Raw genomic sequence first — 55854 nt, 5'->3', positions numbered from 1 at the left:
CGCGGCAACCACGTTGAGCGACGCCGGATTCGAGACCGTCATGGTCAACTGCAACCCGGAGACCGTCTCGACAGACTACGACACCGCTGACCGGCTGTACTTCGAGCCGCTCACCTTCGAGGACGTGCTCGAGGTCTACCACGCCGAGCAGGCCTCGGGGGCCGGCGGCCCGGGCGTGGTCGGCGTGATCGTCCAGCTCGGTGGCCAGACGCCGCTTGGCCTGGCCGACCGGCTGGAGAAGGCCGGCGTGCCGATCGTCGGTACCAGCCCCAAGGCCATCGACCTGGCCGAGGATCGCGGCGAGTTCGGTGAGGTGCTGCGCTTGGCCGGGTTGCCCGCCCCGCGCTTCGGCACCGCAACGAGTTTCGAGCAGGCCCGCCGCATCGCCGCCGACATCGGTTACCCGGTCCTGGTGCGTCCGTCGTACGTGCTGGGCGGCCGCGGCATGGAGATCGTCTACGACGAGCAGACCCTGCAGGGCTACATCGAGCGCGCCACCGAGCTCTCACCCGAGCACCCGGTGCTGGTCGACCGGTTCCTCGAAGACGCCATCGAGATCGACGTCGACGCCCTGTGCGACGGCACCGAGGTGTACATCGGCGGCGTGATGGAGCACATCGAGGAGGCCGGTATCCACTCCGGCGACTCGGCCTGTGCGCTGCCGCCGGTCACGTTGGGCCGCACCGACATCGCCGCCGTGCGGAAGGCCACCGAAGCCATCGCCCACGGCATCGGCGTGGTCGGGCTGCTCAACGTGCAGTACGCGCTCAAGGACGACGTGCTCTACGTGCTGGAGGCCAACCCGCGTGCCAGCCGGACCGTGCCCTTCGTCTCGAAGGCCACCGCCGTGCCGCTCGCCAAGGCCTGTGCCCGGATCATGCTGGGCGCTACCATCGCCCAGCTGCGTGCCGAAGGCATCCTGGTCGCCGAGGGCGACGGTGCCACTGTCGCGTCCAACGCGCCGATCGCGGTGAAGGAAGCCGTGCTGCCGTTCCACCGGTTCCGCAAAGCCGATGGCTCGCAGGTCGATTCGCTGCTCGGGCCGGAGATGAAGTCGACGGGCGAGGTCATGGGTATCGACAGCGATTTCGGTACCGCCTTCGCCAAGAGCCAGACTGCGGCCTACGGCTCGCTGCCCTCGGGCGGCACGGTGTTCGTGTCGGTGGCCAACCGCGACAAGCGCTCGCTGGTGTTCCCGGTCAAGCGCCTGGCCGATCTCGGCTTCCGGGTGCTGGCCACCGAGGGCACCGCGGAGATGCTGCGCCGCAACGGCATTCCGTGTGAGGTTGTGCGTAAGAACTTCGAAGAACCCAGCCCGGACCGGCCGGCGATGTCGGCGGTCGACGCCATCAAGGCCGGCGAGGTCGACATGGTGATCAACACGCCGTACGGCAACTCGGGTCCGCGCATCGACGGCTACGAGATTCGGTCGGCCGCCGTGTCGGCCAGCATCCCGTGCGTGACGACGGTGCAGGGCGCCTCGGCCGCGGTGCAGGGCATCGAAGCCGGCATCCGCGGAGACATCGGGGTCCGGTCGCTGCAGGAGCTGCACAGCCAGTTGGGTGCCAAGTGAGCTTCGGCTCAAAACTGCGCGCTGCCATGGCACAGCGGGGTCCGCTGTGCCTTGGCATCGACCCGCACCCGGAGCTGCTGACGGCCTGGGGTCTGCCCGTTTCGGCGGACGGCGTGGCGGCGTTCAGCGACATCTGCGTCGAGGCGTTCGCGGGTTTCGCGATCGTCAAGCCGCAGGTCGCGTTTTTCGAGGCCTACGGTTCGGCCGGCTTTGCCGTCCTGGAGCGGACCATTGCCCGGCTGCAGGAGGCCGGCGTGCTGGTGCTGGCCGATGCCAAGCGCGGCGACATCGGCTCCACCATGGCCGCCTACGCCCAGGCCTGGGCCGGTGATTCGCCGCTGGCCGCCGATGCGGTGACGGCGTCGCCGTACCTCGGCTTCGGCTCGCTGCAGCCATTGCTGGACGTCGCGGCCGCCAATGGCCGTGGGGTGTTCGTGCTGGCTGCCACGTCCAATCCGGAGGGTGCTTCGGTGCAGCGCGCGGTGGCCGGTGACCGGACGGTGGCGCAATCGATCGTTGACTCCGTCGCCGCGGTGAACGCCGCCGCCGATGGTTCGGTGGGCGTCGTGGTCGGCGCGACGCTGGCGGAGGTGCCCGACCTGTCCCAGCTGGGTGGACCGGTGCTGATGCCGGGAGTCGGCGCGCAGGGTGGCCGTCCGGACGCGCTGGCCGGGCTCGGCGGCGCTCAGCCCGGCACGCTGCTGCCGGCGGTGTCGCGTGAGGTGCTCCGGGCCGGACCGGACGTCGCGGCCGTACGGGCCGCGGGGGAGCGGTTGCGCGATGCCGTCGCTTATCTGGCCTGAGGCCTACTCGGCCTGACGCCTGCGGCGCCGGCGAATCCAGAGCACCGCGACCAGCACCCCGCCGCCGAGCGCGGCCGCGATCAGTGCCAGACCCGTGACGCCGCCGCGGTCGCGGGTCCGGTAGATGACCTGCGCGTAGTCGGAATCCGTTGCGGCACGGGTGAATACGTAGTCGCTGTCGATGAGCTGGGGCTGGCCGAGATAGTTGGTCCAGCGGGTCAGGTAGTGGCCCCGGTAGCCGGCCAGGGCCGGTGAGTCCGTCCGGCCGGCGTACTGCAGGGTCGGGGCGTTCCCGGAGACGGGTACCGAGCTCGGATCCATCCGGTGGTCGGCCAGCACATACAGGTCGACACTCTGCGGCCCCGTCGCCGACCGGGACAGCCGCATCGGATAGACGGCGGTGTCGGACGCGAACGACAGCCGCAGCGGTTGCAAGGTTCCCGTCAGCGTGGTGTCACCGGCGTCCGGCGCGAGCTGGATCGCGACGATCTCCCAACGGGCCGCGACGTAGGACGCCAGGTTGGCGTCGAGTCCGTCGGGGTGGGGGAAGCCTTTGGCTGTCAGCCAGCTCGTTAGGGCGGCCGGGTCGTCGGCGGCCAGGCGCGTGACGTCGAACGGCCCGATCCGCCGGCTGGACAGCACGTTGACGCCGCCGGGACGCGCGCCCGCCCCTTCGAGTGCACCCCGCGAACCTCCGGTGAGCCAGTCGAAGGTGGGCCACCAGTTGTCCCGGTATTCGATCCGCGGCGCGGTGATGCGCGCCAGCTCGTCGAACACCGTCGCGTCGCCCAAGGTGACCTGGGCGGCCGACGGGACGGGCATCACCCAGGCGGCCCGATCCGAGGCGCCGCGAATCCCGAACGACATGAGGATGTCCTCGGTGCTGCCGTCCCACGCGATGAGCGCCCGTTCGTCGACGACGGCGGCCCCGGCGCGGTCGGGGATGTAGGCGCCACAGCCGCAGGCCCATGCCGGAGCTGCGATGTTCGCCGTCAGGGAGGCGAACATGAGCAGCGAGACGCACAGCAACCGGTACGCGACAGCCATCGGCATGAACGTACCGGCCGTGCGCCTCAGGTCACAGCGGAATCCAGATGGGGCCGAGCCAGAAGCCCCAGGCGTTGAAGCCCTGGTCGAACACCGGGTTCACCCACTGGCCGTTGTAGCTGAACGGCTGGTGGTCCCAGCGGCCGTCATCGATGCCGCGGCCATGCCAGTCACGGCCACGGTCGTCACGCCAGCCGTCCCGGTCGTTGTGCCAGTCGATGCCGCGCTGCCAGCCGCCACGGTCGCCACCCCAGCCGCCTCGGTCGCCGCCGCGGTCGTCGCGGTGGTCGTCATGCCCCCCGCACGGTGCGCCCGGGGGGCACCAGTCGGCGCTCGCGGTCGCCAGGCCGATGCCGAAGAGTCCGGCGGCGCCGATGCCGGCCGCCAGGGTGGACGCGGTCAATGCCTGTTTGATCTTCATGCAGCTGACGCTATGGCGGCCCGATGGGCGTGCACTTAGCTGAACTTAGGTGTGTGCTGTGTATGCGGTCACGTTGCGGGAACGCCGCGCTGAACGTTTCCTGTCGGTTTCCAGAGAGTCTGGGAAGATGTTGTGCGGGAACCGATTTGGTGCCATGAAATGTTGCCGGCTCGGCGCTGTCGACGGTATGCCGATGGCGCGGACAACATTTGCCTACAGATGCCAGACGGCCCACCACGATGACGTGGCGGGCCGTCTTGCCGCAGGTCCGGTTACCGGGCCTCGATCACAGCGGAATCCAGATCGGGCCGAGCCAGAAGCCCCAGGCGTTGTGCCCGTTGTCCCATACCGGGTTCACCCACTGGCCGTTGTAGTCGAACGGTTGGTGATCGAACCGGGCATCGTCGATGCCGCGGTGCTGCCAGTCGCGGCCCTGGTTGTCGTGCCAGCCGTCGTCACGGCCGACCGGGGCGGCCGGGCCACGGTTGTCGCCCGGGCCCCGGTTATCTCCCGGACCGCGGTTGTCACCCGGGCCGCGGTTGTTGTCGTGCTGGCCGCACGGCGCGTTCGGTGGGCACCCCGGGTCGGCATTGGCGCCGGCCAGGCCGACGCCGAACAATCCGGCGACACCGATACCGGCAGCCAGGGTGGATGCGGTCAACGCTCGCTTGAAGTTCATCGCGGCTCACCTTCCTCTTCCATGTGGTGGGCGGGTTGTCGCCACACTGGAACTCAAGTTAGGACCGCCTAATGTGTGTGCACTTTGGCGTCATTAGGTGTGTGCTGTGCGTGCCGCAACAGTTTGGCCACAAGGCGCTGATCGTTGCCTGTGGGAAGTGCGACCACATGGGAAAACGTTGGGCAGGAAACAGTTTCATCACGACCGTGCCACGGGTCCGGCGCCGAGCCGGCTCGGTTGCCGCGGGAATCATGACGCATCCGAGTTTGCGGAGTTTGCGTGGCAGCGCACATCGGCGCGATGTTGCCCGACTCCCGCGGTGCCGAACCGACCGTCGAACGGGCTGAAATGGGGCTATTTGGGCGGTCCAACCACCCAAATCGCGGCTCTGGGCCACCAGCGCGTCACCGGCGGTGCACCAACCCGATCGCACTCGGCACCGACACGCCCGACACGCCGTGACCTGCGAAAATTTTCCTGAATCGCCCCGGATGACGGCCCGAAAATCGGCCAGACCTGGTCCCGGTCGAGCGGCCGTCGTCCCACTGAGTGCTCAAAACCCTTGATACGCAGGCAGATCTGTGACTGCAGCGCTTGAGCGCAGCCCCTGTCGAGCTTGCACTTCGCAGCCATCTGGAGCCGCCGTTCGCACTACACGCTGGGCTTTTAGCTTCGTTACCCGGGGGGTGGGGTTAGCGCTTGTCGGTAAGCGTGGGTACGGTCGTCGTCGCTGGCTGGTTCATCCCAGCCGTGACAGAAATTATTTGACGGAGATACGGAGGAACCCCGTGGCCCTTCCCCAGTTGACCGACGAACAGCGCGCGGCAGCGTTGGAGAAGGCTGCTGCCGCACGTCGAGCACGTGCCGAGTTGAAAGACCGGCTCAAGCGCGGCGGCACCAACCTCAAGCAGGTCCTGACGGACGCCGAGACCGACGAGGTTCTCGGCAAGATGAAGGTTTCCGCTCTGCTGGAAGCCTTGCCCAAGGTTGGCAAGGTCAAGGCGCAGGAGATCATGACCGAGCTGGAGATCGCTCCGACCCGCCGTCTGCGCGGACTGGGCGACCGTCAGCGCAAGGCCCTGCTGGAAAAGTTCGACTTTTCCTGATCTGACGCAAGACTGACGAGCAGTAGGGGCCGGACGGCGATGAACCGTGTTGTTGTGCTGGCCGGCCCCTCTGCCGTGGGTAAATCCACGGTCGTGCGCTGCCTGCGTGAGCAGGTGCCCGACCTGCATTTCAGTGTCTCCGCCACGACGCGTGCACCGCGTCCGGGCGAGGTCGACGGTGTCGACTACACGTTTGTCTCGGCCGCAGAGTTCCAGCGCCTCATCGATGACGGTGAGCTGCTCGAATGGGCCGAAATTCATGGGGGACTGCAGCGCTCCGGTACCCCCGCCCGGCCGGTCCGGGAAGCCATCGCCGCTGGTCAACCCGTCCTCATCGAGGTCGATCTGGCCGGCGCTCGGGCCGTCAAACAAGCCATGCCGGAGGTGCTGACGGTCTTCCTCGCGCCGCCCAGTTGGGAAGCGCTGGAGAGCCGGCTCATCGGCCGCGGCACCGAGAGTGCCGAGGTGCAGGCCCGTCGCCTGGCTACCGCGCGGGCCGAACTGGCCGCTCAGGACAGTTTCGATGTGACTGTTGTCAACAGTCAGTTGGAATCCGCCTGTGCAGAATTGGTATCCTTGCTGGTGGGCCGCTGAGCAGTCTGCGCAACACCCGCACAGACACGCTGATAGCGACGCCATCTACACGCCGAAACCCGGGAGAACACTTCGTGAGCACCACTGTCGAGAGCATCGACTCCGACGCCGCCATCGCCTACGACACGCCGCTGGGTATCACCAACCCGCCCATCGACGAGCTGCTGGATCGCGTGTCGAGCAAGTACGCGCTGGTGATCTACGCCGCGAAGCGCGCGCGCCAGATCAACGACTACTACAACCAGCTCGGTGACGGCATCCTCGAGTACGTCGGCCCCCTGGTCGAGCCGGGTCTGCAGGAGAAGCCGCTGTCGATCGCCATGCGCGAGATCCACGGCGACCTGCTCGAGCACACCGAGGGCGAGTAAGGCCACCGAGTAGGGCCAGGAGGCGCCGACCATGGCCGACCGCAAGCGCATCGTCGTCGGAGTCGCCGGAGGTATCGCCGCCTACAAGGCGTGCACCCTGGTTCGTCAGCTGAGCGAGGCCGGCCATTCGGTCCGCGTGGTGCCGACCGAGTCGGCGCTGAAGTTCGTCGGCGCCGCCACCTTTGAAGCACTGTCCGGCAATCCCGTGCACACGGGAGTGTTCGAGGACGTCTCGGAGGTACCGCACGTCCGGTTCGGCCAACAGGCCGACCTGGTCGTGGTCGCGCCGGCCACCGCCGACCTGATGGCACGTGCGGTGGCGGGCCGCGGCGATGATCTGCTGACCGCCACCCTGCTCACCGCGCGCTGTCCGGTGCTGTTCGCCCCGGCGATGCACACCGAGATGTGGTTGCACCCCGCCACCGTCGAGAACGTCGCGACATTGCGGCGTCGCGGCGTCGTGGTGCTGGACCCCGCCTCCGGGCGCCTCACCGGCGCCGACAGCGGCCCCGGACGCCTGCCGGAGGCCGAAGAGATCACCACCTTCGCGCAGCTGCTCCTGGAGCGCGGTGACGCGTTGCCCCATGATCTGGCCGGGGTCAAGGTCGTCGTCACCGCGGGTGGCACCCGAGAGGCCATCGACCCGGTCCGGTTCATCGGCAACCGCAGCTCTGGCAAGCAGGGCTACGCCGTGGCTCGCGTCATGGCCCAGCGCGGCGCCGACGTCACGCTGATCGCCGGAAACACCGCAGGCCTGGCCGATCCGGCCGGCGTGGATGTCGTGCACATCAGTTCGGCCGCGCAGCTGCGGGACTCGGTGTTCAAATACGTGCCCGACGCGCAGGTGCTGGTGATGGCCGCCGCCGTCGCCGATTTCCGTCCTACCGAGGTAGCGACCAGCAAGATCAAAAAAAAGCACGGCCCCGGTGAAGCCGAGGCCGCGCCCGTCATCGAACTGACCCGGACCGACGACATCCTCGCCGGCGCGGTGCGGGCCCGCACCGACGGTCAGCTGCCGAACCTGCGCGCCATCGTCGGCTTCGCCGCCGAGACCGGCGACGCGAACGGCGACGTGCTGTTCCACGCCCGGGCCAAGCTGCAGCGCAAGGGCTGTGACCTGCTGGTTGTCAACGCGGTGGGGGACGGCAGGGCCTTCGAGGTCGACGTCAACGACGGTTGGCTGCTGGCGGCGGATGGGACCGAGTCAGCGCTGGAGCACGGGTCCAAGACCTTGATGGGCAGCCGCATCGCCGACGCGATCGCGGCGTTCCTGCGCGGCAACGACGAATGACCATCGCCTGAACCGTGCCGCAGCCGGGTTTGCTGCGCGGGGGTACACGACAGTTGTTAGGCGGGCGCGGATATTATGCGCCGGACTAAAGTTTTGGAAGGGAATTGCGACGTGAGTGAAGGTCGGCTGTTTACCAGCGAGTCAGTGACCGAAGGACATCCGGACAAGATCTGCGACGCCATCAGCGATTCCGTGCTGGACGCGCTGCTCGCGCAGGATCCCAAGTCGCGGGTCGCGGTAGAGACCCTGGTGACCACGGGTCAGGTGCACGTCGTCGGTGAGGTGACCACCAACGCCAAGGAAGCATTTGCCGACATCCCGCTGATCGTCCGTGACCGGATCCGCCAGATCGGCTACGACCACTCCGACAAGGGCTTCGACTACGCCACCTGCGGCGTGAACATCGGCATCGGTGCGCAGTCCCCGGACATCGCCGCGGGCGTCGACACCGCCCACGAGGCGCGCGTCGAGGGCGCCGGTGACCCGTTGGACGCCCAGGGCGCCGGCGACCAGGGCCTGATGTTCGGCTACGCCATCAACGACACCCCCGAGCTGATGCCGCTGCCGATCGCGCTGGCGCACCGGCTGTCGCGGCGCCTGTCCGAGGTCCGCAAGAGCAACACCGTCGACTACCTGCGTCCGGACGGCAAGACCCAGGTCACCATCGAGTACCGCGACAACGTCCCGGTCCGCCTCGACACCGTGGTGCTGTCGACCCAGCACGCCGAGGGCGTCGACCTGGACGGCACCCTGGCCCCGGACATCCGCCGCCACGTCGTCGAGACCGTGCTGGCCGACCTGGCGCACGAGACCATGGACACCTCCGACTTCCGGCTGCTCGTCAACCCGACCGGCAACTTCGTGGTCGGTGGCCCGATGGGTGACGCCGGCCTGACCGGCCGCAAGATCATCGTCGACACCTACGGCGGCTGGGCCCGCCACGGCGGCGGCGCCTTCTCCGGCAAGGACCCGTCAAAGGTGGACCGCAGCGCCGCGTACGCGATGCGCTGGGTGGCCAAGAACGTCGTCGCTGCAGGCCTGGCCGACCGCGTCGAGGTCCAGGTGGCCTACGCCATCGGCAAGGCCGCCCCGGTGGGCCTGTTCGTCGAGACCTTCGGCACCGAGCACTTCGACCCGGCCCGCATCGAGAAGGCCATCACCTCGGTCTTCGACCTGCGTCCCGGCGCCATCATCCGCGACCTGGACCTGCTGCGCCCGATCTACGCGCCGACCGCCGCGTACGGCCACTTCGGCCGTACCGACATCGAACTGCCGTGGGAGCAGCTCGACAAGGTCGACGACCTGAAGGCCTCCGTCTGAGCCTTTCTGCGCGAGCAGACACGAAACCCCCTGAATCGATCGATTCAGGGGGTTTCGTGTCTGCTCAGCTGACGGGCTGAGGCTCCAGCCGGTTCGTCCGGTGCAGCCGGTACAGGGCCAACGCGACCAGCAGGCTGATGGTCGTGAGCGCGACCCAGATGAGTTCGGGTCGGCCGGCATCGCGTGCGGTCTCCATCAGCGCTCCGGTGGCGAGGTTCCCCACCAGGATGCCGATGCCGACGATGGTGTTGTAGAAGCCGTAGTAGGTCGCGACGAGCCGGTCGCCGGCGAGCGAGACCACGGTGTCCATCTCGAACGGGTACACCGCGGCCGATCCGACGGCCAGCAGCGCGGCCGTCGTCAGCAGCGCGGCCACCGCGACCGGTCGGCCCCACCGGTCGTCGGGCACGACGATCAACGGGACGAACGCCGCCGCCAGCACCAGCACCCCGATCGTCAGCGACTGGGCGCGGCCGTACCGCGCGGTGAACCAGGACGTGATGCGGATCTGGCCACCGATGGCGACCAGCCCCGACACCGCGAAAACGGCTGCCACGATGGCTGATTCATGGTGCGGCGCGAGCACCCCGGCGTGCAACGGCAGCGCCAGGTACACCTGGAACGTCACCACATAGGTGCCCACCATCGACGCGGCGAACAACAGGAACGGCCGGTTGGCCAGCACGGTGCGCCAGTCGTGCAGTACCGAGACGCGTTCGGCGACAGCATGATCGGCATGGTCTTTCGGCAGCGCGAACAGCTGCGCGATGGTCAGCACCGCGAACACCACCGCCGCCATGCCCGCGGTGACCCGGAAGTCCAGCGCCATCAGGGCCAGCCCCACCAGCGGGCCGGCCAGGATGCCACCCTGATAGAAGACGTTGAACACCGTGAACGCCGCCACCCGGCGCTCGCCGGAGTCCGCGGCCAGGTAGGCCCGCACCGCGGGGTTGAACAGTGCCCCCGCGAAACCGGTTGCCGCCGAGGCGATGAGCAGCGTCGGCAGGGATTGCGCGACCGCCAGCAGCCCGAAGGCGGCCGTGCGCAACAGGCAGCCCGCCACGATCAGCGGCTTGTAGCCGAGCCGGTCGGCCAGCGTCCCACCGACGATGAACATGCCCTGCTGCGAGAAGTTCCGCACCCCGAGCACCAGCCCGATGGCCCAACCGGCCAAGCCGAGCGGGCCGGCCAGATACCCGGCCAGATACGGCATCAGCATGTAGAAGCCGACGTTGATGCCGAACTGGTTGAGCATCAGCACCCGACTGGGCCAGCCGAAGCTGCGGAACTGGGCGAGGACCTCCATCACCGCACCTCCGTCACAGCGATGCCGCATCGGGCCTGCGCACCGTCGCGCAGCGCGTCCACGAATCCACCACGCGCTCAGCGGGGTCGGTGATCACCGCCGGTTCGGACGGCGGTTCGATCCCCAGCAGGTTGTGCTCACGGCAGTAGTCGTCGTTGTAGACGGTGTCGAAATACCGTTGCGGCCCATCGGGAAAGATCGCGGCGATCGTGGTGTCCGGATCGCGATGCCGGGCCGCCCAGCCGGCGACCAGCGCCACCGCGCCACCGCTCCAGCCGCTGCTGGCGTAGCTGGTCCCGGCCAGCGCGCGGCAGGCCCACACCGCTTCGGCGGGCGCCACCCAGTGCACCTCGGAGAACGCGTCGTAGTCGACGTTGTCCGGGTAGATGCTCGACCCCAGACCGCGCATGAGGCGACTCTGTGCGGGCTGGCCGAAGATCGTCGACCCGATGGTGTCGACGCCGATCAGCTCGAGATCAGGATTGAACTCGCGCAACACTTTTGCCACCCCGGCCGAATGGCCGCCGGTGCCGACCGAGCACACCAGGACGTCGACGGTGCCGAGCTGCGACTGTAGTTCCAGGGCGAGATCGCGGTAGGCGTCGACGTTGTCGGGGTTGTTGTACTGGTCGGGGTACCAGGCGGTGGGATCGCCGGCCAGGATCTGGGCCACCCGGTCGCGGCGGGCCTGCTGCCAACCGCCGGTCGGGTGTGGTTCGGTGACCAGGTCGATGTCGGCGCCATACGCGGCCAGCATCCGCAGCATCATCGGTTCCATGCCCGGATCGGTTACCAGGGTGACCGGGTGTCCGTACACGGTGCCGGCCAGGGCCAGGCCGAGTCCGAGTGTGCCGCTGGTGGATTCGACGATTCGTGCGCCGGGCAGCAGGTCGCCGCGGCCGCGGCCGCGTTCGACCATGTACATGGCGGGCCGGTCCTTCATGCCACCGGGGTTGACGCCTTCGAGCTTGGCCCAGAAGCCCCGGTCGTCGGTGGTGAACGGTGCGGCGATCCGCAGCACCGGGGTGCCGCCGACCATGGTGCCGGGGCGGTCGTAGCGAGCCAGCCGGCACGGCCCGGACGCCGGCCGAGTGGATTTTCTGGGCAGGGTGAGATTGGTCGAATTGTTCATGAGTGCATCACTTTTCGCTTGAGGCCGCGGCGCGGCAGCGGAATCGGGCAGCGAACACCGACCGGACACGAAGCGTGGCCGATCTGCGCTGACCGATCAGCGTCGGGAGATGCAGAGCCGGGTCAGGACCGCCCGGCCGGTGTGAATCTGAAGCGCGCGACGCGGCGGACCCCGGCCGGTCTGGGGCGCCAACGCGCGCCAGCACACCATGAGAACGCCGAGGGTCACCACCAGGCCCAAGGCCAGGAGGTTGGAGGCGGAGCGGGGGAGTCCGGCAGTGGTCACCAGCTCCGGGGCCGACGGGGCCGAGCCGTCCCGCGCGTGTGGGTGCTGCGCGGCCACCGACGGCAGCGTGTGTCCCGGGGCGACGAGCATGGGGGCGGCGTGTTCATGCGGCGTGGCAACAGGCTTGGCGCTCAACTGAATACCGATGCCGAGACCGAGCAGGGTGACGAGCAGCACGGCCGCTGCCCGCCATCGCATCGGCCGGGAAGTCACGTTCGCGACTGTACCGACGTTTCGGCGCCTATAGCCGGGCCGATGCGCTCCGTGCGGCAAAAGTTATCGGGTTCAAAGAACTTTCATATCAGTGCGGGCTTGAACGCTCACGCGCTGAACTCGTAGTCGTCGAGGTCGAACCGGCGGCTGCGGACGTAGGCCTCCACCGTGGTGGCGGGCCGCAGTGGCACGTCGCCGTTCTTGTCGAAGTAGTAGCTGTTGGCCGACTGGCAGCTGTCCTGCCAGAACACCTGCCGGTGGCGTTTGCTCAACATCTCGGCGAAATACCGGTCATTGGCTTCCTGGGATACCTCGACCCGGTGGGCGCCAACCTTCTCGGCCCGTTGCAGGCACCGCACGATGTGGTGGACTTGAGCTTCGATCAGCGCGAAATAGGACGAGCCCACATACCCGTACGGCCCCATGACGGTGAAGAAGTTGGGGAAGCCGGGGATGCTGACGCCCTCGTAGGCCTGCAGCCGCTGCGTCTCCCAGAACTCGCCGAGGGTGTGCCCGCCGGCGCCGGTGACGGGGAACGTCGGCACGCTGTCGACGTCCATCACCTTGAATCCGGTGGCGAGGATCAGGACGTCCACCTCGTGGTCCTGACCGTCGGTGGTGCGCACGCCGCTCGGGGTGATGCGCTCGATGGATTCGGTTATCAGACTGACATTTTCGCGGTTGTAGGTCGCGAGGTAACTGTTGTGGAAGCCCGGCCGTTTGCAGCCCACCGCGTAGCGCGGGGTGAGCTTGTCGCGCACCACGGGGTCATGGACCTCGCGGCGCAGGAACGACCGTCCCATGCGGGCCGCACCGTCGGCCAACGGGAAGACGCTGTAGTACTGCGCCGACAGCGGGAAGGTCAGCTCGACGTACGCCTGGCTGGCCAGGCGCTGCAGCGTCTTGCCGCCCGGGATGCGCATCGCCCACCGGGCCGCGGCCGGCAGCGGTAGGTCCAGCTTGGGGAAGCACCAGATCGGCGTCCGCTGAAACACCGTGAGCTGCTCCACGATCGGCGCGATCTCGGGGATCACCTGGACCGCCGAGGCGCCGGTGCCGATGATCGCGACGCGCTTGCCGCTCAGGTCGATGTGGGAGTCCCAGCGCGCGGTGTGCAGCGTGATACCGGCGAAGTCGGTCACGCCCTCGATGTCCGGCGGCTTGGGCACCGTCAGCACGCCGCTGCCGTTGATCAGGAACCGCGCGGTGAGTGTGCCGCTGCTGGTGTGCACGCGCCAGAGGTCGGTGGCGTCGTCGTACTCGGCACCAGTGACCTCGGTGCCGAAGCGGATCCGGTCCCGCAGCCCGTACTTGTCGACGCAGTGCTCGGCGTACGCCTTGAGCTCATGGCCTTTGGCGTAGGTGCGGGACCAATCCGCGCTCTGCTCGAACGAGAACTGATAGGAGAACGACGGAATGTCCACGGCGACACCGGGGTAGGTGTTCCAGAACCAGGTGCCGCCCGGCCCGGAGCCGGCTTCGAGGATTTGGTAGTCACCGAGCCCGGCCCGGTCCAGCAGGATGCCGGCCCCGATCCCGGAGAAGCCGGCGCCGACGATCACAGTTTGGACATCAGGCGTTGTCATGGCTCCATACTCGCGCGAGCAGACGCAAAACTGTCGCGTTTGTCGCAAAAACGACGGGTTTGCGTCTGCTCGCGAGAGAACAGCTAGGCGTAGAGGGCAGCCTGCAGGGCCGCCAGGCCCCGGTTGGTGGCCTCGGTGGCCACCGGCGAGGCCAGCGCGAGGCTGACGAAGCCGTGCACCATGGTCGGTTCGTTGCTCAACTCGACCGGAACCCCGGCTGCGGCAAGCAGTTTGGCGTACAGGGCGCCGTCGTCGCGCAGCGGGTCGTGCTCGGCGGTGCCGATGTAAGCGGGCGGCAGCCCGGCCAGCGACTCGGCGTTGGCCGGGGCCAGGTCGGTCGGCAGCGTCGAGGCGTCACTGATGTCCATGCCGGGCAGGTACCAGGACAGGAAGGCCGCGGTCACATTGCTGTTGAGCATGGGTGCGTCGGCGTTCTCGGTGAACGACGGCAGCGTGGTGTCACCCGTGGTCGCGGGGTACCAGAGCAGCTGGAACGTCAGGTTCGGGCCGCCGGCGTCGCGCGCCCGCTGCGCCATCACCGCGGAGATGTTGCCGCCCGCGGAGTCACCGGCCACTGCGATGCGCGCCGGGTCGCCGCCCAGTTCGGCGGCATGCGCGGCAACCCACTGCAGCGCGGCCCAGGAATCCTCGATACCGGCCGGGAACGGATGCTCAGGTGCCAGCCGGTACTCGATCGACACCACGATGGCGCGGGCGCCGATGGCGTGGGCCCGGGCCACGTGATCGTGCGAATCCAGGTCGCCGATCGCCCAGCCGCCACCGTGGTAGAAGACCACCACCGGCAGCGGACGCGTCTCACCATCGATGGGCGGCCAGTAGATACGTGCCGGAATCTGGCCTGCGTCACCGCAATCGAGCACGCGGTTCTCGATCCGCAGGTCCGGCAGCATCGCCGCGGGGGGTCGCATCGCTGCGATCTTGGCCCGGGCCACCTCGACGCCGTCGTCGATGGTGAACTCCAGCGGCACGGCGTCCAGGAGAGCTTTGAGGATCGGGTCGATATCAGGGCGAGTGTCCGGCGTCACATCCGAGGTCATGCCTCAGGCTAACGCGGCCCTCAATGCGGCGATTCCGCGGTCGGCCGCCTCGGTCGTCGCCGGCACCACGCCGTGGTAGCCGAGATAGCCGTGCACCACGGTCTCGGCGTTGTGCACCTCGACGGAAACCCCTGCAGCGGTGAGCATCTCGCCGTACCTGATGCCGTCGTCGCGCAGTGGGTCGTATCCGGCGACGGCGATGTACGCCGGTGCCAGCCCGGCCAGTGACTCGGCGCGCGCGGGCACCAGTGCGGCCGGCGGATTCCGCAGGTCGACGCCCGTGGCATACAGCAATGAGAAACCACCGACGGCGTCGCGGCCCAGGACCGGCGCGTCGGCGTTCTCGGTGAACGACGGCAGCGAGGTGTCCCAGGTGGTCGCCGGGTACCACAGCAGCTGGGCTCGCAGCGTGATGCCGGCATCGCGGGCCAGCTGTGCGACCACGGCTGCGAGATTTCCGCCGGCTGAATCACCGGCCACGGCAAGGCGATTCGGGTCACCGCCGATCTCGTCGGCATGGGCGGCCACCCACTGTGTGACGGCCCAGACGTCGTCCACCGCCGCGGGGAACGGGTGCTCGGGGGCCAGCCGGTAATCCACCGACACCACCACGGCGCCGGTCCCGGCGGCATGCAGCCGGGCGGTGCCGTCATAGGTGTCCAGATCGCCGACCACCCAGCCGCCGCCGTGGAAGAACAGCACCACCGGTGCCGACGGTTCGATATTCGGCGGCCAGTAGATCCGGACGGGCGCCTCGCCGATGACGCGGTCCTCGGCGCGGACCTCCGGGAACACCGCCTTGCGCGGCAGCTCACGGAACCGCGCACGAGCGGCTTCGACGCCGCCATCCATGGTCAATTGGAACGGAACCGCTTCCAGTACCTTTTGCAGAATGGGATCGAGTGGGGGACGCACAGTGTCCGACATGAGTTCACCGTACGCACCGCGCTGGCGGCTGTGGGTGGCGGCCGCAGTGGTCGCCGCCGGCTACGGCATCTTCCTCATCGCGACGGCGCTGCGGCTGCCGTCGGGCGCTGACCTGACCGGACAGTTCGCCCTGCAGCCCGAGATCAAGGCGCTGCCCGCACTGCTGCTGGCCGCGGCCGCTGCCGGACACGCCATCGTCCGTGAACGCCGCTGGTTGGTGGCCGCGCTGGTGTTCTCGGCAGGCGGTGACTTCCTGCTGGCCATGCCGTGGTGGCAGCCGGGCGGGGTGCCGTCGTTCGTGTTCGGGCTCGGCTCGTTCCTGATCGCGCACCTGTGTTTCCTGGCAGCGCTGCTGCCGCTGGCCCGGCGTACCCCGGCAGCCACGGCCGGCGCCGCGGTGCTGGTCGTCGTCTGCATCGGGCTGGTCGTCTGGTTCTGGCCCAGCCTGGTCGCGCAAAAGATGACCATCCCCGTCACCATCTACATGGCCGTCCTGGTGGCCATGGTGTGCACGGCGCTGTTCGCCGACCTGCCGACCCGCTGGACCGCACTCGGAGCACTGTGCTTCGCGGTGAGTGACGGCATGATCGGCATCAGCAAGTTCGTCCTCGGTGACGAGACACTGGCGGTCCCGATCTGGTGGGCCTACGCCGCCTCCCTGCTCCTGATCACCGCCGGGTTCTTCGCTGGCCGGACGGTGTCGACGGTGTCGTCCCTGTCTGCTACACCGGCTGCGTGACCGTCACCAGGACGCAGGCCGAACACGAGCCCGTGGCTCGGGTGCTGCCGATGCTGTCGGTGCCGCACCTGGACCGCGAGTTCGACTACCTGGTGCCTGCCGACCTGTCCGACGACGCGCAGCCGGGCGTCCGGGCCAAGGTCCGGTTCAACGGCCGCCTGGTCGACGCATTCATTCTCGAAAGACGTTCGGACACCGACCATTCGGGCAAGCTCGGTTGGCTGGACCGCGTGGTCTCGGCCGAGCGGGTTCTGACCCCGGATGTGCAGCGCCTCGCCGAAGCCGTGGCCGCCCGGTACGCCGGCAGCCGACCCGACGTGCTGCGGCTGGCCATTCCGCCGCGGCACGCCACCGTGGAGAAAGGTCCGCCGCCGGAACTCCCGCCGTTCGCTCCGCAGCACGTCGACCCCGGTGCCTGGCAGCCGTACGCCCGCGGTGAGCAGTTCCTCGAGGCGCTCGCCGAGGGCCGGGCGGCGCGCGCGGTGTGGCAGGCCCTGCCGGGGGAGGACTGGGCCAAGCGGCTGTGTGAGGCGGCGGCCGTCGTCGTCAACGCCGGGCGCGGTGCGCTGCTGATCGTCCCGGACCAGCGCGACGTGGACGCCGTCCACGCCGCGGCCCTGACCTTGGTCGACGACAACCGGGTGGTGGCGCTGTCCGCGGGCCTCGGCCCGTCCCAGCGCTACCGGCGGTGGCTGGCGGTGCTGCGTGGCCAGGCCCGGCTCGTGATCGGCACGCGCAGCGCGGTGTTCGCGCCCGTCGCCGACCTCGGGCTCATCGTCGTGTGGGACGACGGCGACGACTCGCTCTCCGAGCCCCGGGCGCCGTATCCGCACGCCCGCGAGGTCGCGATGTTGCGTGCACACCAATTGCGTTGTGGCGCAATCATCGGTGGCTTCTCGCGCACTGCCGAGGCGCAGGCGCTGGTGCGCAGCAATTGGGCGCACGATCTGGTCGCCGGGCGCAGTGTGGTGCGGGCCCGGGCTCCGCGGGTCGTCGCGCTCGACGACGACGCACATACCCACGAACGCGACGCCGCCGCCCGCACCGCGCGGTTGCCGTCGATGGCGCTGGGCGCCGCGCGCGCCGCGTTGAGCGCCGGGCGGCCGGTGCTGGTGCAGGTGCCGCGCCGCGGTTACGTCCCGGCGCTGGCCTGCGGCAAATGCCGGACCATCGCCCGATGCCGGCACTGCACGGGCCCGCTATCGCTGCTCGACCGGGACACCGTCGGCGCGGTGTGCCGCTGGTGCGGCCGTCAGGACAGCGCGCTGCGCTGTGGCCGGTGCGGCTCCGATGCGGTACGTGCCGTGGTGGTCGGGGCCCGGCGCACCGCCGAGGAACTGGGCCGGACCTTCCCTGGCGTGCCCATCGTCACCTCCGGCGGTGACGCCGTGGTGGCCGAGGTACCTGGACGCCCCGCGGTCGTGGTGGCCACCCCGGGCGCCGAGCCGCGCGCTGACGGCGGCTACGGTGCGGCGCTGCTGCTGGACGGCTGGGCCTTGCTGGGCCGCCAAGATCTGCGGGCCGCCGAGGACACGCTCCGCCGCTGGATGTCGGCATCGGCCATGGTGCTCGACCGCGCGGCCGGCGGCACGGTTGCGGTGGTCGCGGAATCGTCGATCCCAACGGTGCAGGCGCTGGTGCGCTGGGACCCGGTCGGGCATGCCGAGGCCGAACTCGACGGCCGCACCGAGGTCGGGCTGCCACCGGCGGTGCATCTCGCCGCCGTCGACGGCATCCCGGAGGCAGCGGACGCGCTGTTGGAGGCCGCCGCACTGCCGCCCGACGCCGAGGTGCTGGGTCCCGTCGACCTGCCGTTCGGCGCCCGCCGACCGCCCGGTCTGGACCCGGGCACACCCGTGCACCGGATGCTGGTCCGCGTCTCGCGCGACCGTGGGCTGGTGCTGGCGGCGGCCCTGCGCCGGGCGACCGGAGTGCTCAGCGCCCGCCACGATCAGCAGCCGGTGCGGGTGCAGATCGATCCGCTGCACATCGGATGAGGGTGTTCGGGTGGACCACAAGTAGCCTGGTGGATCGTGCGTATCGTCTTCGCCGGAACACCGGAACCCGCGCTGCCTTCATTGCGCAGGCTCATCGCGTCGCCCCGCCACGAGGTGGTCGCGGTGCTGACCCGTCCTGACGCGGCCTCTGGTCGTCGCGGCAAGCCGGCGCCGTCTCCGGTCGCGGAACTTGCTCTCGCCGAAGGCATTCCGGTGCTGCGGCCGGCCAAGCCCAATGAGCCCGAGTTCGTCGCCGAACTCGCCGAGCTGGCGCCGGACTGCTGTGCCGTCGTCGCCTACGGCGCGCTGTTGCGCGACGAGCTGCTGGCGGTGCCCCGGCTGGGCTGGATCAACCTGCACTTCTCGGTGCTGCCGGCCTGGCGCGGCGCCGCGCCGGTGCAGGCCGCCATCGCCGCCGGTGACGAGGTGACCGGCGCCACGACTTTCCAGATCGAACGTGCCCTGGACTCCGGGCCGGTGTATGGCGTGATGACCGAGGCGGTGCGGCCCATCGACACCGCGGGCGATCTGCTGGCCCGGCTGGCCGACGCGGGCGCCGGCCTGCTGGAGACCACGCTCGACGGTGTCGAGGACGGTGCGCTGACCGCGGTGCCGCAGCCCACCGACGGCGTGACGGTCGCCCCCAAGGTCACTGTCGAAGACGCGCGGGTGCGCTGGGACCTGCCTGCGCATGTCATCGACCGCCGCGTCCGCGCGGTTTCTCCGAACCCCGGAGCCTGGACGGAGATCGGCGACCTGCGGGTCAAGCTCGGTCCGGTGGTCCCGGTCGAGGCAGAACCGTTGGCGCCCGGCGCAATTCGCGTGCAGAAGGCGGGCGTGCTGATCGGCACGGGCAGCACTCCGGTGCGGCTGGGCACGGTCCAGCCGCCGGGGAAGAAGGCGATGAAGGCAGCGGACTGGGCGCGCGGCGCCCGGCTGGACGAAGGTGTGGTGGCCCGGTGACCGAACGGAACGGACGCGGCGGCGATCGCGGGCGGCAGGGTCGTCCGAACAATCAGGGACGCTCGGGCGGCCGGGATCGTCAGGACCGCCAGCCGGGCAGACAGCCGGGCCGGCAGCAGGCCCGGCCGGCCGACGCCGAGCGGCGCGCGCCGCGTGGCCCGCGCCGTAAGCCGCTGGATCCGGCGCGCCAGGCGGCGTTCGACGTGCTGCGTGCCGTGTCCGAGCGCGACGCCTACGCCAACCTCGCGCTGCCGGCGATCCTGCGCGACCGCGGCATCGAGGGCCGCGATGCGGCCTTCGCCACCGAGCTGACCTACGGCACCTGCCGCTGTGTCGGACTGCTCGACGCGGTGATCGAGAGTGCCGCCGGCCGGCCCACCGACCGGATCGACGCCGTGCTGCTGGACCTGCTGCGCCTCGGCGCCTACCAGTTGCTCCGTACCCGGGTCGACGCCCACGCCGCGGTCGACACCACCGTCGAGCAGGCCGGCGTCGAATTCGATTCGGTGCGTGCGGGTTTCGTCAACGGCGTGCTGCGAGCCATCGCGAGCAAGGACGAAGCCGCCTGGGTGGCCGAGCTCGCACCGTCGGCCGCTGCCGACCCCATCGGCCACACCGCGTTCACCCACGCCCACCCGCGCTGGGTGGCCCAGTCCTTCGCCGACGCCCTGGGCGCTGACGCAGGGGAGCTGGACGCGATGCTCACCAGCGACGACGAACGTCCCCTCGTGCACCTGGCGGCCCGCCCCGGCGAGATCAGCGCCGAGGAGCTGGCCGCGGCGATCGGCGGCGATGTCGGCCGGTTTTCGCCGTACGCGGTGTACCTGCCCGGCGGTGACCCCGGCCAGCTGGACCCGATCCGGGACGGCTTGGCACAGGTGCAGGACGAGGGCAGCCAGCTGGTGGCCCGGGCCCTGACCGAGGTGCCGCTGGAGGGCAACGACACCCGCTGGCTGGATCTGTGTGCGGGTCCCGGCGGCAAGACTGCGATGCTGGCGGCCATCGCCGCGCAGTGCGGTGCCGAGGTGATCGCCGTCGAACCGACCGAGCACCGGGCTGAGCTGGTCGAGCGCAACACCACCGGCATGGGTGTCGAGGTGCTCCGGGTCGACGGCCGCGACTCCGGTCTGGAGCCCGGCTCCTTCGACCGTGTCCTGGTCGACGCCCCCTGCACTGGCCTGGGCGCACTGCGTCGCCGGCCCGAGGCGCGGTGGCGCCGGCAGCCGTCCGATGTGCCCGGCTTGGCCCGCTTGCAGCGCGAATTGCTCGCCGCGGCAATCAAACTCACCCGCCCCGGCGGTGTGGTGCTGTACGCGACCTGCTCGCCGCACCTGGCCGAGACGGTCGGGGTGATCGCCGACGCGCTGCGCCGTCAGCCCGTCGAGGCGATCGACACCCGCCCGCTGTTCGCCCCGGCTGATCGGCTGGGCCCCGGACCACATGTGCAGTTATGGCCACATCGGCATGGCACCGATGCGATGTTCGCGGCCGCGCTCAAAGTAGTCTGACCGCCATGGCAGGACCATCTTCCGTCGCTCCGCTCGCCCACGCCCCGCTGATCGCGCCGTCTATCCTTTCCGCCGACTTCGCCCGGCTCGCCGACGAGACCGCGGCAGTCGCCGGCGCCGACTGGCTGCACGTCGACGTCATGGACAACCATTTCGTCCCCAACCTGACGCTGGGTCTGCCGGTCGTCGAGAGCCTGCTGAAGGTCACCGACATCCCGATGGACTGCCACCTGATGATCGAGGACCCCAAGCGGTGGGCGCCCTCCTACGCCGAGGCCGGCGCCTACAACGTCACGTTCCACGCCGAGGCCACCGACGACCCGATCTCCGTCGCCCGCGACATCCGGGCCGCCGGCGCCAAGGCGGGCCTGAGCGTCAAACCCGGCACCCCGATCGAGCCGTACCTGGAAATTCTGCGCGAGTTCGACACCCTGCTGGTGATGTCGGTGGAGCCCGGGTTCGGCGGCCAGAAGTTCATTGCTGAGGTGCTGCCCAAGGTCACCGCGGTGCGCCGCCTGGTGGACGCCGGTGAGCTGACCCTGGTCGTCGAGATCGATGGCGGCATCAACGACGACACCATCGAGGCGGCCGCCGCGGCCGGCGTCGACTGTTTCGTCGCGGGCTCCGCGGTCTACAACGCGGCCGACCCAGGTGCCGCCGTGGAGGCCCTGCGGCGTCAGGCCGCCGCTGCCTCGCCGCACCTGGTGCTGTGACGCCGGAGGCACTCGAGGCTGCGATGCGGATGGCCATCGGCCAGGCCTACGCGGTGAAAGGCACCACCTACCCGAATCCGCCGGTCGGCGCGGTCATCCTGGACCGCGACGGCGAAGTGGCCGGCGTTGGCGGGACCCAGCCGGCGGGGGAGGCGCACGCCGAGGTGATGGCGCTGCGCCGGGCCGGTACCCGGGCCACGGGCGGCACCGCCGTGGTGACTCTCGAGCCGTGCAATCATCAGGGCCGCACCGGCCCCTGCGTCGACGCGCTGCTAGATGCCGGGGTGGCGGCCGTGGTGTTCGCCGTGTCCGACCCGAATCCGGTCGCCGCAGGCGGTGCTCAGCGGCTCACCGACGCCGGTGTCACGGTGTCCTTGGGCGTCCTCGCCGATGAGGTTTCCGGCGGGCCGCTGCGGGAGTGGCTGCACCGCCAGCGCACCGGCCGCCCGCACGTCACGTGGAAGTTCGGGGCCAGCATCGACGGCCGCAGTGCCGCCGCCGACGGCACCAGCCAGTGGATCACCGGTGCGGCCGCCCGGGCTGACGTGCACCGGCACCGCGCGGTCGCCGACGCCATCGTGGTGGGGACGGGAACCGTGCTGTCGGACGACCCAACGCTGACCGCACGCCTGACCGACGGCACTCTGGCTGCCCGTCAGCCGCTGCGGGTCGTCGTCGGCGAGCGTGAGATTTCGTCGGAGTCCAACGTCTTGAACGACGAATCCCGGACCATGGTGATCCGGACACACGACCCGCTCGAGGTACTGCAGGCGCTGTCTGACCGGACCGACGTGATCCTCGAAGGCGGTCCGACCCTGGCCGGGGCGTTCGTGCGGGCCGGGTTGGTGGACCGGATTCTGGCCTATCTGGCGCCGACGCTGCTGGGCGGACCGATCACCGCGATCCACGACGTCGGCGTGCCGACCATCTCGCAGGCCCGCCGCTGGCGGTTCGACGGGGTAGCGACCGTCGGCGCCGACGTGCGGCTCAGTCTGGTGCCGAACTGATTGCTCGGCGACTTCCAGCGAACTTTTTGCGGCCACCGTGGGGGCTCGGCCCGTGAGTTCCGCCCGCTGAACCGTCCGAATTGATTCCCGCAAGCTGCTGAGACGTGCGATTCACCGTGGCGCGCAGTGTGATTGGCCTCACCGCGCCCCATCTTTAGTTTTGCTAATCGTTATCAGTTCGAGATCAACGCCTCGGCATTCGTGCAGGAGGCCACGATTTCGCATCCGTAAAATTGGGTACAGAGACCGGGTCATCTGGATCCGGCAGAAATATCGCGCTCACCGATGTCGTTAGAGCGAAGGTGAACACGAGCAAAGGATAAGAGCATGACTGCATTGCAGGACTGGCTCAGCTTCCGTCCGGTTGAAGATGGCATCAAAGACATGGTGTTCCGCCGGCCCCTGCGGGCGGTGCTGAGTGTGGTCGAGGAATTCGACGACGCCGTGGACGGGGCGCTGGAACGCCTCGCGGCACACGCGAACGGGCCCCACGCGGCCCCCGCGCCGACCTCGGCGTACATCCCGGACAACGTGGTGCTGATGCGCCCGGGTGTGGAGCGGTGCTAGCACGCCGCCACTGAACAGGCCAGAAACAACGGAGCCGCAGAGTCGATCGACTCTGCGGCTCCGTTGTTGTCACGGGTCAGGCGACCGGCGCCGGATCAGCCTCGGGGGCGTTCTCGGGTTCGTCGGCCTGCTCGTGGCGGCCGGCGATCAACAGCCCGGCCAGCGCACCCACCACGCAGACGACGGCGGTGATCAGGAAGATCGAGCTGTACTGCATGGTGTATGCCGTCTTCGTGTTCTTCGCGATCTGTGCGGCCGCGTCAGCCAGGTCGACGCCCTTGACCGCAGGCATCGAGGACAGCGCCTGTTGGACCTTGTACAGCCCCCACGCCGACAGCGCCGCCATGCCGATCAGCATGCCGATCATGCGCGACACCACGACCGCGGCCGAGGCGATGCCGTGCTGGGCCGTCGGCACCACCCGCAGCGTCGCCGACGTCAGCGGTCCGATGACCAGGCCGAGCCCCAGGCCGGCGATGATCAGATCGGTCGGCAGCTTCGGCAAGGACACCACCACGAGGTCGTGAGTGGCCGAGAGCACGTCCATGTCCCAGTGCGACACCAGCAGATACGCGGCCGCCGCGATGAGCAGGCCCACGAAGGCGACGATCCGGTCGCCGACCCGGGTGGCGATCCACCCGCCGACCAGCGCGCCGACCGGCAACGCACCCAGGAACCACGCCAGCTTGAAGATCGCATGCGCCTGGTCGATACCGAGCACACCGCGGCTGAAGAGCTCGACATTCACCAGCGTGACCATCAGCGCCGCGCCCGCGCACAGCGATGACGCCAGGCCCGCCAGGAACGGCCGGAAGTGCACACCCACCGGATCGATCAACTTCGTGCGGGCCATCTTCTCCCACACGAAGAACGCGACCGCGACGACCGCGGCGCCGATCAGCAACGGCGGGCCGTTTTCCGGGAGGACCTGCTTGCCGTCCGGGTTCGGGTTGTACAGACCCCAGGTCGCCAGCCCGAGCGCGACGGCAAGCAGCACGCCGCCGAGCACGTCGACCTTCTCCGGCGTCTCCGTCTCGATGCGCGATGGCAGGCTGAAGTGGATCATCACCATGGCCGCGATGGTCAGTGGCACGTTGATCCAGAAGACATCCCGCCAGTCGTGCAGCAGCCACACCACGGCCACGCCGTACAGCGGGCCGAGCACACTGCCCAGCTCCTGCGCCGCACCGATACCGCCCAGCACGCCGGCGCGGTTGCGCGCGGCCCACAGGTCGGCGGCCAGGGCCAGCGTCACCGGCAGCAGCGCGCCACTGGCGACACCCTGAATGGTCCGGCCGACGATCAGCTGGATCAGCGGCTCGATCACCTCGTTCGCCGGGGCGAACATGCCTGCCATCGCCGTGACGATCGAGCCCACCACGAACAGCGCCAGGCTCGCCTGCAGCACCAGCTTGCGGCCGAACCGGTCCGAGGCCCGGCCCAGCAGCGGCATCGCCGCGATGTAGCCCAGCAGGTACCAGGTGACGACCGGCGTGACCTGCTGGATCTTGTTGATCGGGATGCCGATCCCGTCCGGCGGGTCCTTCATCATGTCGGTCATGATCGTCACGACGACATACGTGTCGAGCGCGCCGAGCAGGACCGCGATACTGCCTGCGGCTATCGCGACGTGGCGGTTATTGCCCCCGGCCATTACTGAACGTCGGGCTTGTTGACGGTGACCGGCTTGCCCCAGTCCGTCAGCGTCATCTGCAGGTTGTTGCCCGGGCTGGTCTCCAGCTGAGCCTGAGCCAGCTGGTGGTTGCCACCCTCTTCGATCCAGGCGGTGCCCGGGAGGGCTTGAGTGACCTTCAGCTGCGGGGCGATCTTGTTGACCGCGTCGGCGCTGACGGTGCCGGTGACCTTGACGGTCTTCACGCCGTTGATGTCCTCGCGGCCGACGGCCTTGGCCTCGGTGAAGTTGTCCAGGATGTTGGCCAGGCCGGTCTCCGGGCGCAGGATCGCCGAGATGTCGTAGATGGCGTCGGCGGGGCCGAAGTCCGACAGCGGGCCACCGGACGACAGCGAGGCGTACAGGTGGTTGTCGTAGACGACGAACGGGGCGTCCTGGACGCCCATGCCGCCCACGGACAGGTTGGCCTTGCCCTGGCCGGCGACCGCCGGGGTCAGCGTCATGTCACCGGTCAGCTTGGTCACGGTCAGCTTGGCGATCTTGCCGTTGACCGTCAGGACCAGGTGCACACTCTGCTGGCCGCGGGTGGTGTCGGCGGACTGCTTGAGCAGCGCGGTGGCGTCGGGCAGCGGTGCCGAGGGGGCCTCGGACTTCGAGCAACCGGAGACCAGGAGCACCCCGGCCATCACGGTGGAGAGTAGGGAAACAAGCATGGCGGAGCGTTTGCGCGTCTGCATGCCCTGCATCGTAATAGGTGCGGCCGACTAACCAGTTGCCTCGATCGGCCGGTAGAACCTCAGGCATGGTTGCTGAACTCGAATTTCGGGCTGTTCCGATCGATATCGGCGACGGCGGGACTTCAGGGAGAAGGAGCTCGGGGCGTAGCTGAGGGGGTGGTTAGGCTGGGCGCATGTTCACCGGCATTGTCGAAGAGCTCGGCGAGATCGTCAGCAAGGACCAACTGACCGATGCGGCGCGGTTCGTCATCCGCGGCCCGTTGGTCACCACCGATGCCGGGCACGGCGACTCGATCGCGGTGAACGGCGTCTGCCTGACTGTCGTGGACGTGCTGCCCGATGGCGCGTTCTCCGCCGATGTGATGGCCGAGACCCTCAACCGGTCCAGCCTGGCCGGCGTCGAGGTCGGTGGCCGGGTCAACCTGGAGCGCGCCGCCGCGATCAACAGCCGCCTCGGTGGGCACATCGTGCAGGGCCACGTGGACGGCACCGGCACTGTGCTGTCGCGCACACCCTCGGAGCACTGGGAGGTCGTGCGCATCGCGCTGCCGCCGCAGCTGGCCCGATACGTGGTGGAGAAGGGCTCGATCACCGTGGACGGGGTGTCGCTGACGGTGTCCGGCCTGGGGCGCGACGAGCAGGGCGACTGGTTCGAGATCTCTCTGATTCCAACGACGTTGCAGCTGACGACGTTGGGCCGCGCCCCGGTGGGGACGACGGTGAACCTGGAAGTCGACGTCATCGCCAAATACGTCGAGCGGCTGCTCACCCCGGCGCAGTAGCGGCCGGTCGTGCCGTGTCCGCTGAGCGGACCGGCGGGAGTAAGTCGGCCTGTACCAGTGGTTCATACTGGTAGGTGATCAACTTGGCCCTGAGGTGGCCACGGCAAGGGTGGTGGAGATGACGAGGCTTGATTCCGTCGAGCGGGCGATAGCCGATATCGCGGCGGGCAAGGCTGTCGTCGTCATTGACGACGAAGATCGCGAGAACGAAGGCGATCTGATCTTCGCCGCGGAGAAGGCGACGCCGGAGTTGGTGGCCTTCATGGTCCGCTACACCTCGGGCTACCTGTGCGTTCCGCTGTCCGGCGAGGTCTGCGACCGGCTGGGTCTGCTGCCGATGTACGCGGTGAACCAGGACAAGCACGGCACTGCCTACACCGTCACTGTTGACGCGAAAAAGGGTGTGGGAACCGGTATTTCGGCATCCGACCGGGCCAAGACCATGCAGGCACTGGCCGATCCGGACGCTGTCGCCGACGATTTCACCAAGCCCGGACACGTAGTTCCGTTGCGCGCCAAGGACGGTGGCGTGTTGCGTCGGCCCGGTCACACCGAGGCCGCGGTGGATCTGGCTCGCCTGGCCGGGTTGCAGCCCGCCGGTGCGATCTGCGAGATCGTCAGCCAGAAGGACGAGGGCTCCATGGCCCAGACCGACGAGCTGCGCGTCTTCGCCGACGACCACGACCTGGCGCTGATCTCCATCGCCGATCTGATCGAGTGGCGCCGCAAGCACGAGAAGCACATCGAGCGCGTCGCCGAGGCCCGCATCCCGACCCGGCACGGCGAGTTCCGCGCGGTCGGCTACACCAGCATGTACGAGGACGTCGAGCACGTCGCGTTGGTGCGCGGCGATGTCTCCGTGGAGAACGGTGACGACGTCCTGGTGCGCGTCCACTCCGAATGCCTGACCGGTGATGTGTTCGGTTCCCGGCGCTGCGACTGCGGCCCCCAGCTCGACGCCGCCATGGAGATGGTGGCGAACGAAGGCCGCGGCGTGGTGCTGTACATGCGCGGACATGAAGGCCGCGGCATCGGCCTGCTGCACAAGCTGCAGGCCTACCAGCTGCAGGACGCCGGCGCCGACACCGTCGACGCCAACCTGGAACTCGGCCTGCCCGCCGATGCCCGGGATTACGGCATCGGGGCCCAGATTCTGGTCGACCTCGGTATCCGGTCCATGCGGCTGCTGACCAACAACCCGGCCAAGCGCGTGGGTCTGGACGGCTACGGCCTGCACATCATCGAGCGCGTGCCGCTGCCCATCGGCCCCAACGCCGACAACATCCGCTACCTGATGACCAAGCGGGACCGCATGGGGCACGACCTCAGCGGGCTCGACGATTTCGCCGGTGACACGACAGACGGAGACGGTAAATGAGCTGCGCGGTCGGAGAACGCAAATGAGCGGTGTCGGCGTTCCGGACATGCCGGCGCTCGACGCGTCCGGGGTCAAGCTGGCCATCGTCGCCAGCACCTGGCACACCACCGTCTGCGACGCGCTGCTCGATGGCGCTCTTCGGGTCGCCACCGCGTCGGGTATCGCCGAACCGACCGTGGTCCGGGTGCTCGGTGCCATCGAAATCCCCGTGGTGGCACAGGAATTGGCCAAGACCCACGACGCGGTGATCGCGCTGGGTGTGGTGATCCGGGGTGGCACGCCCCATTTCGACTACGTGTGTGACGCCGTCACGCAGGGCCTGACCCGGGTGTCGCTCGACGAGTCGACGCCCGTCGCGAACGGTGTCCTCACGGTCAACACCGAAGAGCAGGCGCTCGACCGCGCCGGCTTGCCCGGGTCGGCGGAGGACAAGGGTGAGCAGGCCGCGTCGGCGGCCTTGGCCACCGCGCTGACCTTGCGCGACCTGCGTCGATGACGAAGGAAACCGCCGGCTGGGACCTCGAGGTCCGGCCGCAGCGTGTGAAGATCGTCGCCTACGTGGCGGCCGCCGTCATCATCGCCGTGCACGTCACGGTGGGCGCGCTGCTGAAAATCGGTGCCACCGGGGTGATCTTCCAGACCGCCGACCAGGTGTCCATGGCGTTGCTCGGGGTCATCCTCGCCGGCGCGGTACTGCTGCCGACGCGCTCCCGGTTGCGGGTCGGTCCGGCCGGCATCGTCATCCGTAACGTCTTGAGCGACAAGACCATTGCCTGGTCCGACGTCGCCGGCGTGTCGTTCCCGCTGGGGGCGCGGTGGGCGCGCGTCGACCTGCCCGACGACGAGTACGTTCCGATCATGGCCATCCAGACCGTCGACAAGGCCCGGGCCGTCGATGCGATGGATCGCCTCCGCGAATTGGTCGTGAAATACCGCCCGGACCTCAACTCAGCGTCAAAGACATCGTGAGTTCGTCTGCCCGACCGGGGATTTGGGAACCGCCGGCCGGATCGGTCGTGGCGACGAACCCGAAGGCCCGGTAGACCCCGAGCGCGGCGTCGTTGTTCCGGTGCACCCGCAGCGTCACGGTGTGCGCTCCCAGGCCGCGTCCCCAGTCGATGGCCGCGGTCAGCAGGGTGCGCGCCACCCCGTGGCCGCGGGCGATCGGATCGGTCCACAGCGAGTACAGGTACACCGAGCCGGGGCTGGCCCGATGCGCGGCGATCAGGCCCACCAGGCGGTCCTCGTACGCGAGGGCGAACTGCGCGTGGGCCCGCAGCCGCCGGCGCCACTGCGTCCCGGTGAAGCTCATCTCGGTGCGGTACTCGGCATCGTCGGTCCCCGCGGAATCGGCCAGCGCCCGCAGTCGCAGCGCGGCGAACATCCGCCAGTCGGCTTCGGTGAGCCGGATCACCCCTGTCCCGGTCATAGCCGCCCCACCATGAGGCTCACCTGTCCGCTCCCTCCCATGGGATAGAATTTGCTGATAGTGACCGATTTTCGCATGCCTTCGCCGCCGCTGGACGTCGTGGCGATCGCACCCGCCGAACTGGTCGGCCGCCTTGGTGCCAACCCGACGGTGACCGTGCCGATCTACCAGGGCCGGACCGTCGACACCGCGTGGCTGTGGAATCACCTCGCCGAACCCGCGGACTACTTCGGGCTGACCATGCCCACGCAGGCCGCTCTCGGCGCCGCGGTGGCTCGGTTCTCCGAGGGGCCCGCACTGGTCGCCGTGACCGTCACGATCGTGGGCGGAGGCCGGTGCGAGGCGACGGGGACGCCCTCTCAGATCCATGCACCCGAACCGGTCCGGATCGGCCGGCGGGACAGCGACTGGACCGCGCCGGCGCCGACGGACGAGCAGTGGCTGCGGATGGCGGCCCGGACCACCAGCCTGGGCACCGTCGACCTGCTGCTGCGCCGATTGGCCGAACAGGGCTGCGTCGACGGCATCGGGCCCGGTCCCGACGTCACCCCGGCCGTGGCCGGTGCACTGGTGCTCGACGTCGGTGCCGAGCTGGTCGGCCTCGACAACCCGGAGCCGGTCTCGATCCTCGATCAACTGCAGGCCTGCGGTGTGCTGGGTCCCGTCGCGCGCCGCGCTTCGGCGCCGCTCGACGCGGTGCGCCGGGCCTGGTGGATCTCGCCGCAATACTGCACGCATCCCGTCGCCCGACTCGGCGACCGCCCCGTCCCCGTTGATTCCGCCCATCCGTCGTTCCTGGAGCAGCTGTGACCAAACCTTTTGTCCCACAGTCCTACAAGTCGTTCCGCATCGACGGGTACGACATCGAGGGCGGCGTGTTCCGCGGGCGCTACACCATGTGCGGGGCCGATTCCGCCGACGACGTCAGCTTCGCCGAGACCGTCGACTTCGGGGAGAGCCTGGCCGGTGGTCGGCCCGACGACCGGTTGCTGCGGCTGCTGACGCTGACCTGCTCGCTGAGCTACTACAAGGCGGCTGCCCCGCCGCAGATCGAAATCGCTTTCCCGACTTACGATTTCGAACGCGACTATCTGCGCCAGGTGCTCGCCGGTGGCCTCGGTGAGTACGCCTACCGCAACAACCTGCCCGGCGCGCTGAGCCCGGAGATCACCGGCGACCGCGCCGAGATTGCCGAGCAGCGGCCCGACACCTGGAACCCCGACGCCGCGCCGCTGGTGCCGGTCGGTGGCGGCAAGGACTCGGTGGTGACCATCGAGGCCCTCGCCCCGCTGCAGCCGGTGTTGTTCAACGTCAACAAGTTCGACCCCATCGACCGGTGTGTCGAGATCAGCGGGCTGCCGCACGTGCGCGTCATGCGGACCATCGACCGCACCCTCATCGACGTCAACGCCGCCGGCGCCTACAACGGGCACATCCCGGTCACCGCGATCAACAGCATCATCGGGTTGATCGTCGCCGATGCCAAGGGCCTCGGGCCGGTGGTGCTGTCCAACGAGCGCTCGTCCAACGTCGGCAATGTCGAATGGATGGGCCAGGACATCAACCACCAGTGGTCCAAGAGCGTCACCTACGAGACGCTGCTGCGGGACACCCTCGCCGCGTACGGGCTGAATCCGGACCGGTACTTCTCCCTGCTGCGCGGCCTCTCCGAGTCGCAGATCGCCGACCGGTTCGCCGCCAGCCCGCAGTATTTCCGTGCCTTCATCAGCTGTAACCGGCCGTTCGCGCTGGACGCCGGCCGGCGCGGCGCCACCTGGTGCGGGCACTGCCCGAAGTGCCAGTTCGTCTTCGTGCTGATGGCGCCGCGGTTGGGCCGCACCGAGGTCGAGGCGATCTTCGGGCGAAACCTGTTCGAGGACACCGACAGCCGCGCCGAGTTCGAGGACATCCTCGGGGTCGGCGCGCACAAGCCGTTCGAATGCGTCGGCGAGTACTACGAGGCCGCCGAATCGATGCTGACCATCCTCGACGACGAGTCGTGGGCCGGCCTGCCGCTGGTCGAACAGTTCCGCAGTGCGCGTGCCGATTTGGCGCGCGTCGCCGCCGACCACGACGACAGCCCGGCCGTGGAGTACGTGCCCGAGCGTTACCGCGCCGCCCTGGACGCCCGGCGATGACGCCGGTACCGCGGCAGCGTCCCGACCTCGCCGGTGCCGCCGTCGGCATCTGGGGCTTCGGCAAGGAAGGCCAGTCGCTGGCCCGCACCGCGGCTGCCGCGGGGGCGGCACGCATCGACGCCGTCGACGACGCCGGCCGGGGGACCCTGGACGCACCCGGCGATATCGCCAACCTGAACCTGTGGTGCGGTGCCGAGCACCTGACCCGGCTGGCGGACTGTGACGTGGTGTTCCTCAGCCCTGGAATACCCTGGCATCAGCCGTTTTTCGCCGAGCTGCGCGACGCCGGGACCATGGTGTCCAGCGCCGCCGACTGGTACCTGCGCCGGTACGCGGACCAGACCGTCGGCGTCACCGGAACCAAGGGCAAGAGCACGACGGCGTCGTTCCTGTCGCATCTGCTGGGCCGGCTCGGCGCGGACGCCGTGGTGGCGGGAAACATCGGCATCCCGCTGTCGGATCTGGAGCCCGGGACCGGCGCCGTCGTGGTCGCCGAGCTGTCCAGCCAGCAGTGCGCCCTGGTGACTGCGTCGCCGCGGATTTCGGTGATCACCAATCTCTTCGAGGACCACCTGGACTGGCACGGGGACATCGACGCCTACCACCGTGCGAAGGCCAACGTCTTCGCCTGCGGCTGTGAAGTTCTGGTCACCACACCGCAGGTGCTGGCCGCCCTCGAGCGACTCGGCATCGCGCTGCCGCCGGTGGTGCGCACCGTCGACCCGGCCGACGCCGTACGCCCGACGGTGGAGGGGCTGGGCGACTACGTGATGGCCTACGAGCACAACGTCGTCAACGGCGCCCTGGCGGCCGTCGCGGCCGCCGAGGTGATCGGCCGGCCCGTGACGGAGGATGAATTCCTCGGCGCGGTAACCACATTCGAGGCCCTGCCGCACCGGCTGCAGGTCGTGCGGCGTACCGGGGCTGTCCGCTGGATCGACGACACCCTGGCCACGACGGGGGAGAGCGTGGTCGCCGCACTGCGCTCGATGCGGCCCGACGACCGGGTGGCCCTCATCGTCGGCGGCATGGATCGTCAGCTCGACTACGAACAGATCGACGACTATCTGCTCTCGGGTGCACGTGACGTTCACCTCATCCAGGGACCGACCAATGGGACAGACATCGGGCGCGGTTTCGCCGCGGCACACCCCGAGTTCGTCCACCCGGTGGACAGTCTGCAGGCGGCGGTGCGGACCGCGGCCGCGGTACCAGGAGTGACGGCCGTGCTGCTGTCGCCGGGGGCGGCCAGCTACGACCTGTACGCCAACTACGTCGCCAAGGCCGCGGCTTTCTGTGAGTTCATCGATGCCCACCTGGATGCGTCCGATGCTGTCAGCCAGTCGAACTAACCTGTAACAGTGCCTGATCCATCGACGTACCGGCCCGCGCCGGGAACCATCCCGTTGGAGCCGGGTGTGTACCGGTTCCGGGATCCGCATGGCCGGGTCATCTATGTCGGCAAGGCCAAGAGCCTGCGCAGCCGGCTGAACTCGTACTTCGCCGACCTGTCGGCGCTCGCGCCGCGGACCCGGCAGATGGTGACCACCGCGGGCAGCGTCGAGTGGACGGTCGTCACGACCGAAGTCGAAGCGCTGCAACTGGAATACAACTGGATCAAGGAATTCGATCCCCGGTTCAACATCCGGTACCGCGACGACAAGTCGTATCCCGTGCTGGCGGTCACCCTCAACGAGGAGTACCCGCGGCTGTTCGTGTACCGCGGTCCGCGTCGAAAGGGCGTCCGGTACTTCGGCCCGTACTCGCATGCGTGGGCCATCCGCGAGACGCTGGATCTGCTCACCCGCGTGTTCCCGGCGCGCACCTGCTCGAACGGAGTGTTCAAGCGGCACAACCAGATCGGCCGTCCCTGTCTGCTGGGCTACATCGACAAATGTTCGGCCCCCTGCGTCGGCCGGGTGAGCGCCGCCGAGCACCGCAAGATCGTCGATGACTTCTGCGACTTCCTGGCCGGCAAGACCGACCGGCTGGCCCGCGACATGGAACAGCAGATGGCCGAGGCCGCCGAGGAATTGGAGTTCGAGCGGGCGGCCAGGTTGCGGGACAACATCTCGGCACTCAAGCGGGCGCTGGAGAAGCAGGCCGTGGTGCTCGGCGACGGCACCGACGCCGACGTGGTGGCCTTCGCCGACGACGATCTGGAAGCCGCCGTACAGGTGTTCCACGTCCGGGGCGGCCGGGTCCGTGGCCAGCGCGGCTGGGTCATCGAGAAGTCCGGCGAACCCGGTGAGTCCGGAGAGGACTACCTGGTGAGCCAGTTCCTCACCCAGTTCTACGGCGATCAGGCCGAGCTGAGGGGGTCCGGAGTCACCGATGAGGCGACCAACCCGGTGCCCAAAGAGGTTCTGGTGCCGGTACTTCCGGACAACGCCGGTGAACTCGCCGACTGGCTGTCCGGTCTGCGCGGTTCCCGGGTGCAACTGCGGGTGGCCCAGCGCGGCGACAAGCGCGCCCTGGCCGACACCGTGCAGCGCAACGCGCAGGATGCGCTGGCCCAGCACAAACTCAAGCGGGCCGGCGACTTCAACGCCAGATCCGAAGCACTGCAAAGCATTCAGGATTCGCTCGAGCTGGACGACGCGCCGCTGCGCATCGAGTGCGTCGACATCAGCCACGTGCAGGGCACCGACGTGGTGGCCTCGTTGGTGGTGTTCGAGGACGGCTTGCCCCGCAAATCCGATTACCGGCACTACGCGATTCGCGAGGCCGCCGGCGACGGCCGGTCCGACGACGTCGCGTCCATCGCGGAGGTGACCCGCAGGCGCTTCGCGCGGCATGCGGCCGACACCCAGGTCGGCGCGGACATCGCCGGCGCCGAAACCGCCGAAACCCCAGCGCGGCCAAAGCGATTCGCCTATCCGCCCAACCTGTTCGTGGTCGACGGCGGTGGACCGCAGGTGAACGCGGCGGCCGCTGTGCTCGACGAATTGGGCGTCACGGACGTGGCGGTGATCGGCCTGGCCAAACGTCTGGAAGAGGTGTGGGTGCCCGAACAACCGGATCCGCTGATCATGCCGCGCAACAGCGAGGGCCTGTATCTGTTGCAGCGCGTGCGTGACGAGGCTCACCGGTTCGCCATCACCTATCACCGCAGCAAGCGATCCAAGCGGATGACGGCGTCGGTGCTCGACGCGGTTCCCGGCCTCGGCGAGCACCGGCGCAAGGCGCTGGTCACCCACTTCGGTTCGGTCGCGCGGTTGAAGCAGGCCGGCGTGGACGAACTGACAGCGGTGCCTGGCATCGGGGCGGCGACGGCGCAGGCGGTGGTCGACGCGCTGCGGTCTGATTCCCCGGGGTCTGATTCCCAGCCGGATTCGGGGGCGGCGCCGACCGATATCGGCAATGATCGGACAGGGCAGTGAGCGCAGCACCACCAGATGAGCAGCGGGGGATGGACGAAGTCGTGACGGACGATCAGATGGACGGTGCTGCCGCCGGTGAAATCGACGTGGTTCTGGTCACGGGTCTGTCGGGCGCCGGTCGCGGCACCGCGGCCAAGGTGCTCGAGGACCTCGGCTGGTACGTCGCCGACAACCTGCCGCCGGAGCTGATCACCCGGATGGTCGAGCTGGGTCTGGCCGCGGGTTCGCGGATCACCAAGCTGGCCGTGGTGATGGACGTCCGGTCCCGGGGTTTCACGGGCGACCTCGATTTTGTTCGCCGTGAATTGGCCACCCGCAGCGTCGTCCCTCGGGTGCTGTTCCTGGAGGCATCCGACGACATCCTGGTCCGCCGCTACGAGCAGAACCGTCGCAGCCACCCGCTGCAGGGCAACCAGACGCTCGCGGAAGGCATTGCCGCCGAACGGAGATTGCTGGAGTCGGTCCGTGCAACGGCCGATCTGATCATCGACACCTCGACGCTGCCGGTGCCGGCGTTGCGCGCGAGCATCGAGCGGGCCTTCGGCGAGGAAACTGCGACCGGTACGAGCGTGACGGTCGAATCGTTCGGCTATAAATATGGTCTGCCGATGGACGCCGACACCGTGATGGATGTCCGGTTCCTCCCGAATCCGCATTGGGTCGACGAGTTGCGGCCCCACACCGGGCAGCATCCGGCGGTTCGGGACTACGTGCTGGGACAAGAGGGGGCTGCCGAGTTCCTGGACACCTACCATCGGCTGCTGGGGGTTGTGATCGACGGCTATCGCAGGGAGGGGAAGCGCTACATGACCGTGGCCATCGGCTGCACCGGCGGCAAGCATCGCAGCGTTGCGATCGCCGAAGCACTGGCCAACCGGCTGCGTGGTGGCGATCACCTGACCGTGCGAGTGCTGCACCGGGATCTGGGGCGCGAATGACGGACGCTCGCGAGGAGGATCGCGCGCCCGCGCGCATCGTCGCGCTCGGCGGTGGACATGGCCTGTATGCGACGCTGTCCGCGGCGCGCCGGCTGACGCCGCACGTGACGGCTGTCGTCACCGTCGCCGATGATGGCGGTTCGTCGGGCCGGCTGCGCTCCGAGCTCGACATCGTGCCCCCAGGTGATCTGCGAATGGCGTTGGCGGCCTTGGCATCTGACAGTCCGCACGGGCAGCTGTGGGCCACCATCATCCAGCACCGCTTCAACGGCAGCGGTGCGCTGGCCGGTCACCCGATCGGCAATCTCCTACTTGCCGGCCTCAACGAGGTACTCGCCGATCCGGTCGCCGCGCTCGACGAGCTCGGCCGGATCCTCGGGGTCAAAGGCCGGGTGCTGCCGATGTGCCCCATCGCGTTGCAGATCGAGGCCGACGTGTCCGGGCTGGAGGCCGATCCGCGGATGAGTCGCGTGATCCGGGGCCAGGTCGCGGTCGCGACGACGCCGGGCAAGGTGCGCCGGGTGCGGTTGCTGCCGGGCGATCCGCCGGCCACGCGGCAGGCCGTCGACGCCATCATGTCGGCGGACCTCGTGGTGCTCGGTCCGGGCTCGTGGTTCAGCAGCGTCATCCCGCATGTGCTGGTGCCCCAACTGCTGGCCGCGCTGCAGGCCACCGAGGCGCGGCGGGCCCTGGTGCTCAACCTCGCCGCCGAGCCGGGGGAGACCGCCGGGTTCTCCGCCGAACGGCATGTGCACGTGTTGTCTCAGCACGCCCCCGGATTGACGGTGCACGACATCGTCGTCGACGCGGCGAGTGTGCCCAGCGAGCGGGAACGCGACCAACTGCGTCGGGCGGCGTCGTTTCTCGGGGCTCAGGTCGAGTTTGCTGACGTATCCCGACCTGGTACACCTTTACATGACCCGGCACGGCTTGCGGCTGTTCTGGAGCGGGTGCGTCGTGGTGGCAGCGCACCGGCCCGGCCCGCATACGAGCCATCCACTCCCGCCGCTCGGTCGGCCGACGGTAACCGTGCGCAGCCGACCCCTGAAGGACCAAGAGGTGACGATTCGTGGCGATGACGTCGGAAGTGAAGGACGAGCTGAGCCGGCTGGTCGTCAACTCGGTGACCGCACGGCGGGCCGAGGTGGCGTCGCTGCTGCGCTTCGCGGGCGGCCTGCACATCGTGGCCGGACGCGTCGTCGTCGAGGCGGAGGTCGACCTGGGCAGCATCGCCCGGCGGCTGCGCAAGGACATCTACGACCTGTACGGATACAACGCCGTCGTGCACGTGCTGTCGGCCAGCGGCATCCGCAAGAGCACCCGGTACGTGGTCCGGGTCGCCCAGGACGGTGAGGCGCTCGCTCGTCAGACCGGGCTGCTGGATCTGCGTGGGCGGCCCGTGCGTGGCCTGCCGGCCCAGGTGGTCGGCGGCAGCGTCGGCGACGCCGAGGCGGCCTGGCGCGGTGCGTTCCTGGCGCACGGTTCGCTGACCGAGCCCGGCCGCTCGTCGGCGCTGGAGGTCAGCTGCCCGGGACCGGAGGCGGCGCTGGCGTTGGTCGGTGCGGCCCGTCGGCTCGGGGTCAGCGCCAAGGCGCGTGAGGTCCGCGGCAGCGATCGGGTGGTGGTGCGCGACGGCGAGGCCATCGGCGCGTTGCTGACCCGGATGGGCGCGCAGGACACCCGGCTCAATTGGGAAGAGCGGCGCATGCGCCGTGAGGTGCGTGCCACCGCCAACCGGCTGGCCAACTTCGACGACGCGAACCTGCGCCGGTCCGCCCGGGCTGCGGTCGCGGCCGCGGCGCGGGTCGAGCGGGCGCTCGACATCCTCGGTGACACGGTGCCCGACCATCTGTCGGCCGCCGGGCGGTTGCGCGTCGAGCACCGGCAGGCCTCGCTCGAGGAACTGGGCCGGCTGGCCGACCCGCCGATGACGAAAGATGCTGTGGCAGGCCGGATTCGGCGCCTGCTGTCGATGGCGGACCGCAAGGCCAAACAGGACGGCATTCCGGACACCGAGTCGGCTGTCACCCCGGACCTGCTCGACGACGCCTAGCGCACGTCGACCGGTGGTCACCGGACAGGGATCGGACCCGACGCGCGGCGCACGTCGGAGTCCGACGTGGAGTTCGTCACAGCACTAGGCTGGCTGAGGATTCACCGCATGACCTGTCCAGGATTTCCGGCAAAGGAGCACAGCAGTGACTATTCGGATCGGCGTCAATGGCTTCGGACGCATCGGGCGTAACTTCTTCCGCGCTCTGGACGCGCAAAAAGCGGCGGGCATCAACACCGATCTGGAGATCGTGGCGGTCAATGACCTGACCTCGACCGACGCGCTGGCTCATCTGTTGAAGTTCGATTCGATCCTGGGCCGGCTGCCCTATGACGTGCGGGTCGATGGCGACACGCTGGTGGTCGGTGATGCCAAGATCAAGGCCCTGGCGGTCAAGGAGGGTCCGGCGGCGTTGCCGTGGGGCGACCTCGGTGTGGACATCGTGGTGGAGTCGACCGGGATTTTCACCGACGCCGCCAAAGCCAAGGGGCATTTGGAGGCCGGGGCCAAGAAAGTGATCATCTCCGCGCCGGCCACCGGTGAGGACATCACCATCGTGATGGGTGTCAACGACGACAAGTACGACGGTAGTCAGAACATCATTTCCAATGCCTCGTGCACCACGAACTGTCTGGGCCCGATCGCCAAGGTGCTCAACGACGAGTTCGGCATCGTCAAAGGCTTGATGACCACCATCCACGCCTACACCCAGGACCAGAATCTGCAGGACGGCCCGCACAAGGATCTGCGCCGGGCCCGCGCGGCGGCGATCAACATCGTGCCCACCTCCACCGGGGCGGCCAAGGCCATCGGTCTGGTGCTGCCCGAGCTCAAGGGCAAGTTGGATGGGTATGCGTTGCGGGTGCCGGTGCCCACCGGTTCGGTCACCGACCTGACCGTGGAACTCGGCAAGTCCGCGTCGGCCGCGGAGATCAATGCGGCGATGCAGGCTGCTGCCGAGGGCCCGTTGAAGGGGATCCTCAAGTACTACGATGCCCCGATCGTGTCGTCCGATATCGTCACCGACCCGCACAGTTCATTGTTCGACGCCGGACTGACCAAGGTCATCGACAACCAAGCCAAGGTCGTCTCGTGGTACGACAACGAATGGGGCTACTCCAACCGCATCGCCGACCTGACCGCACTGGTCGGCAAATCGCTGTAGATCGCAAGTGAAGCAACAGAAAGACAGGTATGAGCATCAAGACCCTCGATGAGCTGTTGGGCGAAGGTGTAGAGGGGCGGGGCGTTCTGGTCCGTTCCGACCTCAACGTCCCGCTCGACGATGACGGCAACATCACCGATGCCGGCCGGATCATCGCCTCCGTGCCGACGCTGGCCGCGCTGGCCGACGCCGGCGCCAAGGTCGTCATCACCGCACACCTGGGCCGGCCCAAAGGCGGACCGGACCCCAAGTTCTCGCTCGCGCCGGTCGCCGCGGCGCTGGGGGAGAAGCTGGGCCGGCACGTCCAGCTGGCCGGTGACGTCGTCGGCACCGACGCGCTCGCCCGCGCCGAGGGCCTGACCGACGGTGATGTGCTGTTGCTGGAGAACATCCGCTTCGACCCGCGCGAGACCAGCAAGGACGACGCCGAGCGCGCGGCCCTGGCCCGCGAGCTGGCGGCTCTGGTGGAGGGCCCCGACGGCTCGCCGGGCGCGTTCGTCTCCGACGGCTTCGGGGTGGTGCACCGCAAGCAGGCATCGGTGTACGACGTCGCCGGCATCCTGCCGCACTACGCGGGCACGCTGGTGGCCACCGAGGTCAAGGTGCTCGAGCAGCTGACCAGCTCGACCGAGCGGCCGTATGCCGTCGTGCTCGGTGGCTCGAAGGTCTCCGACAAACTCGCGGTCATCGAGAACCTCGCAACCAAGGCCGACAGCATTGTCATCGGCGGCGGCATGTGCTTCACCTTCCTTGCGGCCCAAGGGCTTTCGGTCGGTACCTCGCTGCTGCAGGAGGAGATGATCGACACCTGTAAGCGCCTGCTGGACACCTACGCCGACGTCATCCACCTCCCCGTCGACATCGTCGTGGCGGACAAGTTCGCCGCCGATGCCGAACCGGAGACCGTGGCCTCCGACCGCATCCCCGACGGCAAGATGGGCCTGGACATCGGCCCGGAGTCGGTCAAGCGCTTCACCGCGCTGCTGTCGAACGCCAAGACCGTGTTCTGGAATGGCCCGATGGGCGTCTTCGAATTCCCGGCCTTCGCCGACGGCACCAAGGGCGTCGCCGAGGCCATCATCACCGCCACGTCCAAGGGCGCGTTCAGCGTTGTCGGTGGCGGCGACTCTGCGGCCGCGGTGCGTCAGCTCGAACTCGCGGAGGACGGCTTCTCCCACATCTCGACCGGTGGCGGTGCGTCGCTGGAGTACCTCGAGGGCAAGACGCTCCCGGGCATCGAAGTACTGGAGTCGTAGGACATGGCACGCAAGCCGCTCATCGCCGGCAACTGGAAGATGAACCTCAACCATTTTGAGGCCATCGGACTGGTGCAGAAGATCGCCTTCGCCTTGCCGGCCAAGTACTTCGCCAAGGTCGACGTCACCGTCCTGCCGCCGTTCACCGACCTGCGCAGCGTGCAGACCATGGTCGACGGCGACAAGCTCCTGCTCACCTACGGCGCCCAGGACGTGTCTCAGCATGACTCCGGCGCCTACACCGGTGAGGTGAGCGGCGCGTTCCTGGCCAAGCTGGGCTGCACGTTCGTCGTCGTCGGGCACTCCGAGCGCCGGACCTATCACCACGAGGATGATGCCCTCGTCGCCGCCAAGGCGAAGGCCGCGCTCAAGCACGGCCTCACCCCGATCGTGTGTATCGGCGAGGGGCTGGACATCCGCGAGGCCGGCAACCACGTCGAGCACTGCACCGGCCAGCTCACCGGCTCGCTGGCCGGGCTCTCCGCCGAGCAGATCAGCCAGGTCGTGATCGCCTACGAACCCGTCTGGGCCATCGGCACCGGCCGGGTGGCCAGTGCCGGGGATGCCCAGGAGGTGTGTGCGGCCATCCGCACGACCCTGGCCGAACTGGCGTCGCCCGAGATCGCCGCGACCGTGCGCGTGCTCTACGGCGGCTCGGTCAACGCCAAGAACGTCGGCGAGCTGGTTGCGAAGCCGGACATCGACGGTGCGCTGGTCGGCGGTGCGTCGCTCGACGGCGAGCAGTTCGCGATGCTGTCGGCGATCGCCGCGGGTGGGCCGCTGCCGTGAAACGGCGAATTGGACAGCTGCCGTGACGCAGCGGTGAGGGGGCCGGCCCTAGTTGGCCGGCTCCAACACCATGGTCGGCAGGTTGCCCCTGTTGATTCCTCCGGGTAGCGGCCTCGTCGTCGTGGTCGTCAGCGGTGCGTCAGCTGCCTTGGCCGGTGGCGCGTGGCAGCCTGTCTCGGGGTCCATGCCGGGGATGCCTCCCGACTCTATGCAGCACAGGTCGGCGTTCCGGACGGTCTTTTTCATGCAGTTGTCGTAGGCCTCGATGTCCCACGTGTCATCGCTGGGTGCGGCGATCGAGACCGGTGCTGTGGTGACCGCCAATGCGGCAGCCAGCAAAGCTGCTGAAGCAAATTTGAGGACGGACATGTTGGCCTCCAAAGGGGCCGAGTAGTGGATGCTGATCTGTTCATAGTGCGCCGCCACCGCGGCCCGCATCGCCGAAACTGTGAATTTTCTGGCAAATCCAGCAACGTGGTCGCGACCATGGTGACGACCCGACGGTGGTCCGCGGCAGGAGCGCGGCGCCCTACCCGGTAAGCTGTGGGTCATGATTTTGGCCCTGCAGATCACGTTGATCGTCACCAGCCTGTTGGTTGTGTTGCTGGTGTTGCTCCACCGGGCCAAGGGTGGCGGTCTGTCGACCCTTTTCGGCGGCGGCGTGCAGTCCAGCCTGTCCGGCTCCACCGTCGTGGAGAAGAACCTGGACCGCCTGACGTACTTCATCACCGGCATCTGGCTGGTGTCGATCGTCGGCATCGCGCTGCAGATCAAGTACGGCGCCTAATTTTCAGATTTTCCGAACCGGCCACGCCTGTCAGGCGTGGCCGGTTTTGTTTGTGCTGCTGCCACTGACAGGAAGCGTCCAGCCGGTGCTTGGCTGGCACTTATGCCGATGACAGGACGCGCTTAGCGCCCGCTCCTACGCTCGCCTCGATACCTGGCGGCGTCGCCGGGACAGTGGTCGCTTACGTCGGGCGGAGTCTGTGGTGAAACGTGTGCGTATCGGCGCGGGTGCGATGGCGCTGCTCTCGATAACCGGTGGCGTGGCCGGCGGGGTGGCGCGAGCCGATCCGCTGCCGGTCGCCGACGTCCGGCAGGCCATCAACACCGAAGACGGTTGGCGCCTTGGAGTTTCGCTCACCCAGATGGCCGTCAACTCGGTGCCCAACATGGCTGCTACGGCCTTCACCCGCGAGGGATTCGTCACCGGCCGGGCCGAGGCCACCATCGACGGGAGTGGCTCGTCGGCGGTGAACAACGGGACGTTGATCGTGGGCTTGCAGCTGGGCTGCCAGGTCGACCTCAGTGAGGGCGCCAGCGTCGGAGGTGATGCCGACATCGGCATCAACCCCGGATTCAGCGGAAACGTGCTGAATGCCATCGGTCCGTACGCCGATCTGGAGGGCAACGTCTCGGTGAACCTGTTGCCGGGCACCATCACCAACGTGGTGCTGGGGAAGAAAACGCTGAAGGGCCGCGACGGTGGCATCACCGTGCACGACGCACACGTCAAGGTCGACGCCTGCGGCGGGGCAGTGGCCATCCGGTTCTTCTCCACGGTGACCATCGACACCGACAAGAACGACGACAGCGTGAATGCGTACGGGGACATCCTGCAGCTATGAGCGCCGTGCGAATGCCTGTCATATCCGGACGCCGATGGCTCTCGGCGGTCGGCGTCGTGGCCTGGGCGGTCTCGGTTTGGCTCACGGTTTCTCCGCCGGCAAGCGCGGACTGCACCGGCGCGGGTGACTTCGGCGCCGGATCGGGTTGCGCGCCACCAGGTGGCGGCAGCTCGTCGGCCAAGGCCTGGCCCCCGACCGCGGTGGATTGGCCACCCAACGTGGATTCAGACAGCAGCGGTGGGGGTGGCGGCGACAACCGCGATAGCGCGGCGTCCCCGATTGTGCTGCCGGACGGGCAGAAACCATCGGCGCCGCCATCGACGACGAATCCGTCGCCGACGACGTCGTCAACGCCGATCGTCCCGGTTGGTTCGCCGTGAACCAGGCAGCCGTGCCCTGCAGCACCGGCGTCCACCGTCGATACTGAGGTGATGGCAGAGCTTCCGAACGTCCCCGACACCGCGCTGCTGCCGATCGGATCGGTTCAGCGCACCGAACTCGGCCGTGAGGCCACCGAACCGATGCGCGAGGACATCCGGCTGCTCGGCGCCATCCTCGGCGACACCGTGCGCGAACAGAACGGCGACGCCGTCTTTGACTTGGTGGAACGGGCGCGAGTGGAATCGTTCCGGGTGCGGCGGTCGGAGATCGACCGGGCGGAGCTGGCAGCGCTGTTCTCCGGCATAGACATTCATCAGGCGATACCGGTGATCCGGGCGTTCACCCACTTCGCGCTGCTGGCCAACGTCGCGGAGGACATCCACCGCGAACGGCGGCGCGCCGTGCACGTGGCGGCGGGCGAGCCGCCGCAGGACAGCAGCCTGGCCGCGACGTACCGCAAGCTGGACCAGGCCGGCGGATTGGACGCGGCGGCCGTCGCTGACGCGCTCCTTGGCGCTCTGGTCTCGCCGGTGATCACCGCTCACCCCACCGAAACCCGGCGGCGCACCATCTTCGACACCCAGAACCGGATCACCGACCTGATGCGGCTGCGACTGCACGGACACACCTTGACGCGCGACGACCGCGACATCGAGACCGAGTTGCGCCGGCACATCCTCACCCTGTGGCAGACCGCGCTGATCCGCTTGTCGCGGTTGAAGATTCAAGATGAGATCGCCACCGGTCTGCGCTATTACCCCGCCGCGTTCTTCGATGTCATCCCGCAGGTGAACGCGGACGTGCGGACCGCGCTGCAGGCGCGCTGGCCGGATGCTCAACTGCTGGAGACGCCGATCCTGCGGCCCGGTTCGTGGATCGGCGGTGACCGCGACGGCAACCCCAACGTCACCGCCGACGTGGTGCGGCTGGCCACCGGTAGCGCGGCCTACACCGCGTTCGACCGCTACTTCGCCGAACTCCTTGCGCTGGAACACGAGCTGTCCATGTCGGCGCGGCTGGTCCGCGTCAGCGATGCGCTGCAGGCGCTGGCCGACCAGCATCCCGAACCGGCCCACGCCGACGAACCGTACCGCCAGGCGCTGCACGTGATCCGCGGGCGCCTGACGGCCACCGCCGCCGAGGTCCTCGACCGGCAACCCGAGCACGAGCTGGACCTCGGGCTGCCGCAATACACCTCGCCGTCCGAGCTGCTGGCCGACCTGGATGTCATCGACGCCTCGCTGCGTGCCGGCGGCACCAGTGTGCTGGCCGACGACCGGCTGGCCCGGTTGCGAGAGTCTGTGCGGGTCTTCGGTTTTCACCTGTGTGGCCTGGATCTGCGGCAGAACTCCGAAGTGCATGAGCAGGTGGTTGCCGAGCTGCTGGCGTGGGCCGGCGTGCATCCCGACTACGCATCGCTGCCGGAGGACGAACGCGTCGCCGTTCTGGTCACCGAACTGTCCACCCGCCGGCCGTTGGTGAGCCGAGACGCCGAGCTGTCGGAGCTGGCGCGCAAGGAACTGGACATCGTCGCCGCGGCGGCCCGGGCGGTCGAGGTCTTCGGGCCGCCGGCGGTTCCCAACTACATCATCTCGATGTGCCAGTCGGTGTCCGACCTCTTGGAAGCTGCGGTGCTGCTCAAAGAAGCAGGCCTGCTGGACGCGGCCGGGCCCGAACCGTACAGCCCGGTGGGCATCGTGCCGCTGTTCGAGACCATCGACGACCTGCAACGTGGATCGTCGATTCTGGAAGCGGCCCTTGCTATTCCGCTGTACCGCTCGATCGTCACCGTCCGCGGCGACCACCAGGAGGTGATGCTGGGCTACTCAGATTCGAACAAGGACGGCGGCTACCTGGCGGCCAACTGGGCGCTGTACCGGGCCGAGCTCGATCTCGTGGAATCGGCCCGCAAGACCGGTATTCGGCTGCGGCTGTTCCATGGTCGCGGCGGCACCGTCGGCCGCGGCGGTGGCCCGAGCTATGACGCGATTCTCGCGCAGCCGCCCGGTGCGGTCAGGGGCTCGCTGCGGATCACCGAGCAGGGCGAGGTCATCGCCGCCAAATACGCCGAACCGCATGCCGCGCATCGCAATCTGGAGACCCTACTGGCCGCGACCCTGGAGTCGACGCTGCTCGACGTCGAAGGGCTCGGGGACGCGGCAGCACCTGCGTACGACGTGCTGGACGACCTCGCCGAGCGGGCCCAGCGGGCCTACAGCGCATTGGTCCACGACACACCGGGATTCGTCGAGTACTTCAAGGCGTCGACGCCCGTCAGCGAGATCGGTGCGCTCAACATCGGGAGTCGCCCGACATCGCGCAAGCCGACCACGTCGATCTCCGATCTGCGGGCCATCCCGTGGGTGCTGGCCTGGAGCCAGTCGCGGGTCATGCTGCCCGGTTGGTACGGCACCGGGACGGCCTTCGAGGAATTCGTCGAGAGCACCGACGGCGGCCTCGCGGTGCTGCAAGACCTGTATGCGAAGTGGCCGTTCTTCCGGACCGTGCTGTCCAACATGGCGCAGGTGCTGGCCAAGTCGGATCTCGGCTTGGCAGCGCGGTATTCGGAGCTCGTGGACGACGAGGCGCTGCGCCATCGGGTGTTCGACAAGATCGCTGCCGAACACGAGCGCACCATCCGGATGCACGCTCTGATCACCGGGCACGATGACCTGCTCGCCGACAACCCGGCCCTGGCACGGTCGGTGTTCAACCGGTTCCCCTACCTCGAGCCGCTGAACCACCTGCAGGTCGAGCTGCTGCGCCGCTACCGGTCAGGCGACGACGACGAACTCGTGCAACGCGGCATCCTGCTGACCATGAGCGGGTTGGCCACCGCGCTGCGTAACAGCGGGTAGCGATCTTGGCTCGCCGTTAGCGGAACGGCATCCAGCCGTGGTGGGCGACGCGCGCCGGCCGGCTTGCCCGGCCTTTGACAAGCAGGAGAAAGCTCTTTTTCATCAACATCGCCCCGAGAGCGATGAGTAAGGCGATTGCTGAAACCGCGATGATGACGATCAAGGCGTCGGTGCTGATGATCATGATGGCTTCTTTGAACGGTTGACTAGGGTGTCGGGTCTCAGATCGGCCGGACTGGGCTTTGGGTGTCGCGAAATATGCTGTGCCACAACAGCACTAGTAGTGACGGTGTCCGAAGGCGGGGTTCGAAGAAGGGAATCCGGTTGCGCCCAAGGCTGAATTCTTGTGGTTCACCCGTGATTCGGTGGTGGTGCCGTTTGTGAGCACACCGGCTAATCCTGCGATCGTCGCCATGAGCAGAACGACTAGTCCAATGATGACGATCACGGTGGCACCTCTGATATTGCTAGAAGTCCAGTACACGCCCCATGGGCACCGCAGTCAACAGTGTCGAACTACGGCTTCGAACTACCGTGTCGCGGGAAGCTGACCAACCCCTGTGGTGGTGCGGTAGCGAACTCGAGGGGCGATACGGGCCGCGGCGGCGAGCGTCGGCAACAGCTGGCAGCGGGTTGCTGCCCGGCACGCCCCATTTGCCGGCACCGCAGTCAACAGTGTCGAACTACGGCTTCGAACTACCGTGTCGCGGGAAGCTCAGCTGCGCGGGCTTCCCGGGCCGCACGCGGCAAAGGGCGCGGCGCAGGTCAGGGGCCCCGACAACCGAGCCGCCGACACCGGCGGGCGCCTACCGCGCCGCGGACCAGGCTGTCAGCGCTTGCGACGGTGACCCTCCGCCGCTCGACATGGCGCTGCGGCCCGGTACGCCCGCGCAGATTGTCGCGGCGCCGAACATGGGCCCCCACCATATCCACCCGAACCGACCAGGGAGCGCCACACCATGCACCCGCACGTGGTCGCGGGGCAGATCGTGGGCCGGGACGATAGCCACCTGAAGGCGGTCTGCCGGCCGGCAGACCGCCTTCAGGTGGCTATCGTCCCGGCCCACGATCTGCGCGGCGACCATCGGCGCGTGCGTCCCGAGCCGCGGCGACATGTGGAGCAGCGGAGTGTGCAGCGGGCCCGTCGCGAAGAAGTTCGTGATCACTGCGACGTGCTCGACGTTGATGGCGCCCTCAGCTTGGGCGGCGGCGACCAGATCGGCCTCGCACTGCGACAAGGTGGTGGGGTCCAGTGGGCTCTGCCGTTGGGGCCCATGGTGGTGGTCCAGCCGCCGGTGTCGGCGGCTCGGTTGTCGGGGCCGCAGGCCAGGGTGAGGTTGGTGATGTCGGTGGGTCCGTCGTCGCCACCTGCACCGTCCAGGAGCTCGAAAAAGGCGCGGGGGTGGCCGTCACCCACACCGGCAGCCGCCTACCGATCCCGGACCTCATCCGCATGGCCGGACAAGGCGCCCACCACTACCTCGCCGTCTTCGACCACCACACAGCCCGCCGACGCCCAGCGACCCGCGTATTTCCCAGGTGGGCGGCTGGAATCACTACGACATCGGGTATGGGTCGCCGACCGGGTTCGGGGGGATATCGGCGGGGCCCAGGATCGCCCCCGGATAACGGCGAGTCACGCTCCAGAACTTGATGGCCTCGACAAGCGCGCTGCCGCAGGTGCTCGTGTCACAGCAGGTCGCCTCATCGGAGACAACCCAGTACACAGGGCCGGCATCGTTGGTCGTCGGCGGACTGTGTGTTGGTGATCGAGCCGGACAACGGTGATAATGGTGCGGCGCACGCGAACTATGTGACGGCGATGCGGACACTGGCGGTCACGCTGGACCTTCCGCTGCTCGACATGTCGCTGCGGCTCGGTACGCACGCGCAGATGGTCGCGGCGCAGATCATGGGCCCCGACGATATCCACCTGAACGCGGTCGGCCAATCCGACTGGGCGGCAGTCACCTTGGAGGGTGTGCAGTCCGTAGCCCGCGCCGCTGACGGGCTGGCGACAGTGAAGGCCACAGCGGATGCATCGACCGGCCGCGCAATCGCGTTCTCGATCGCCCTCGGATAAAGGAGAGTGATGCCTGTGGTCTTTGTCGAAGTCTGTCTCGTGCAGGCAGCGGGCGCTCTACGGAGCCCAGCCGCTTCCTGCGCGGCCTCGGCTGACGTCGGCGAGGGTGGTGCCCGTGTTGAGTCGCGTGCGTCGCGTCACGAGAACACAACCCCCGACATCACGAACGAGACAGCGGACGCGGTACCGGCAAGCGCGGAGATGAAGTCACCCGGCCCGAGGAACTGGCCCGACAGCTCAGACACCACGGTGGAATCACCAGCACCGAGTGAGTACGCCGACAGCACTCGATTCGCGGAACCCGCAGTGCCGCCGGACTTCACCAGCGACAGGGACACCGTGACTGGCGACCCTGTCGTGTTCGTGAGGACGGCTGACGCGATCTTGACGGCCGACGATGCCGGCCCTGTGTACTGGGTTGTCTCCGATGAGGCGACCTGCTGTGACACGAGCACCTGCGGCAGCGCGCTTGTCGAGGCCATCAAGTTCTGGGGCATGACTCTCCTTTATCCGAGGGCGATCGAGAACGCGATTGCGCGGCCGGTCGATGCATCCGCTGTGGCCTTCACTGTCGCCAGCCCGTCAGCGGCGCGGGCTACGGACTGCACACCCTCCAAGGTGACTGCCGCCCAGTCGGATTGGCCGACCGCGTTCAGGTGGATATCGTCGGGGCCCATGATCTGCGCCGCGACCATCTGCGCGTGCGTACCGAGCCGCAGCGACATGTCGAGCAGCGGAAGGTCCAGCGTGACCGCCAGTGTCCGCATCGCCGTCACATAGTTCGCGTGCGCCGCACCATTATCACCGTTGTCCGGCTCGATCACCAACACACAGTCCGCCGACGACCAGCGATTACGCAGGGCAGTGATGTCCGCGACGATCTGCGACGGCGTACGCCCCATGCCAATATCGTTGGCGCCGAGCGCGATCCACAACACATCAGCGTCCGAGCTGTCGGGCCAGTTCCTCGGGCCGGGTGACTTCATCTCCGCGCTTGCCGGTACCGCGTCCGCTGTCTCGTTCGTGATGTCGGGGGTTGTGTTCTCGTGACGCGACGCACGCGACTCAACACGGGCACCACCCTCGCCGACGTCAGCCGAGGCCGCGGCTTTCACGGTGGACTGAGAGTGGAGGGGGAGGCTACTGGTGGTGTCCACCGCACGATGCCACCCGCCCGACGGCACGCATACCGTCGTGATAACTGCGGCTTCGGGTAGTTCGGATTCTGTTCTGCTGCTGGGCTTCCGGGTGCGTCAGGCGTCGGGTATCAGCTTCGACAACCTCGCCGTCAAGTACGGCATCGCGGCGTACAACCAGGAGCACGACGCCGGTGACTTGACTGGTCGCGCAGTGGCCGAGGACTACAGCTCGGACGCTGATGTGTTGTGGATCGCGCTCGGCGCCAACGATATTGGCATGGGGCGTACGCCGTCGCAGATCGTCGCGGACATCACTGCCCTGCGTAATCGCTGGTCGTCCGAAGACTGTCGCGGGCAGGCAGCTGGCGCGCTACGGAGCCCAGCCGCGAACGGACTTCAGCACGCCACGCACCGCATTCTCGGTGACCGTGACCGGTGAGAGGACCGTCTCGGCGACGCCGACGATGGCCTCGACGCGTGACACGATCGCCTCCATCCGATCGACCACGCCGAAAATGCGGGGCGCGAGTTCGTCGATCTGGGTGATGGTCTCGTTGAACCGCGACATCGTCGTGTCGAGGTTGTCGGTCAGCCCGCTGAGGGTGGCCAGCGTGCCTTCCATGTCGACCAGCAGTGCATCGACCTGGGAGACGGTGACGTCGGCGTTCAGCGCTGCCTGTGTGAGCGTCCGGATACGGCCGCCGACGGGGCGGGTGCGGCCATCGCCTTTGTCGACCATGGCTACAGTTTCGCCGCCGCGGCCGCGTCGAGCAACCACACAGTTGCCTCGGTGCCGATCGCGCCGGCCGCTGGAATGTCATCTGCCGCAGCGCCGCCGACCGCTGCTGCCACCGCATCGGCCTTCTCGGCGCCGGCCACGACCAGCCACACCTGGCGGGAGCGACGGACGGCGGGCAGGGTCAGCGTGATCCGTCGCGGCGGCGGTTTGGGGGAGTCGGTGACGGCGACGACGTACCGCGCGGTCTCGCGGACCGCGTCGCTGTGCGGGAACAACGAGTTGACGTGGCCCTCGCCGCCCATGCCCATCAGGTGCACGTCGAATTCTGGTGTGGACGCGCCGTTTCCGGACACGACGGCCAGCTCACCTGCGTAGGCGGCAGCCGCGGCGTCGATGTCGTCACCGAATTCGCCATCGCTCGCGGCCATCGCGTGCACGTTGTCGGCCGGAATGGCAACGGAATCCAGCAGCGCCTCCCGGGCCTGCTTGATGTTCCGGTCGGCATCGTCGGCCGGGACGTAGCGGTCGTCGCCCCAGAACAGGTGCACTTTGGCCCAGTCGATCGGATGTCCGCCGACATGCTTGAGCAGCTTGATGCCGGTACCGCCGCCGGTCAGCACGATGTAGGCCACGCCGCGGGCCTCGATGGCGCCGTTGATGGCCGCGACCAGGCGATCGCCCACCGCGGTCACCAAAGTGTCGGCGTCGGAGTACTTCTCGATGATCTGCTCAGACATAGATGACCTTGTCCAGGCCCTGCAGGGCGCGGTGGTAGATGTCGTCGGCATCGAGCCGGCGCATCTCTTCGGCGAGGCAATCGCGAGCTTCACGGCGTGCCAAGGGGATTCGGGCCTCCGGCCGGCCGGTGCGGGTGAGCACCGCCGTGACGCCCTTCTGTGGCCGGCTCAACGCGATGGTCTCGCTGGGCCGCACCAATTCCACCTTGAGGTCGCCGACCGCGCGGTGCACCGGACCGTCGATGCAACTGGCCAGCCAGCCCGCCAGAATGTCCAGTGCGGGTTCGTCTTTCAGGCCCGACACCAGAGCCGAGGTGATCGGTTCGTACGGCGCCTGATCGACCGCGGATGCCAGCAACGCTCGCCAGTACGTGACCCGGCTCCATGCCAGATCAGTGTCACCCGAGGTGTATCCGGCCAGCCGGCCCTTGATCGAGGCCAGGGGATCGGATCCGTTCGTCGCGTCGGTGATGCGCCGCACGGCCAGCTTGCCCAACGGGTCGGCGGCGGGGACGCCGGGAGCCGCGTCGGGCCACCAGGTCACCACCGGGGTATCGGGCAGCAGGAACGGCGTCACCACGCTGCTCGCGTGGCCGGCCAACGGACCCGAGAGTCGCAGCACCACAACCTCATTGGCGCCGGCGTCCCGGCCCACCCGCAGCTGGGCGTCGAGTCGGGGCGTCGCCGCCGATACGTCGCCCGGGATCACCACGATGACGCGGCAGGGGTGCTCGCGGCTGGCCGTGTTGGCCGCCTCGATGGATTCCTCCAGGAGCATCTCGGTGGTCGGGGCGACCACGAGCGTCAGCACCCGGCCGAGGGTGATGGCGCCACCCTCTTCGCGCAGCGCGACGATCTTCTTGTTGATGGCACCGGTATTGGTGTCGGGCAGATCGAGAATCACGGCCGCCTCCATTCACGGCCGGACCGCCGCAGCATCTCGAACGCCGATTCCGGTCCCCAGGTACCCGACTCGTAGGCCTCGGGCCGCCCGCCGGCCTCATCCTGCGCGGCCCAGTGCTCCAGCGCGGGATCCAGGATCTTCCAAGACAATTCGACTTCGGCGTTCACCGGGAACAGGGACGGTTCGCCGAGCAGGACGTCGAGGATCAGCCGCTCGTAGGCCTCGGGGGAGTCCTCGGCGAATGCTGAACCGTAGGAGAAGTCCATGCTGACGTCACGGACTTCCATGAGATGGCCCGGCACCTTCGAGCCGAACCGCAGCGTGATGCCCTCGTCCGGCTGCACCCGGATCACCAGTGCGTTCTGGCCGAGTTCGTCGGTCATGGTGGCGTCGAACGGCAGGTGCGGTGCCCGCTTGAACACCAGCGCGATCTCAGTGACCCTGCGGCCCAAGCGCTTTCCGGTGCGTAGATAGAACGGCACTCCCGCCCACCGCCGGGTGTCGACCTCGACGGTGATCGCCGCGAAGGTCTCGGTGGTCGAGGTCTTGGAGAAGCCTTCCTCGTCCAGCAGGCCGACGACCTCTTGTCCGCCCTGCCAGCCGGCGGCGTACTGACCGCGGGAGGTGGTCTCGTCCAACGGTTCTGCCAACCGCGTCGCAGACAGCACCTTGATCTTCTCGGCCTGCAGTTCGCCGGGGGAGAAGTTCACCGGTTCTTCCAGCGCCGTCAGCGCCAGCAGCTGCAGCAGGTGGTTCTGGATGACATCGCGCGCCGCCCCGACACCGTCGTAGTAGCCACCACGTCCGCCGAGGCCGATGTCCTCGGCCATGGTGATCTGCACGCTGTCGACATAGTGCGAGTTCCACACCGGCTCGAACAGCTCGTTGGCGAACCGCAGCGCCAGGATGTTCTGGACGGTCTCCTTACCCAGGTAGTGGTCGATGCGGAACACCGACGACTCCGGGAAGACACTGTTGACGACGCCGTTGAGCGCCTCCGCGCTGGCCAGGTCGTGGCCGAACGGTTTCTCGATGACCACCCGCGACCAGCAGCCGTCGGGCTTGTTGGCCAGACCGGACTTGGACAGCTGCTCGCACACCTGAGGGAACGCATTCGGCGGAATCGACAGGTAGAAGGCGTGATTGCCGCCGGTGCCGCGTTCCTCGTCGAGCTTGTGCAGCGTGTCGGCCAGCCGCGCGAACGCCGCGTCGTCGTCGAAAGTGCCCTGCACGAAACGGAATCCCTCGGCGAGGCGATCCCACACCTCCTGGCGGAACGGCGTGCGGGCGTGCTGCTGCACGGCGTCATGGACGACCTGGCCGAAGTCCTCGTGATCCCAGTCGCGCCGGGCGAAACCGATCAGCGAGAACGTCGGTGGCAACAGGCCCCGGTTGGCCAGGTCGTAGATTGCCGGCATCAGCTTCTTCCGGGCGAGATCGCCTGTGACGCCGAAGATCACCACCGCGCATGGGCCGGCGATGCGGGGCATGCGCTTGTCGCGCTTGTCCCGCAGGGGGTTCACCCAATCCGCCGGCCGCCCGCTGCAGTCAGTCATTGCGTGTGCCTCGGCTCGTCGCGCCAGCGCTCATCGCAAAGCGTCGAGTTGACCTTGCACAGCCTCGAGCAGTTCGCCCCACGACTTCTCGAACTTGTCGACGCCCTCGACTTCGAGGAGGTTGAACACGTCGTCCAAGTCGATGCCGACGGCCGACAGCTCGTCGAACACGGCCTGCGAAGCGGCGGCCGTTCCGGAGATGGTGTCGCCGGTGACCTGACCGTGGTCGGCGACCGCTTCCATGGTCTTCTCCGGCATGGTGTTCACGGTGTCGACGGCCACCAGTTCGGTGACGTACAACGTGTCCGAGTAGTCCGGGTTCTTCACGCCGGTCGACGCCCACAGCGGACGCTGCACCCGGGCACCCTCAGCCTTGAGGTTCGCGAACTGCGGACCGCCGAAGACCTGCTCGTAGGCCGCGTAGGCCAGCCGGGCGTTCGCGACGCCGGCCTTGCCGCGCAGACCCAGCGCCGAGCCGCCGAGCTTCTCCAAGCGGGCGTCGATCTCGGTGTCCACGCGGGACACGAAGAACGAAGCGACGGAATGGATCTTGGACAGGTCGTGGCCGGCCTCGCGGGCCTTCTCCAGGCCCGTCAGGTAGGCGTCCATCACGGCGCGGTGGCGTTCCACCGAGAAGATCAGGGTGACGTTGACCGAGATGCCCTCGGCGATCACCGCGGTGATGGCGGGCAGGCCCGCCAGCGTCGCCGGAATCTTGATCAGCAGGTTCGGCCGGTCGACGATCTTCCACAGCTCGATGGCCTGCAGGATCGTCTTGTCGGTGTCGTGCGCCAGCCGCGGGTCGACCTCGATGGACACCCGGCCGTCGACGCCGCCGGAGGCCTCGTAGGCCTTGGCCAGCACGTCGCAGGCGTTGCGGACGTCATCGGTGGTCGCGCTGCGGATCACCGCGTCGACATCGGCACCGCGCGAGGCGAGTTCACGCACCTGCTCGTCGTAGGCGGTGCCCGAGGTCAGGGCCGCCTGGAAGATCGACGGGTTGGTGGTGACGCCCACAACGCTGCGGGTGTCAATGAGCTGCTGCAGGTTTCCGGTCTGCAGTCGCTCACGGGAAAGGTCATCGAGCCACACGGAGACACCGGCGGCGCTCAGCGCCGCGAGGTTCGGGTTCTGAGTCATCTGAATGCTCTCTTCTGTCGACTTAGTTATCGAGCGATCGTTCCGCGGCAGCAACCACCGCGTCCGCGGTGAAGCCGAACTCCCGGAACAGGGTCTTGTCGTCTGCCGATGCGCCGTAGTGCTCGATCGAGATGATCTCGCCGGTGTCACCGACCAGCTTGTGCCAAGGCTGGGCGATACCCGCCTCGACCGCAACTCGTGCCGAGACGTCCGGCGGCAGCACCGCGTCCCGGTACTCCTTGGGCTGTGCCTCGAACCACTCCAGGCACGGCATCGACACCACGTAGGCGACGATGTCCTTGTCCGCCAACAGCTTCTGTGCTTCGACGGCCAGCTGCACCTCGGAGCCGGTGGCGATGATGATCACGTCGGCGTCGTCGGCGGGGTTGCCGCCGCCGAGCACGTAACCACCCTTGGCGGCGCCTTCAGCAGAAGTGCCCTCCAGAACGGGTACTCCCTGACGGGTCAGGATGAAACCGGTCGGGTTGTTGCCGTGGGTGCGCTGCAGGATGGTGCGCCAGGTGTACGCGGTCTCGTTCGGGTCGGCGGGACGCACCACCGACAGGTTCGGGATCGCGCGCAGCGCGGCCAGGTGCTCGATCGGCTGGTGCGTCGGGCCGTCTTCACCCAGGCCGATGGAGTCGTGCGTCCAGATGTAGATCGGGTCGATGTTCATCAGCGCGGCCAGGCGCACCGCCGGACGCATGTAGTCGGCGAACTGCAGGAAGGTGCCCGCGAACGGACGCGTCGGGCCGTGCAGCACGATGCCGTTGAGGATCGAGCCCATGGCGTGCTCGCGGATGCCGAAGTGCAGCACCCGGCCGTACCAGTCGGCGGTGTAGTCCTCGGTCGAGATCGACGGCGGGCCGAACGACTTGACCCCGTTGATGGTGGTGTTGTTGCTGCCCGCGAGATCGGCTGAGCCGCCCCACAATTCGGGCAGCTTGGTGGCGACGTCGTTGAGCACCTTGCCGAACGCGGCGCGGGTCGCGACGGCCTTGCTGCCCGGCTCCCAGTACGTCAGGTCGGCGTCCCAGCCCTCGGGCAGTTCGCCGGCGTGCAGCCGGTCCAGCAGCTTCTTGCGCTCGGGTTCCTTGGCGGCCCACGCCTCGAACGCGACCTGCCACTCGTCGTGTGCCTTCTTGCCGCGGGCGACGAGCTCGCGGGTGTGCTCGATGACCTCAGGCTTGACGTCGAAACTCTTGTCCGGGTCGAAGCCGAGCACCTTCTTGGTGGCCGCGACCTCGTCGGCGCCCAGCGCCGAGCCGTGCACGCCACCGGTGTTCATCTTGGTGGGGGCGGGGTAGCCGATGATCGTGCGCACCGAGATGAACGACGGCCGGTCGGTCACGGCACGTGCGGCCGCCAGGGCTTCTTCGATCGCGGTGACGTTCTCGCCGCCGTCGACCTCCTGGACATGCCAGCCGTAGGCGCGGTACCGGGCGCAGGTGTCCTCGGACAGCGCGATGTTGGTGTCGTGCTCGATGGAGATCTTGTTGTTGTCCCACAGCACGATCAGGTTGCCGAGCTGCTGCGTGCCGGCGAGCGACGATGCCTCGCTGGTCACGCCCTCTTCGATGTCGCCGTCCGAGGCGATGACGTAGATGAAGTGGTCGAACGGGCTCTCACCCGGCGCGGCGTCGGGGTCGAAGAGCCCACGCTCGTACCGGGCGGCCATCGCCATGCCGACCGACGAGGCCAGGCCCTGGCCCAGCGGGCCGGTGGTGATCTCCACACCCTTGGTGTGGCCGTACTCGGGGTGGCCCGGGGTCAGCGAACCCCGGGTGCGCAGGGCTTCGATGTCG

At 68.4% G+C, this 55854-nt stretch carries 59 protein-coding genes and 1 pseudogene (2 of these 60 only partly in view); 36 read left to right on the top strand and 24 right to left on the bottom strand.

Going from position 1 to position 55854, the window contains the following annotated elements; genetic code table 11:
• Positions 1-1573: the 3' end of a carbamoyl-phosphate synthase large subunit gene (gene carB, locus A7G45_RS17900; protein ID WP_260939082.1), read on the top strand. It extends 1769 nt beyond the left edge of the window; the window shows 1573 of its 3342 coding nt (coding positions 1770-3342); the start codon falls outside the window, past its left edge; its stop codon occupies positions 1571-1573.
• Entirely contained in the window at positions 1570-2376 is an 807-nt protein-coding gene (gene pyrF / locus A7G45_RS17895) for an orotidine-5'-phosphate decarboxylase (protein WP_260939080.1), read from the top strand. The genes carB and pyrF overlap by 4 nt, the downstream gene beginning before the upstream one ends.
• Before the next feature lie 3 nt (positions 2377-2379).
• Here pyrF and A7G45_RS17890 read toward each other — a convergent pair whose 3' ends face one another.
• The 3 genes from A7G45_RS17890 to A7G45_RS17880 form a co-directional block, all read right to left on the bottom strand.
• Positions 2380-3423, bottom strand: coding sequence for a DUF2330 domain-containing protein (locus A7G45_RS17890; protein ID WP_260939078.1), 1044 nt, complete (start codon positions 3421-3423; stop codon positions 2380-2382).
• Positions 3424-3454: 31 nt separating this feature from the next.
• The gene (locus tag A7G45_RS17885) at positions 3455-3844 is read right to left on the bottom strand and encodes a hypothetical protein (RefSeq protein WP_260939077.1); all 390 of its coding nucleotides are present in this window, start codon (positions 3842-3844) and stop codon (positions 3455-3457) included.
• A gap of 286 nt (positions 3845-4130) precedes the next feature.
• Positions 4131-4523: a hypothetical protein gene (locus A7G45_RS17880; RefSeq protein ID WP_260939075.1), complete on the bottom strand. Its 393-nt coding sequence runs from the start codon at positions 4521-4523 to the stop codon at positions 4131-4133.
• A gap of 788 nt (positions 4524-5311) precedes the next feature.
• On the opposite strand from A7G45_RS17880, the gene mihF reads away from it, so the two are divergent.
• The 5 genes from mihF (at position 5312) to metK (ending at position 9202) form a co-directional block, all read left to right on the top strand.
• On the top strand, positions 5312-5629 hold the full coding sequence (gene mihF / locus A7G45_RS17875) for an integration host factor, actinobacterial type (protein WP_011894593.1): 318 nt from the start codon (positions 5312-5314) through the stop codon (positions 5627-5629).
• A 39-nt stretch (positions 5630-5668) separates the two neighbouring features.
• A complete protein-coding gene (gene gmk, locus A7G45_RS17870) occupies positions 5669-6223 on the top strand; it encodes a guanylate kinase (protein ID WP_260939050.1) in 555 nt (184 codons plus the stop codon).
• 74 nt (positions 6224-6297) lie between these two features.
• Positions 6298-6591: a DNA-directed RNA polymerase subunit omega gene (gene rpoZ / locus A7G45_RS17865; protein WP_020101623.1), complete on the top strand. Its 294-nt coding sequence runs from the start codon at positions 6298-6300 to the stop codon at positions 6589-6591.
• A gap of 31 nt (positions 6592-6622) precedes the next feature.
• The gene (gene coaBC, locus A7G45_RS17860) at positions 6623-7882 is read left to right on the top strand and encodes a bifunctional phosphopantothenoylcysteine decarboxylase/phosphopantothenate--cysteine ligase CoaBC (protein ID WP_260939038.1); all 1260 of its coding nucleotides are present in this window, start codon (positions 6623-6625) and stop codon (positions 7880-7882) included.
• Between the two features lie 111 nt (positions 7883-7993).
• Positions 7994-9202, top strand: a complete 1209-nt coding sequence (metK, locus tag A7G45_RS17855) for a methionine adenosyltransferase (RefSeq protein ID WP_043392665.1) — start codon at positions 7994-7996, stop codon at positions 9200-9202.
• 64 nt (positions 9203-9266) lie between these two features.
• Here the strand turns inward: metK and A7G45_RS17850 are convergent, their stop codons facing one another.
• From A7G45_RS17850 to A7G45_RS17825, 6 genes are all read right to left on the bottom strand, one after another.
• Positions 9267-10508 carry an MFS transporter gene (locus tag A7G45_RS17850; protein WP_260939033.1) on the bottom strand — a complete coding sequence of 414 codons (1242 nt, stop codon included), beginning with the start codon at positions 10506-10508 and terminating at the stop codon, positions 9267-9269.
• A gap of 13 nt (positions 10509-10521) precedes the next feature.
• The gene (locus tag A7G45_RS17845) at positions 10522-11640 is read right to left on the bottom strand and encodes a PLP-dependent cysteine synthase family protein (protein ID WP_377042076.1); all 1119 of its coding nucleotides are present in this window, start codon (positions 11638-11640) and stop codon (positions 10522-10524) included.
• Positions 11641-11736: 96 nt separating this feature from the next.
• Entirely contained in the window at positions 11737-12138 is a 402-nt protein-coding gene (gene lpqS / locus A7G45_RS17840; RefSeq protein ID WP_260939031.1) for a putative copper homeostasis (lipo)protein LpqS, read from the bottom strand.
• Between the two features lie 107 nt (positions 12139-12245).
• Positions 12246-13724 (bottom strand): flavin-containing monooxygenase, encoded by a 1479-nt coding sequence (locus A7G45_RS17835; RefSeq protein WP_260939029.1) that lies wholly within the window; start codon positions 13722-13724, stop codon positions 12246-12248.
• Positions 13725-13807: 83 nt separating this feature from the next.
• A complete protein-coding gene (locus A7G45_RS17830) occupies positions 13808-14782 on the bottom strand; it encodes an alpha/beta hydrolase (protein WP_260939027.1) in 975 nt (324 codons plus the stop codon).
• Positions 14783-14785: 3 nt separating this feature from the next.
• Positions 14786-15709 carry an alpha/beta hydrolase gene (locus tag A7G45_RS17825; protein WP_260939026.1) on the bottom strand — a complete coding sequence of 308 codons (924 nt, stop codon included), beginning with the start codon at positions 15707-15709 and terminating at the stop codon, positions 14786-14788.
• Here A7G45_RS17825 and A7G45_RS17820 point away from each other — a divergent pair.
• From A7G45_RS17820 to A7G45_RS17790, 7 genes are all read left to right on the top strand, one after another.
• Complete coding sequence (locus A7G45_RS17820; protein WP_260939024.1) at positions 15708-16448, top strand: lysoplasmalogenase; 741 nt, start codon at positions 15708-15710, stop codon at positions 16446-16448. The two genes, A7G45_RS17825 and A7G45_RS17820, sit on opposite strands and share 2 nt — an antisense overlap.
• Positions 16445-18445, top strand: coding sequence for a primosomal protein N' (locus tag A7G45_RS17815; protein WP_260939022.1), 2001 nt, complete (start codon positions 16445-16447; stop codon positions 18443-18445). The genes A7G45_RS17820 and A7G45_RS17815 overlap by 4 nt, the downstream gene beginning before the upstream one ends.
• Positions 18446-18481: 36 nt before the next feature.
• Positions 18482-19408, top strand: a complete 927-nt coding sequence (gene fmt, locus A7G45_RS17810) for a methionyl-tRNA formyltransferase (RefSeq protein WP_260939019.1) — start codon at positions 18482-18484, stop codon at positions 19406-19408.
• Entirely contained in the window at positions 19405-20916 is a 1512-nt protein-coding gene (locus A7G45_RS17805; RefSeq protein ID WP_377042077.1) for an RsmB/NOP family class I SAM-dependent RNA methyltransferase, read from the top strand. Before fmt ends, A7G45_RS17805 begins: the two co-directional genes overlap by 4 nt.
• A gap of 5 nt (positions 20917-20921) precedes the next feature.
• The gene (gene rpe / locus A7G45_RS17800; RefSeq protein ID WP_260939017.1) at positions 20922-21629 is read left to right on the top strand and encodes a ribulose-phosphate 3-epimerase; all 708 of its coding nucleotides are present in this window, start codon (positions 20922-20924) and stop codon (positions 21627-21629) included.
• On the top strand, positions 21626-22636 hold the full coding sequence (gene ribD, locus A7G45_RS17795; RefSeq protein ID WP_344258537.1) for a bifunctional diaminohydroxyphosphoribosylaminopyrimidine deaminase/5-amino-6-(5-phosphoribosylamino)uracil reductase RibD: 1011 nt from the start codon (positions 21626-21628) through the stop codon (positions 22634-22636). Before rpe ends, ribD begins: the two co-directional genes overlap by 4 nt.
• A 327-nt stretch (positions 22637-22963) precedes the next feature.
• Entirely contained in the window at positions 22964-23203 is a 240-nt protein-coding gene (locus A7G45_RS17790) for a hypothetical protein (protein WP_260939016.1), read from the top strand.
• A gap of 76 nt (positions 23204-23279) precedes the next feature.
• On the opposite strand, the gene A7G45_RS17785 is transcribed toward A7G45_RS17790, so the two are convergent.
• Both A7G45_RS17785 and A7G45_RS17780 read right to left on the bottom strand, forming a co-directional pair.
• The gene (locus A7G45_RS17785) at positions 23280-24857 is read right to left on the bottom strand and encodes an MFS transporter (protein ID WP_260939015.1); all 1578 of its coding nucleotides are present in this window, start codon (positions 24855-24857) and stop codon (positions 23280-23282) included.
• On the bottom strand, positions 24857-25573 hold the full coding sequence (locus tag A7G45_RS17780; RefSeq protein WP_166651508.1) for an LppX_LprAFG lipoprotein: 717 nt from the start codon (positions 25571-25573) through the stop codon (positions 24857-24859). The genes A7G45_RS17785 and A7G45_RS17780 overlap by 1 nt, the downstream gene beginning before the upstream one ends.
• Before the next feature lie 173 nt (positions 25574-25746).
• On the opposite strand from A7G45_RS17780, the gene A7G45_RS17775 reads away from it, so the two are divergent.
• The 4 genes from A7G45_RS17775 to A7G45_RS17760 all read left to right on the top strand — a co-directional run bounded on the left by A7G45_RS17775 (position 25747) and on the right by A7G45_RS17760 (position 28702).
• The gene (locus A7G45_RS17775) at positions 25747-26355 is read left to right on the top strand and encodes a riboflavin synthase (RefSeq protein WP_043392634.1); all 609 of its coding nucleotides are present in this window, start codon (positions 25747-25749) and stop codon (positions 26353-26355) included.
• A gap of 118 nt (positions 26356-26473) precedes the next feature.
• Positions 26474-27733, top strand: coding sequence for a bifunctional 3,4-dihydroxy-2-butanone-4-phosphate synthase/GTP cyclohydrolase II (locus tag A7G45_RS17770; protein ID WP_260939012.1), 1260 nt, complete (start codon positions 26474-26476; stop codon positions 27731-27733).
• Positions 27734-27755: 22 nt separating this feature from the next.
• Positions 27756-28229: a 6,7-dimethyl-8-ribityllumazine synthase gene (ribH, locus tag A7G45_RS17765; RefSeq protein WP_260939010.1), complete on the top strand. Its 474-nt coding sequence runs from the start codon at positions 27756-27758 to the stop codon at positions 28227-28229.
• Positions 28226-28702 (top strand): PH domain-containing protein, encoded by a 477-nt coding sequence (locus tag A7G45_RS17760; RefSeq protein ID WP_260939008.1) that lies wholly within the window; start codon positions 28226-28228, stop codon positions 28700-28702. The genes ribH and A7G45_RS17760 overlap by 4 nt, the downstream gene beginning before the upstream one ends.
• Here A7G45_RS17760 and A7G45_RS17755 read toward each other — a convergent pair.
• Positions 28677-29162, bottom strand: a complete 486-nt coding sequence (locus A7G45_RS17755) for a GNAT family N-acetyltransferase (RefSeq protein ID WP_260939006.1) — start codon at positions 29160-29162, stop codon at positions 28677-28679. The genes A7G45_RS17760 and A7G45_RS17755 overlap by 26 nt on opposite strands.
• 60 nt (positions 29163-29222) lie before the next feature.
• Between A7G45_RS17755 and A7G45_RS17750 the strand changes: the two genes are divergently transcribed.
• From A7G45_RS17750 to tpiA, 10 genes are all read left to right on the top strand, one after another.
• Positions 29223-29972, top strand: coding sequence for a hypothetical protein (locus A7G45_RS17750; protein ID WP_260939004.1), 750 nt, complete (start codon positions 29223-29225; stop codon positions 29970-29972).
• On the top strand, positions 29969-31300 hold the full coding sequence (locus A7G45_RS17745) for a MurL-like N-terminal domain-containing (protein ID WP_260939003.1): 1332 nt from the start codon (positions 29969-29971) through the stop codon (positions 31298-31300). Before A7G45_RS17750 ends, A7G45_RS17745 begins: the two co-directional genes overlap by 4 nt.
• A complete protein-coding gene (murD, locus tag A7G45_RS17740; protein ID WP_260939002.1) occupies positions 31297-32652 on the top strand; it encodes a UDP-N-acetylmuramoyl-L-alanine--D-glutamate ligase in 1356 nt (451 codons plus the stop codon). The genes A7G45_RS17745 and murD overlap by 4 nt, the downstream gene beginning before the upstream one ends.
• 9 nt (positions 32653-32661) lie before the next feature.
• On the top strand, positions 32662-34683 hold the full coding sequence (gene uvrC / locus A7G45_RS17735) for an excinuclease ABC subunit UvrC (RefSeq protein WP_260939000.1): 2022 nt from the start codon (positions 32662-32664) through the stop codon (positions 34681-34683).
• A gap of 29 nt (positions 34684-34712) precedes the next feature.
• On the top strand, positions 34713-35621 hold the full coding sequence (gene rapZ / locus A7G45_RS17730) for an RNase adapter RapZ (RefSeq protein WP_234711553.1): 909 nt from the start codon (positions 34713-34715) through the stop codon (positions 35619-35621).
• Entirely contained in the window at positions 35618-36700 is a 1083-nt protein-coding gene (locus A7G45_RS17725; RefSeq protein ID WP_260938997.1) for a gluconeogenesis factor YvcK family protein, read from the top strand. The genes rapZ and A7G45_RS17725 overlap by 4 nt, the downstream gene beginning before the upstream one ends.
• Positions 36697-37674 carry a DNA-binding protein WhiA gene (gene whiA, locus A7G45_RS17720; protein ID WP_043393046.1) on the top strand — a complete coding sequence of 326 codons (978 nt, stop codon included), beginning with the start codon at positions 36697-36699 and terminating at the stop codon, positions 37672-37674. Before A7G45_RS17725 ends, whiA begins: the two co-directional genes overlap by 4 nt.
• 145 nt (positions 37675-37819) lie before the next feature.
• Positions 37820-38839, top strand: a complete 1020-nt coding sequence (gene gap / locus A7G45_RS17715; RefSeq protein ID WP_260938995.1) for a type I glyceraldehyde-3-phosphate dehydrogenase — start codon at positions 37820-37822, stop codon at positions 38837-38839.
• A 29-nt stretch (positions 38840-38868) separates the two neighbouring features.
• Complete coding sequence (locus A7G45_RS17710) at positions 38869-40095, top strand: phosphoglycerate kinase (RefSeq protein WP_043396471.1); 1227 nt, start codon at positions 38869-38871, stop codon at positions 40093-40095.
• 3 nt (positions 40096-40098) lie between these two features.
• Positions 40099-40884, top strand: a complete 786-nt coding sequence (tpiA, locus tag A7G45_RS17705; protein WP_260938991.1) for a triose-phosphate isomerase — start codon at positions 40099-40101, stop codon at positions 40882-40884.
• Positions 40885-40932: 48 nt separating this feature from the next.
• Here the strand turns inward: tpiA and A7G45_RS17700 are convergent, their stop codons facing one another.
• Complete coding sequence (locus A7G45_RS17700) at positions 40933-41322, bottom strand: hypothetical protein (RefSeq protein WP_260938989.1); 390 nt, start codon at positions 41320-41322, stop codon at positions 40933-40935.
• 112 nt (positions 41323-41434) lie between these two features.
• On the opposite strand from A7G45_RS17700, the gene secG reads away from it, so the two are divergent.
• From secG to ppc, 4 genes are all read left to right on the top strand, one after another.
• A complete protein-coding gene (gene secG, locus A7G45_RS17695) occupies positions 41435-41671 on the top strand; it encodes a preprotein translocase subunit SecG (RefSeq protein ID WP_260938987.1) in 237 nt (78 codons plus the stop codon).
• Positions 41672-41903: 232 nt separating this feature from the next.
• Positions 41904-42512: an MspA family porin gene (locus tag A7G45_RS17690; RefSeq protein WP_276555371.1), complete on the top strand. Its 609-nt coding sequence runs from the start codon at positions 41904-41906 to the stop codon at positions 42510-42512.
• Positions 42509-42892: a hypothetical protein gene (locus A7G45_RS17685; RefSeq protein ID WP_260938983.1), complete on the top strand. Its 384-nt coding sequence runs from the start codon at positions 42509-42511 to the stop codon at positions 42890-42892. Before A7G45_RS17690 ends, A7G45_RS17685 begins: the two co-directional genes overlap by 4 nt.
• A gap of 51 nt (positions 42893-42943) precedes the next feature.
• Positions 42944-45751, top strand: coding sequence for a phosphoenolpyruvate carboxylase (ppc, locus tag A7G45_RS17680; protein WP_260938980.1), 2808 nt, complete (start codon positions 42944-42946; stop codon positions 45749-45751).
• A 16-nt stretch (positions 45752-45767) separates the two neighbouring features.
• Here ppc and A7G45_RS17675 read toward each other — a convergent pair whose 3' ends face one another.
• The 3 genes from A7G45_RS17675 to A7G45_RS17665 all read right to left on the bottom strand — a co-directional run bounded on the left by A7G45_RS17675 (position 45768) and on the right by A7G45_RS17665 (position 46989).
• Positions 45768-45935, bottom strand: coding sequence for a hypothetical protein (locus tag A7G45_RS17675; protein ID WP_260938977.1), 168 nt, complete (start codon positions 45933-45935; stop codon positions 45768-45770).
• 93 nt (positions 45936-46028) lie between these two features.
• On the bottom strand, positions 46029-46199 hold the full coding sequence (locus A7G45_RS17670) for a hypothetical protein (protein WP_260938974.1): 171 nt from the start codon (positions 46197-46199) through the stop codon (positions 46029-46031).
• Positions 46200-46557: 358 nt separating this feature from the next.
• The gene (locus A7G45_RS17665; protein ID WP_260938972.1) at positions 46558-46989 is read right to left on the bottom strand and encodes a hypothetical protein; all 432 of its coding nucleotides are present in this window, start codon (positions 46987-46989) and stop codon (positions 46558-46560) included.
• A gap of 122 nt (positions 46990-47111) precedes the next feature.
• Between A7G45_RS17665 and A7G45_RS17660 the strand changes: the two are divergent.
• Positions 47112-47261: pseudogene (locus tag A7G45_RS17660) on the top strand (HNH endonuclease signature motif containing protein); the annotation flags it as partial.
• A 255-nt stretch (positions 47262-47516) separates the two neighbouring features.
• Positions 47517-47834, top strand: coding sequence for a hypothetical protein (locus tag A7G45_RS17655; protein ID WP_260938970.1), 318 nt, complete (start codon positions 47517-47519; stop codon positions 47832-47834).
• Positions 47835-47971: 137 nt separating this feature from the next.
• Here A7G45_RS17655 and A7G45_RS17650 read toward each other — a convergent pair whose 3' ends face one another.
• Together A7G45_RS17650 and A7G45_RS17645 are read right to left on the bottom strand one after the other, a co-directional pair.
• Complete coding sequence (locus A7G45_RS17650) at positions 47972-48331, bottom strand: hypothetical protein (RefSeq protein WP_260932128.1); 360 nt, start codon at positions 48329-48331, stop codon at positions 47972-47974.
• Positions 48332-48340: 9 nt separating this feature from the next.
• Positions 48341-48772 carry an SGNH/GDSL hydrolase family protein gene (locus tag A7G45_RS17645; RefSeq protein ID WP_407667539.1) on the bottom strand — a complete coding sequence of 144 codons (432 nt, stop codon included), beginning with the start codon at positions 48770-48772 and terminating at the stop codon, positions 48341-48343.
• On the opposite strand from A7G45_RS17645, the gene A7G45_RS17640 reads away from it, so the two are divergent.
• Positions 48735-48884 carry a hypothetical protein gene (locus A7G45_RS17640; protein WP_260938966.1) on the top strand — a complete coding sequence of 50 codons (150 nt, stop codon included), beginning with the start codon at positions 48735-48737 and terminating at the stop codon, positions 48882-48884. The two genes, A7G45_RS17645 and A7G45_RS17640, sit on opposite strands and share 38 nt — an antisense overlap.
• Positions 48885-48983: 99 nt before the next feature.
• Positions 48984-49412: a hypothetical protein gene (locus A7G45_RS17635; RefSeq protein WP_260938963.1), complete on the top strand. Its 429-nt coding sequence runs from the start codon at positions 48984-48986 to the stop codon at positions 49410-49412.
• Here the strand turns inward: A7G45_RS17635 and A7G45_RS17630 are convergent.
• The 6 genes in view from A7G45_RS17630 to tkt are tightly spaced (at most 30 nt apart) and all read right to left on the bottom strand, a layout consistent with a single transcriptional unit that may run on beyond the window.
• Complete coding sequence (locus A7G45_RS17630; RefSeq protein WP_260938962.1) at positions 49344-49712, bottom strand: ATPase; 369 nt, start codon at positions 49710-49712, stop codon at positions 49344-49346. The genes A7G45_RS17635 and A7G45_RS17630 overlap by 69 nt on opposite strands.
• Before the next feature lie 2 nt (positions 49713-49714).
• Positions 49715-50449 carry a 6-phosphogluconolactonase gene (gene pgl / locus A7G45_RS17625; protein ID WP_260938959.1) on the bottom strand — a complete coding sequence of 245 codons (735 nt, stop codon included), beginning with the start codon at positions 50447-50449 and terminating at the stop codon, positions 49715-49717.
• On the bottom strand, positions 50442-51353 hold the full coding sequence (gene opcA, locus A7G45_RS17620) for a glucose-6-phosphate dehydrogenase assembly protein OpcA (RefSeq protein ID WP_260938956.1): 912 nt from the start codon (positions 51351-51353) through the stop codon (positions 50442-50444). Before opcA ends, pgl begins: the two co-directional genes overlap by 8 nt.
• The gene (gene zwf / locus A7G45_RS17615; RefSeq protein WP_260938955.1) at positions 51350-52909 is read right to left on the bottom strand and encodes a glucose-6-phosphate dehydrogenase; all 1560 of its coding nucleotides are present in this window, start codon (positions 52907-52909) and stop codon (positions 51350-51352) included. The genes opcA and zwf overlap by 4 nt, the downstream gene beginning before the upstream one ends.
• 30 nt (positions 52910-52939) lie before the next feature.
• Positions 52940-54049 carry a transaldolase gene (gene tal / locus A7G45_RS17610; protein WP_260938953.1) on the bottom strand — a complete coding sequence of 370 codons (1110 nt, stop codon included), beginning with the start codon at positions 54047-54049 and terminating at the stop codon, positions 52940-52942.
• Positions 54050-54071: 22 nt separating this feature from the next.
• Positions 54072-55854: the 3' portion of a transketolase gene (gene tkt / locus A7G45_RS17605; protein WP_260938951.1), read on the bottom strand. Its footprint extends 311 nt past the window's final position; the window shows 1783 of its 2094 coding nt (coding positions 312-2094); its start codon lies beyond the right edge, outside the window — the gene reads right to left on this strand; its stop codon occupies positions 54072-54074.

Origin of the sequence: Mycolicibacterium llatzerense (genome assembly GCF_025331195.1) — a bacterium.
GTDB classification, from domain to species: Bacteria; Actinomycetota; Actinomycetes; order Mycobacteriales; family Mycobacteriaceae; genus Mycobacterium; species Mycobacterium llatzerense.
The sequence above is the reverse complement of the archived record's forward strand: the minus strand, read 5'-3'. Positions and strand labels throughout refer to the sequence as shown.

What these genes read in the sequence shown, in the direction of transcription:
- gmk (WP_260939050.1), top strand. Translation starts at nt 5,669, where the DNA reads ATGAACCGTGTTGTTGTGCTGGCCGGCCCCTCTGCCGTGGGTAAATCC.
- murD (WP_260939002.1), top strand. Translation starts at nt 31,297, where the DNA reads ATGACGCCGGTACCGCGGCAGCGTCCCGACCTCGCCGGTGCCGCCGTC.
- pgl (WP_260938959.1), bottom strand. Translation starts at nt 50,449, where the DNA reads ATGTCTGAGCAGATCATCGAGAAGTACTCCGACGCCGACACTTTGGTG.
- A7G45_RS17650 (WP_260932128.1), bottom strand. Translation starts at nt 48,331, where the DNA reads ATGCCCCAGAACTTGATGGCCTCGACAAGCGCGCTGCCGCAGGTGCTC.
- A7G45_RS17770 (WP_260939012.1), top strand. Translation starts at nt 26,474, where the DNA reads ATGACGAGGCTTGATTCCGTCGAGCGGGCGATAGCCGATATCGCGGCG.
- A7G45_RS17725 (WP_260938997.1), top strand. Translation starts at nt 35,618, where the DNA reads ATGACGGACGCTCGCGAGGAGGATCGCGCGCCCGCGCGCATCGTCGCG.
- rapZ (WP_234711553.1), top strand. Translation starts at nt 34,713, where the DNA reads ATGGACGAAGTCGTGACGGACGATCAGATGGACGGTGCTGCCGCCGGT.
- tpiA (WP_260938991.1), top strand. Translation starts at nt 40,099, where the DNA reads ATGGCACGCAAGCCGCTCATCGCCGGCAACTGGAAGATGAACCTCAAC.
- A7G45_RS17835 (WP_260939029.1), bottom strand. Translation starts at nt 13,724, where the DNA reads ATGACAACGCCTGATGTCCAAACTGTGATCGTCGGCGCCGGCTTCTCC.
- A7G45_RS17885 (WP_260939077.1), bottom strand. Translation starts at nt 3,844, where the DNA reads ATGAAGATCAAACAGGCATTGACCGCGTCCACCCTGGCGGCCGGCATC.
- A7G45_RS17760 (WP_260939008.1), top strand. Translation starts at nt 28,226, where the DNA reads ATGACGAAGGAAACCGCCGGCTGGGACCTCGAGGTCCGGCCGCAGCGT.
- A7G45_RS17690 (WP_276555371.1), top strand. Translation starts at nt 41,904, where the DNA reads ATGGCGCTGCTCTCGATAACCGGTGGCGTGGCCGGCGGGGTGGCGCGA.
- A7G45_RS17820 (WP_260939024.1), top strand. Translation starts at nt 15,708, where the DNA reads ATGAGTTCACCGTACGCACCGCGCTGGCGGCTGTGGGTGGCGGCCGCA.
- A7G45_RS17710 (WP_043396471.1), top strand. Translation starts at nt 38,869, where the DNA reads ATGAGCATCAAGACCCTCGATGAGCTGTTGGGCGAAGGTGTAGAGGGG.
- A7G45_RS17790 (WP_260939016.1), top strand. Translation starts at nt 22,964, where the DNA reads ATGACTGCATTGCAGGACTGGCTCAGCTTCCGTCCGGTTGAAGATGGC.
- tal (WP_260938953.1), bottom strand. Translation starts at nt 54,049, where the DNA reads ATGACTCAGAACCCGAACCTCGCGGCGCTGAGCGCCGCCGGTGTCTCC.
- A7G45_RS17775 (WP_043392634.1), top strand. Translation starts at nt 25,747, where the DNA reads ATGTTCACCGGCATTGTCGAAGAGCTCGGCGAGATCGTCAGCAAGGAC.
- A7G45_RS17850 (WP_260939033.1), bottom strand. Translation starts at nt 10,508, where the DNA reads ATGGAGGTCCTCGCCCAGTTCCGCAGCTTCGGCTGGCCCAGTCGGGTG.
- A7G45_RS17890 (WP_260939078.1), bottom strand. Translation starts at nt 3,423, where the DNA reads ATGGCTGTCGCGTACCGGTTGCTGTGCGTCTCGCTGCTCATGTTCGCC.
- A7G45_RS17880 (WP_260939075.1), bottom strand. Translation starts at nt 4,523, where the DNA reads ATGAACTTCAAGCGAGCGTTGACCGCATCCACCCTGGCTGCCGGTATC.
- A7G45_RS17685 (WP_260938983.1), top strand. Translation starts at nt 42,509, where the DNA reads ATGAGCGCCGTGCGAATGCCTGTCATATCCGGACGCCGATGGCTCTCG.
- zwf (WP_260938955.1), bottom strand. Translation starts at nt 52,909, where the DNA reads ATGACTGACTGCAGCGGGCGGCCGGCGGATTGGGTGAACCCCCTGCGG.
- secG (WP_260938987.1), top strand. Translation starts at nt 41,435, where the DNA reads ATGATTTTGGCCCTGCAGATCACGTTGATCGTCACCAGCCTGTTGGTT.
- ppc (WP_260938980.1), top strand. Translation starts at nt 42,944, where the DNA reads ATGGCAGAGCTTCCGAACGTCCCCGACACCGCGCTGCTGCCGATCGGA.
- A7G45_RS17675 (WP_260938977.1), bottom strand. Translation starts at nt 45,935, where the DNA reads ATGATCATCAGCACCGACGCCTTGATCGTCATCATCGCGGTTTCAGCA.
- A7G45_RS17830 (WP_260939027.1), bottom strand. Translation starts at nt 14,782, where the DNA reads ATGACCTCGGATGTGACGCCGGACACTCGCCCTGATATCGACCCGATC.
- A7G45_RS17845 (WP_377042076.1), bottom strand. Translation starts at nt 11,640, where the DNA reads ATGAACAATTCGACCAATCTCACCCTGCCCAGAAAATCCACTCGGCCG.
- A7G45_RS17780 (WP_166651508.1), bottom strand. Translation starts at nt 25,573, where the DNA reads ATGCAGACGCGCAAACGCTCCGCCATGCTTGTTTCCCTACTCTCCACC.
- coaBC (WP_260939038.1), top strand. Translation starts at nt 6,623, where the DNA reads ATGGCCGACCGCAAGCGCATCGTCGTCGGAGTCGCCGGAGGTATCGCC.
- A7G45_RS17700 (WP_260938989.1), bottom strand. Translation starts at nt 41,322, where the DNA reads ATGCGGGCCGCGGTGGCGGCGCACTATGAACAGATCAGCATCCACTAC.
- A7G45_RS17825 (WP_260939026.1), bottom strand. Translation starts at nt 15,709, where the DNA reads ATGTCGGACACTGTGCGTCCCCCACTCGATCCCATTCTGCAAAAGGTA.
- A7G45_RS17630 (WP_260938962.1), bottom strand. Translation starts at nt 49,712, where the DNA reads ATGGTCGACAAAGGCGATGGCCGCACCCGCCCCGTCGGCGGCCGTATC.
- A7G45_RS17785 (WP_260939015.1), bottom strand. Translation starts at nt 24,857, where the DNA reads ATGGCCGGGGGCAATAACCGCCACGTCGCGATAGCCGCAGGCAGTATC.
- A7G45_RS17640 (WP_260938966.1), top strand. Translation starts at nt 48,735, where the DNA reads ATGCCAATATCGTTGGCGCCGAGCGCGATCCACAACACATCAGCGTCC.
- A7G45_RS17755 (WP_260939006.1), bottom strand. Translation starts at nt 29,162, where the DNA reads ATGACCGGGACAGGGGTGATCCGGCTCACCGAAGCCGACTGGCGGATG.
- ribH (WP_260939010.1), top strand. Translation starts at nt 27,756, where the DNA reads ATGAGCGGTGTCGGCGTTCCGGACATGCCGGCGCTCGACGCGTCCGGG.
- whiA (WP_043393046.1), top strand. Translation starts at nt 36,697, where the DNA reads ATGACGTCGGAAGTGAAGGACGAGCTGAGCCGGCTGGTCGTCAACTCG.
- rpe (WP_260939017.1), top strand. Translation starts at nt 20,922, where the DNA reads ATGGCAGGACCATCTTCCGTCGCTCCGCTCGCCCACGCCCCGCTGATC.